The sequence below is a fragment of the Tahibacter soli genome, from assembly GCF_025717065.2.
In the GTDB taxonomy this organism is placed as follows: Bacteria; Pseudomonadota; Gammaproteobacteria; order Xanthomonadales; family Rhodanobacteraceae; genus Tahibacter; species Tahibacter soli.
In genome coordinates, this window is the sequence record NZ_JAOVZO020000018.1 from 1,091,108 (window position 1) to 1,147,376 (window position 56,269).

Here is a 56,269-nt window from a genome sequence, read left to right on the forward strand (position 1 = left end):
TGCCCGTAGCCACGGGTCGATTCGAGCGCCGCACCGACGAGGCCGCCGCGAGGCGGCCTCGTCATGTCGCATCGTGGAAAATGATGCCGAGCGTATGCCGCGACCCCGCGCGCACGCGACTGACGCCGTGGCGCAGATTCACGCGATACGTTCCGCGCGCGCCGCGCACCGGGCGGTGATGCACCGCGAACACCACGGCGTCGCCCTGCGCCAGCGGCACGACATCGGCGCGCGACTGCATGCGCGGACGCTGCTCGGTCAGCACGAATTCGCCGCCGTCGAAGTCGCGCCCCGGCTGCGACAACAGGATCGCCACCTGCAGCGGAAACACGTGTTCGCCGTACAGATCCTGGTGCAGGCAGTTGTAGTCGCCCGCGCCGTAGCGCAGCAGGAGCGGCGTCGGACGCGTCTGCCCGGCCGCGCGGCAGCGTTCGGCGAACGTGTCGTGCGTCGCCGGATACCGCGCGTCCACGCCCATCGCTTCGTTCCATCGGTTCGCGATCGGCGCGAGCCGCGGATAGATCTCGCGGCGCAGCGTGGCGATCGGTTCGGGCAGCGGGTAGGCGTAGTAGCGGTACTCGCCGCGGCCGAAGCCGTGCCGGGCCATGACGACGCGGCTGCGAAACCGCGCGTCGTCGTCGTAGCCGGCCGCGATCGCGGCGCAGGCGTCCGGCGGCAGCAGGCGTTCGACATGCGCGTGGCCGTGCGCGTCGAGGTCGGCCGCGATGCGCGGCCAGTCGAGTTCGGAAAGGTTCATGCGGCAAGGCTAGGGCCGAGAACGTCGCGCGACACTCCGGATCTTGCGCTCGCGCGGCACCGGCCCGCCGCAGCCGCGCCACGGTCGCGCGATGCGCACTTGCGTCGCGGGCGCCGCCGCGGTTAGCTGCGCGCGTCGCCGCCGCGGAGCCTTCGCCGTGCTGATCGACCTGCACGATCCGTTGTTTCGCCAGGCCGTCGCCGCGATCGACGACGGCGACGTCGCGGCGCTGTCGGCGCTCGTCGCCGCGCACCCGTCGCTGCTGTCGATGCGTGCCGACACGGGCGAGGGGTATTTCGCGCGGCCGTACCTCGTGTGGTTCGTCGCCGGCAATCCGGTGCGGCGCGAACGCCTCGCGCCGAACGTCGCCGACGTCGCGCAGCTGTTGCTCGACGCGCTTGCCGAACACGCCGTCGTCGACCGGCAGGCGCAGATCGATACCGCGCTGGCGCTCGTCGCCTCGGGCCGCGTCGCGCGCGAAAGCGGCGTTCAGATCGCGCTGATCGACCGTTTCGCCGACGCCGGCGCGAACGTCGACGCCGCGGTGCTGCCCGCCATCGCGCATCGCGAGATCGACGCCGTGCGACGCCTGGCCGAACGTGGCGCCGCATCGAGTCTGGCGATCGACGCCGCACTCGCCGCACCCGATGCGCTCGCCGCGCGCCTGCCGGGCGCGAGCGCCGACGAGCGCCGGCAGGCCTTGACCGTGGCAGCGCTGTACGGCCGTGCCGAGGTGCTCGCGGTGCTCGTCGCGGCCGGCGCCGACGTCGATGCCTACAGCCCGGCAAACCTGCACTCGCACGCTACCGCGCTGCATCACGCGGTCGATGCCGGTTCTCTGGATGCCGTCATGACGCTCGTCTACGCCGGCGCGTCGCTCGACGTGCGCGACCGCGTACACGGCGCGACGCCGCTGGAATGGGCGCGCTATCTCGGTCGCGACGCGATCGCGTACTGGCTCGAAGACCGGGCGGCTCAGGCGCCCTGAGCGTTCCCGAAGAACACGCCGACCGGGCGGATCTCGTAGCCGCCGACGCCGCGATTGGCTGCGGCGAGACGGCGCGCGATGTCGGCCGCCTCGTCGCTCGTTTCGCAGTCGACGATGTAGAAGCCGAGCAGCTGCTCCTTCGTTTCGGCGAACGGACCGTCGACGAGCAGCAGGTTGTCGCTCTTGCGGACCGTCTTCGCGGTGCGCGTGGGCTGCAGTCGCGCGACGGGTCCGAGCTTGCCTTGCTTGGCGAGTTCCTGCTGCACGGCGCCCAGGCGCGCCATGACTTCGGCGTCTTCTTCGGCGGTCCAGTTGTCGGTGATGTTCTCGTCGTTGTAGCAAAGAATCGCGTACAGCATCGGCCGCTCCGTCTCGATGACAAGATGCGGAGTATGCACGCGACGCGCGGCGATGCGCCCGCGCGTCGCGCGAAAGGCTCGCTACGGCGTCGCGGCGACCGCCGCCGCCGCGTCGACGATGCCGGCGCCGCAGCCGCCCGTGCAGGTGCCCGGCAGCGCTCGCGCCGTGCTCTTGAGCAGCGCCTCGACGGCCGCCGGCGTCAGCGGCGTCGTCGCGGCCGACTGGATCAGCGCGACCACGCCCGCGACGTGCGGCGACGCCATCGACGTGCCGCTGTAGATCGCGTAGCCCTGCGCGCCGGGCGTCGTCGTGCCCGCGTTGAGCGTCGAGAGGATCGATTCGCCGGGCGCCGATACGTCGATGCCCGCGCCGAAATTCGAGAAGCTCGCGCGGTTGCCGGTGCGCGTCGTCGCGGCGACGGCGACGACGTTCGCGCAGTTCGCCGGGCGGAATCCCGACACGTTCGCGTTGCTGTTGCCCGCCGCGATCACCACGGTCGTGCCGCGCCCGACCGCGCCGTTGATCGCGTTCTGGAACGCCGCGTCGCAGGCGCCCGACGCGCCGAGGCTCAAGTTGATCACCTCGGCCGGATTGGCGTTCGCGGGTACGCCCGCGACCGTGCCGCCCGACGCCCAGATCATCGCGTCGACGACGTCCGACAGCGCGCCGCCGCATTTGCCGAGCACGCGCGCCGGCACGATCTTCGCGCCGTGCGCGACGCCGGCGACGCCCGCCGCGTTGTTCGTCACCGCGGCGATCGTGCCGGCCACGTGCGTGCCGTGCCAGCTCGAGTTGCGGCTGCCGAAGAGATCGCCGGCGCACTGCAGGATGCCGTACCAGTCGCCTTCGTCGGCCGGATTCGCGTCGCGGCCGTTGCCGTCGCGCGCGGTCGACGCGCTCGTGATGAAGTCGTAGCCCGGCAGCACCTGCGCGTTGAGTTCGGTGTGGTTCGTGATGCCGGTGTCGATCACGCCGACGACGACGCCCGCACCGGTGCTGTCGTCCCATGCGGCCGGCGCGGCGATGCCTCCGGTCGCCTCGAAATAGTTCCATTGTTCCGGATAGCGCGTGTCGTTCGGGTTCAGCACCGCCGTGACGATCGCGTCGGCCTGCACGTATTCGACGTTCGGATTGCGCGCGAGCGCGGCCATGAATTCGGCGGCTTCCTTCGGCCCGAGGCCGCGCGAGACTCCGACGAGGTCGGCGCCTATGCCCAGGCGCCGCACGTGCGCGGCGCTCACGCCGCGGCGCAGCGCCGCGTCGTCGAGCGCGAAGCGTCGCGAATCGGCATTCGCGAACTCGGCCGACTCGTCGCGGAATTTCACGATGAAACGGTCGTGCGCGCTGCCGGCGACGAGATCGTCGACGTAGACACGGGCGGGTTGCCGGTCGCCGGTCGCGCTCGCCGCGCCGCACAGCGCGATGCCGACGGCGAACGCGAGCACGCGCAGCCGCATCGTAGAGTTCATGGCACGCATCGGAATCCTCCTGTTCTTAAGGTGACAGGAGCGGGCACGACCGTTCGCGCCCGCTTCGGGACGCACGCACCGCGCGGGCGCCGCCCGCGTCGTTGCGCATCGTTTCGTCATGCGTTGCCGCGTTTTCCGGCCCCGTTTCGCCGTGCCCCCGAGCACGGCAAAGAGGAAAACGCTGATTTTTTTACATTAATTGCGAAGACGTCAACGCGACGTCAAGCCCGCCGGCGCGGGCGACGTCCGGCATCTTCAGCGCCGCGGGGCGGACTTCTTCGTCGCGGCCTTTTTCGCGGTCGATTTGCCGGCCGACGACCTCTTCGCAGTCGGCCTCTTCGCAGTCGATTTCCTCGCGGCCGTCTTCTTCGCGGCCGTCTTCTTCGCCGGCGACTTGCGCGCCGCGCTCTTCTTCGTGGCTGTCTTCTTCGTGGATGCCTTCTTCGCAGCCGTCTTTTTCGCAGCGGTTTTGCTCGCGCTGCGCTTCTTCGCCGCGGGTCGCTTCGCCTTCGGGCCGGGCTTCGCGCCGCCGTCCTCCTTGTTCACGGTCGCCCATGCGCGCCGCTGCGCCTCGTCCTTGGACACACCGCGCTCCTCGTAGCTCTCCTCGATGTGCTCGACCTTGCGCTTCTGCTTGCCCGAGTAGGCCGACTTGTCTCCGCGTGGCATCTTGCCTCCTCAACCGGCCTTGCGCCGGCGCGTAGTCTTGGTGGGGGATTTCTTCTTCGCGGCGCCGCGCGCCGGTTTCTTCTTCGCCGCGGGCTTGCCGCCGCCCGCCGCCGCCGTGCGTTTGCCGGTCGAAAGGCTTTTTTCCAGCAGCGACATGAAGTCGACGACGTTCGTCGCCGGTTCCGCTTCGGCCGGCTTCGCGGCACGTTCGCGCGGTTTCCTGCCGCCGGATTTCTTCACGCTCGCCTCGACGATCCTGCGCAGCTTCGCGCGGAAATCGTCGCGGTAGTCGGCGGGCTTGAAGTCGACGCTCATCGACTCGACGAGCTTGCCGGCCATGTCGACCTCGCGCGCGGTGACGCGATGCGCGGTCGACGTGCCTTTCGGCAGCGCGTAGTCGTCGACGTCGACGAGCTCCTGCGGAAATCGCATCAGCAGCACGACGAGCGCGTCGTCATGCGGCTTGACCATCGCGAGGTATTGCCGCGTGCGGATCACCAGCCGCGCGATGCCGGCCTTGCCGGTTTTCTTGAGCGTCTCGCGCAGCAGCACGTAGCCTTTCTCGGCGCGCTTGCCCGGCACGAGCACGTAGGGCTTTTCGAAATAGCGCGGATCGACCGCCTCGGCGTCGACGAACGCTTCGACGTCGATCGTCTCGGTCGATTCCGGCGCGGCCGCCTTGAGGTCCTTCTCGTCGACGACCGCGTAGCTCCCCTTGGCGTATTCGTAGGCCTTCACGACCTCTTTCCACGGTACTTCCTCGCCGGTTTCCGAATTCACGCGCTCGTAGCGGATCGGATCCTTCGTGCGCCGGTCGAGCAGGCGAAAATGCAGGTCGACCGAACGTTCGCCGGGCATGAGCTGCACCGGCACCTGCAACAGGCCGAACGACAGCGTTCCATTCCAGATCGGGCGTGCCATGGGATTTTCCGTCAGGCGGGGCAATCCGAAGACGCAAGACGAATGCCAGCGCGAATCCGGAGTGCTGCGGCCTTCGCCGGCGCCGCGCTCGTGCAGTTTGCGCCGCGCCGGACCACCGACGTGCAACTTGCGCGGCACGGACTCGGACGAGACCCCGCGCATCGCCAGTACGGGTCGAGTACAAAAATAAACGGCTCGTGGCATGCCGCTTGCTGCCTCTGACGGGCGAATGAGGGGAGTCGCGCCCGATCATCCGAGGAGACGCACATGCACCATCGCCACAAAGACCCGAACGCGCGCGACCGCGGGATGCAGCGCCGAAACGACGAGACGCGCAACCGAGACGAGCGCTACGATTTCGGTGACGAGAACCGCGGCGAGCCGTACTACAACGAACCCGACGGCGGCCGCTTCGGCGAACCGCGCGGTCGCGGCTCATCCGAAGACATTGAGCGCGGCGCGGGCTACGGCGCGCGCTATCCGTCGAGCGCGCGCGAGATGCGCGAGGGCGACTGGAATCGTCCCGAATACGGCGCGTTCGGCCACTTCGGCGAATATCGCGGCGGCGGACGCTGGACCGCCTCGCCGGACCTGCCGCGTCATCTGCAGCCTGCCGGGCCGATGGCCGGCACCGACGTCAGCCATCGGCGCGGCGCGTACTACTACGGCCCGCGCAGCGACGAGGATCGTCGCGGCGACTACCGCAACCGTGACGAGGACGCGCGCTACGATCCCTACGGCCGCGACCTCGGCGCGAACTGGACGCGCGCCGCGCCGTACCCCGGCTACGCCGAAACGCAGGGCCACAGCGTGCACGGCGCGGAGAGCTACCGCGGACGCGGGCCGAAGGGCTACGCGCGCGCCGACGCGCGCATCCAGGAGGACGTTTGCGAGCGGCTGACCGACGACGAGCGCGTCGACGCCGGCGACATCGTCGTCGCAACGAAGAACGGCGTCGTCACGCTCGACGGCACGGTGCCGCAGCGGTGGATGAAACATCGCGCCGAAGACGTCGTCGAAAGCTGCGGCGGCGTCAAGGATGTCGTCAACCGCCTGAGCGTGCGGCGCGGCGATCCGGCGCACGGTGCGCCGTCGCCGGCCGGCGAAGACGTCGTCAAGAAGCACTGATTCCGACGCGGACGGCGGCATGCCGCCGTCCGGCCTCGGTCGAGGAGGTCACCATGTTTCGTCTTCCACTCGTAACTTTTGTCATTCTCTCGTTCGCGGCGACCGCGCCTGCCGTCGCGCAGCAACAGGCGCCGCCGCCGTCGCACCAGGCCGTCGAGCTCGAGACCATCGACGCCGTCGACGAAAACTTCCTGCATCGCGCGGCCGTTGGCGGCCTTGCCGAGATGAGTCTCGGCCGTCTCGCCGCGAGCCACGCGACGCAGACCGACATCAAGAAATTCGGCGCGACGCTCTCGAACGAGCGAGGCAAGCTCAACGACCGCCTGCTCGAACTCGCGGCGCAGGAAGGCTGGGAGCTGCCGGACGACATCGACGCCGACCATCGCGCGAAGATCGACGCGGTCGCGAACAAGGACGGTCTGGAATTCAACGCCGTGTTCGCCGACGTCGTCGTCGAATCTGCGCGCACGGCGGTCGCGCTGTTTCGCGAAACCGCGCAGGAGAGCCGCGCGCCGGCCGTGCGCGAATTCGCGCGCGAAGCGCTGCCGATGCTCGAGCGCCATCTGCGCATGGCGCAGGCGCTCAAGCAGGAAGTGGCGGGGCGTTGATCTCGTTGCGCCGCCGGTTCGCGCGAACCGGCGGCGGCTTCTTCAGAGAGATTCGTCGAACTCGAGCGCCGCATCGCGCTCGCGCGCGAGTTCGACGGCGAGCGCGCGGACCGCGTCGAGCGCTCCGGCGCTGACGACGAGTTCGATCTGATGCACGCCCGGGCCTTCGTCGTCCGGCAGGCCGGCCGAGCTCGAATCGTCGTCGTCCATGTGCGGCATCAGGTCGCCGACTTCCTCGACGCGTTCGACGCCGCCGAGCGATCCGAGCCGGTTGATGAGTTCGGCCGCGACGTCGTCGGTGCCGGTCAGTTGCAGGCGCAGGCGCATCACGGCGTCTCCACTTCGAATGCCTGGCGCAGCAGGGCTTCGACGACCCGCTCGGGATCGGCCTGCGCGAACGCTTCGAGCGCGGGGGGCGCGTCGCCGGGCGGCGGCCCGGGCGTCGGCAGCGGCGGCGTCTGTCCCGGCGGCTGCGGCGGCGGGTCGCCCGGCGTCACCGGGCGCGGGGTGGCTTCATGCGGGGTCATTCAGCGCTCCTTGTTCAACGGGCTTTGCGAACGCAGCCATTCTTCCTTTGACAGCTTGCCATCGCGATCGCTGTCGTACCGGTCGAATTCGTTCGCCGCCGCGGGGTCGTTCACCGAAAACTCCACGCGCGTGAGGAATCCGTCGCGGTTCGTGTCGAGCGCGTCGAACGTATTGACCGGGCGTTGGGCGCGTTCGCTTTCAACCGGCTGCGGCGGCATCGGCTTCAAAGGGTCCTGGGCGGGCGGCGGCATGCGGTTGTCGGGCGGATCGGCCGGATGCAGCGGCTGCGCGAACGCCGCGAACGCGGCGAAGGCGAGGGCGGCGTACAACGTGGACTTGTTCATGGCGGACCTCCTCTGCGCGGGCGAAGTGCGCGGCCCGCATTCCGTACGACGCAAGCCGCATGCCACGCGCCGCGCCGCCGCGCAGGCGCGAGCGGCGGCGCGTTTTATGCAGACTGCCCGAACCGGAAGCGGCCTCGTGCGATATGCCCCGGTGCCGCCGTGCGTGTCGCCGCGATCGCGCGATCCGCGCATCGGCATGGTTGTGGCATCACTCGCCGCAGGAAGAAACGAGGAGGCCGTGCATGGCGCTCAAGGAATACCGGCGCAAACGCGATTTCGGGCAGACGCCGGAGCCGGCGAAGGGCGGCAGGCGCGGCGGCGGGCTGTTCGTCGTGCAACTGCATCACGCGTCCCGGCGGCACTACGACTTCCGCCTCGAACTCGACGGCGTGCTCAAGAGCTGGGCGGTGCCGAAAGGCCCGAGCTTCGATCCGTCGGTCAAGCGGCTCGCGGTCGAAGTCGAGGATCATCCGATCTCGTACGCCGGTTTCGAAGGCGACATTCCCGAAGGCCACTACGGTGCGGGCCATGTCGACGTCTACGACACCGGCACGTGGAAACCCGAGAACGGCGCGCGCGCAGGATTCGAAAAAGGCGAACTGAAGTTTTCGCTGCACGGCGACGTGCTGCGCGGTTCGTGGGTGCTCGTGCGCACGCGCAAGGTGGGCAGGCAGCAGCAATGGCTGCTGATCAAGCACGACGACGAATATGCCGGCAAGCGCGAGGCCGACGACTACGTCGATGCGAAGACCGACCGCCCGCTGCCGAAGACGCGGCGGCGGCGCGTGTGGAAGACGACGGAAAAACCCCCAGCGGCCCGGAAAACCGCGACGAAGAAAGCGCCCGCGAAAAAGACCGCCAAGCGCAGCGCGCGCGAACGCGCGTCGCCGCCGGTGCGATCGAAAAAGGAAAAGATCGACAACGCGCCTTTTGCGCCGGAGCTCTGCGCCGTCCGCGATGCGCCGCCGGCCGGCGACGGCTGGCTGCACGAAGTCAAATGGGACGGCTACCGCCTGCTCGCGACCGTCGTCGGCGGCAAGGCGAGGCTATGGTCGCGCAATGCGATCGAGTGGACCGCGAAGGTGCCCGAACTCGCCGAGGCGATCGCCTCGCTCGGGTTTCGCGACGCGCAGATCGACGGCGAGATGGTGGTGATCGCCGGCGGCGCCGTCGATTTCAACGCGCTGCAGGGGCGGTTGTCGGCGCAGAACAAGGTGCCGGTGACGTACATGCTGTTCGACCTGCCGCACGCGGACGGCCGCACGCTGCGCGACGTGCCGCTGCTCGAGCGCAAGGCGCTGCTCGCCGAACGGATCGCGTCGCGACCGCATGCGGCGCTGCGCTATTCGGAGCATCACGTCGGCGACGGCGCGACCGTGTTCGCGCAGATCGTCGACGGCGGCTACGAAGGCATCGTGTCCAAGCGCGTCGACAGCGGCTATTCGGGCCGACGCGGCGGCGACTGGGTCAAGGTCAAGCGCCGCGCGTCGGACGAATTCGCCGTCGTCGGCTTCACCGCGCCGAAGCGCGCGCGCGTGGGGTTCGGCGCGCTGCTGCTCGGACGCCCCGCGCGCGGCGGCGGGTTCGAATATGCCGGACGCGTCGGCACCGGCTTCGACGACGCGCTGCTGCGGCAACTGCATCGCGCGCTCGCGCGCGATGTCGTCGGCGAACCGCCGGTCGTCGACGTGTCGATGCTCGAACCGCGCGAACGCCGCGAATCGACGTGGGTGCGCCCGAAACTCGTCGTCGAGGTGTTCCACCAGGGCACCGGCGGGCAAGGCTTGCTGCGCCAGCCGGCGTTCAAGGCATTGCGGCGCGACAAGTCGCCGGCCGATCTGCGCGGCCGAGCCGCCGTGCGCAAGGAGAAAGCGATGACCGATGTCGTGCTGACGCATCCCGAACGCGTGGCGTACCCGAAGCTGCGCAAGACGAAACAGGACGTGGCCGACTACTACCGCGCGGTCGCGCCGCAGATCCTGCGCGAGATCGCCGGACGGCCGCTGTCGGTCGTGCGCTGTCCCGACGGCATCGCGCACGAATGCTTCTTCCAGAAGCATCTCGGACGCGGGTGGGGCGACCACGTGTACGGCACGCCGATCGCCGAGAAGAACGGCACGAAGGACTATCTGCGCATCGACGACGAGGCGGGCCTCGTCGAACTCGTGCAGATGAACGTGCTCGAATTCCATCCGTGGGGCGCGCGCGCCGACGATCCCGACCATGCCGACCGGCTCGTGTTCGACCTCGATCCGGCCGCCGGCGTCGCCTGGCCGCGCGTCGTCAAGGCCGCGCGCGACGTGCGCCGCGCGCTCGATGCGATCGGCCTTTCGGGCTACCTGCGCACGTCGGGCGGCAAGGGCCTGCACGTCGTCGTGCCGCTCAAGCCGGCCGAACCGTGGGATGCGGTGAAGGCGTTCGCGCGCGCGTTCGCCGAAACGCTCGCGGCGAACGCGCCCGACGACTACGTCGCGGTCGCGGGCGAAGCCCGGCGCAAGGGCCGCATCTTCATCGACTGGTTGCGCAACGGGCGCGGCGCGACGAGCGTCGCGTCGTACTCGCTGCGTGCGCGCGACGCCGCCGGCGTCGCGATGCCGCTGTCGTGGGCAAGCCTGGGCAAGCTCGCGAGCGGCGCCGACTACACGATCGACAACGCCGCGGCGTTCGTGCGCCGGCGCAAGCGCGATCCGTGGAACGACATCGACGACGTGCGGCAGTCGCTGCCGCGCGAGGATGTCACCCGGCCGGCCAGAACCGCAGCGCGAGGTCGATCACGCGGTTGAGTTCCTTGAGCGTCGCGCCGCCTTTGGCGTGCACGGCCATGCCCTGGTTCACCGTCTGCAGATAGCGCGCGAGGTCTTCGGGCGTCGTGTCGGGCGGCAGGTCGCCTTCGGCCTTGGCGCGCTTCAGGCGCTGGCACAGCAGCGCCTCGTTGCCTTCGCGGCGGCGCACGAGCTCGAGCCGCACCGATTCGGCGCCGGCCGAGCAGGCGATCGCGCCGTTGATGCCCATGCAGCCGGGGTGTTCGCGCTCGACCAGCACTTTCGCGTTGCGGCGCAGGAACTCCTCGACCGCCGTGCGCGCGCCGGGTTTGGCCAGCGCACAGGCCACGCTCGCGAGCCAGCGCTCCTGGTAGCGGTCGAGCGCCTTGAAGAACAGCGCTTCCTTGTTGCCGAAAGCGGCGTAGAGGCCGGGTGCGGCGACGCCGGTCGCGGCCGTGATGTCGGCGATCGACGTGCCTTCGAAACCCTGGCGCCAGAACAGGTCGAGCGCGGCATCGAGCACTTCGTCGGGGTCGTACTGGCGGTGTCGGCCCATGGGCGTAGTCCTTTGGTAACGGTCATTATGAAATGCTTGAAGGTTTCTGGCAATTTCAGTAACGTTTGTTATGGTAACGATCGTTACTTTAATGGACTGCCAATGAACGCCACTCTCGAACCGCCGCTCGCGCAACCCGCCGTCGACACTTCCGCGTCGACGCGCTCGTGGGCCTCCGTGCTGACGATCGCCGCCGGCACGTTTCTGCTCGTCACCACCGAATTCATGCCGATCGGCCTGCTCGGCCAGATCGCGAACGGCCTGCACATCTCCGACGGCGTCGCGGGCCTCGCCGTCACCGTGCCCGGCGTGGTCGCGGCGATCGCGGCGCCGCTCCTGACCATCGGCGCGGGCCGGCTCGACCGGCGCATCGTGCTCGCGCTGCTGTCGGCGGCGATCATCGTGTCGAACCTCGTCGCGGCATTCGCGCCGAATCTCGCCGTGCTGCTCGCCGGGCGCGTGCTGCTCGGCCTCGCGGTCGCCGGTTTCTGGACGTTCGCGATCGCCGCAGGCCGGCGACTCGTGCCCGAGTCGCTCGGTGCGCGCGCCACGGCCATCATTTCCGCGGGCGTTTCGATCGGCACCGTGCTCGGCGTGCCGGCCGGCGCGCTCGTCGGCAATTTCGCCGGCTGGCGCTCGGCGTTCGTCATGACCGCGATCGCCGGCGCGGTCGTGCTCGTCGCGCAGCTCGCGCTGCTGCCGTCGCTGCCGGTGAAGGAGCGCGTGAGCGCCGGGCAGATGCTCGCCTTGTTCAACGTTCCCAAAGCGCGCATCGGCCTGATCGCCACGCTGTTCATCGCGGCCGGCCATTTCACCGCGTACACGTATCTCGAGCCGTTCCTGCGCGCCGTGCCGAATGCCGGCGCCGCGACGACGACGGCGGTGCTCCTCGTCTACGGCATCGCCGGTCTCGCCGGCACGTTTCTCGCCGAGCGGCTGATCGCGACCGGCCTGCGCCGCGCCTTCGTCGCCGCCACGCTGCTCGTCGGCGCGTCGATCCTCGCCGCCGCCGCGCTCGGCACGCACGGCGCCTGGGCGTACGTGTTCGTCGCGCTGTGGGGCCTCGCGTTCGGCGCGATTCCGGTCGTCATTCCGGTGTGGATGTACGAAGCGGCGCCCGACGCGTACGAGAGCGGTTCGGCGATCGTCGTCACGGCGTTCCAGACCTCGCTCGCGTCGGGCGCGTTCGTCGGCGGCCTGCTCGTCGATACGAGCGGCATCGGCGGCGCATTCGCGCTCGGCGGCGCGCTCGCGTTGACCACCGCGTTCGTCGTCGGCGCGTTCGGCGGTGCGCGTGCGGCGGGGCCGAAGCTCGCCGAGTGCGACGCGGCGTGAATCTCGCGGACTCCGGCGCCGCCTTGCGGCGCCGGTGCCGTCACGCGGGCGCGAGCGGTCGACCGAACGGCCCGTGCAGCTGCAGATCGGGCTGCGCACCGTAGAATCGCGCGATCTCGCCCCACGCGCGCTGATTGAGTTCGAGCACGAACACGAACCGCCGCAGCACGCGCGCCTGGCGTTCGGGGCCGAGCGCGGCGACGTACGCGTTGTCGCCCCAGAAGGCGAGCGTCGCGCGCGCGACGAGTTCGGTCTGGCGCAGCCGGGACGCAACGCGGACTCGGGCAGCGGCGCCGTCGCGTAGCGCGCGGCATCGTCGCTCCCGGCCGTCGCGAGCGCGCAGCCGACGAGCCACAACTGGGCGGCGAGGTCGTGCGGATCGTAGACGCCGGCCGTTTCGCACGGCGCCGCATCGGCGTCGTCGCAGGCCAGCCGCGCGACGGTTCCGCGCGCAGCGTCGGCGGCTACAAGCAGTCGGGGCTCGGCCGCGAATGGGGGCGGTTCGGCCTCGAGGCGTTTCTCGAAGCGAAGGCGGTGTTCGGCGCGTAGCGCGTGCCACAATCGCGCGACGTTCGTGGACGGACCAACGCGCATGACGACCCGCACCTTCGACTTCCCCGGCGCCGGCGGCTACGTGCTGTCCGGTCGCCTCGAACTGCCCGATCCGCCCGTGCGCGGCTGGGCGCTGATCGCGCACTGCTTCACCTGCGGCAAGGACGGCCTCGCCGCCGCGCGCATCGCGCGGGCGCTCGCGCGCGGCGGCATCGGGGTGCTGCGCTTCGATTTCGCGGGTCTCGGCACGAGCGGCGGTTCGTTCGCCGACGCGACGTTCGGCGCCGACGTGCGCGATCTCGTCGCCGCGGCGGAGGCGATGAGCGCGGCCGGCATGCCGCCGTCGCTCTTGATCGGCCACAGTCTCGGCGGCGCCGCGGCGCTCGCCGCGGCCGGCGACATCGACGGCATCGCCGCCGTCGTGACGATCGCCGCGCCGTTCGACGTGACGCAGGTGCTCGGGCAGTTCAGCCCGGGCTCGCTCGAACGCATCGCCGCCGACGGCGAGGCCGAGGTGCTGCTCGCCGACCGGCCTTTCGTCGTGAGGCAGACGTTCGTCGACGACCTTGCCAAGCATGACCTCGGCGTGCGCATCGCCGCGTTGCGAAGGCCGCTGCTGATCCTGCACGCGCCGCTCGACGCCACGGTCGACATCGACAACGCCACGCGCATCTTCGTCGCGGCGAAACACCCGAAAAGCTTCGTCTCGCTCGACGACGCCGATCATCTGCTCACGCGCCGGAACGATGTGGACTTTGCGGCAAAAGTCATCACTGCGTGGTCGTCGCGCTACCTGCCGGCCGTGCCGGAAACGCGCGAAGCGGGGCAGGAAGGCGACGTCGTCGCCGAAGAAACGCGCGCCGGCAAATACCAGGTGGCGATTCGTGCCGGCGGCATCCGGTTTCTCGCCGACGAACCGGCGAGCGTCGGTGGCCTCGGCTCCGGGCCGACGCCGTACGACCTCGTCGCCGCGGGTCTCGCCGCGTGCACCACGATGACCCTGCGCATGTACGCCGAGCACAAGGGACTGCCGGTCGAGCGCATCCGCACGGCCGTCGGGCACCAGAAGCAGAAGGACCAGCCGACACCGGATCTCTTCACGCGCACGATCGCCGTCGACGGCGATCTCGACGCCGCGCAGCGCGCGCGGCTCGTCGATATCGCGAACCGCTGTCCGGTGCATCGCACGCTCGAAGGCGGCGCACGCGTCGAAACCTCGCTCGGCGAACCGCCGGCCGCGGCCGAACCGGTCGAGATGCACGCGCGGCGCATGGGCGAGGCGGTCGAGGAGGAGTGAACGCTCCGGCGCGGCGAGCGCCGCGCCGGTCGACGGCGAGCCGGCCGGCGAAGTCGGCGGTGTCGCTCGTCGCGATATCGACGACGCAGCTGCTTTCCGCATGGGGCGGCAGCTCGATGAGCTCGGCTGCGTATATAAATAATGCGAGTCGACGAGCGCCGGGCTTGACGGCGCGACGGCTGCCCGAATAGCGCCACAACTCGTCCGCGACCGCGCCCCGATGCGGCGCGATCGCGGCATGTGCCGAGGTTTCAATGGCATGGACCGGGGAGTGCAACCCCGGCATCCCGATGCCCTTGTACTATCGCCCTAGGAGCGAACCGTGTCTTCCCGCCTGCAGTGGCCCCAAGCCTTGAAACCCCGCTATCTGATCCTCGGCGCGCTGGTCGCCGGCGGTGCGTGGTTCGCGCTGAACCCGCCGACCGAATCGATCGCGCACGGCGAGATGGGCGTTCGCCTCAATCGCTGGACCGGCTCCGCCTCGCCGACCGGCGAAGGGCTCGTCGTCGTGATTCCGGGCATGCACGAGCTGCGCCGTTATCCGCTGCAGGACCGCATCTATCGCCCCGAGCGCAGCGCGAAAGCGACCGGCGAGGCGCCGTTCCAGTCGAACGAGGGGCTGTCGCTCGGCGTCGAGATCGCGATTCGCTACGCGCTCGATCCCAAGAACCTCGACGCGATCGCTCGCACCTTGCCGCAGGACATCGACAGCCAGCGCGTGGAACCCGCCGTGCAGGGCGTCATCTACAAGGTGTTCACGCGCTACACGGTCCGCGAGATCTTCTCGACCAAGCGGCAAGAGCTGCAGGACGCGCTCGAAACCGAACTCAAGCCGCGTCTGGCCGCCGACGGCATCGTGCTGCATTCGGTACTGATCGGCAATGTGGACCTGCCGGCCGACTACCGCGCGGGCATGGACAAGCTGCTCGCGGTCGAACTCGAAACCGAGCAGATGAAGTACACGCTCGAGCTCAAGGAGAAAAAGGTCAAGGAAGCCGAGCTCGTGGCCGACGCCGAGAAGGTGTCGCGCGAGAAAAAGGCCGAGGCGGCGGCGTCCGAGCAGGTGATCGCGGCGCGCGCGCAGGAGGAAGCGATGAAGCACGTGCTGCCGTTCAAGCAGAAGCAGATCGAGCAGCGCCAGCTCGAAGCCGAAGCCGAGAAGGCCTCGCGCATCAAGATCGCCGAGGCCGCGGCGCAGGCGCGCCGCATCGAGGCGGCCGGCGAAGCCGATTCGCGCCGTGCGCTCGCCGAGGCCGAGCTCGACCGCCTGGAGAAGATCGGCAAGGTGCAGAGCGATCAGATGCAGCGCGACGGCGAACTGATCACGCGGCATCCGCTGCTGATCCAGAAGACGCTCGCCGACAAGCTGTCGGACAAGGTGTCGGTGATCATCGCGCCGCCGCCGGCCGGCGGCGGCTTCATCGGCGACACGCTGCTCGGCACCAGGACCGTCGCGCACCAGCCCGACGCGAACTGAGCCACGCCGCCATGTCGAAAATTGTCGCAATTATTCTATTCATAGCCGCCGCGTGGAACGCCGCGGCGGAACCGGCCGCCGCGATCGTCGTGCAGGATGCGATCGCGCTGCGCGCCGCCGCGAAGGATTCGTCGCCGCTGCAGGCCACGCTGTGGCAGGGCGAAACGCTCGAAGTGCGCGGCGAGCGGCAGGACTATCTGCAAGTCTACGACCATCGCCGCGAACGCGGCGGCTACGTGCGCGCCTCGCAGGTGCGGCGCGTCGGCTTAGCGGCGACGGATGCGCCGGAGCTGTTGTCGGTCGTGCGCTTCCTGCGCGAAACGCCGGGCGCCGAGGCGCTCGGCATCGCCTATGTCGCGGCGTATCTCAAAGCGGCGCCGGGCGAGGCGATCACGAGCGAACCGTTTTTCGCGCTCGGCACGATGGCCGAGCGGCTCGCGCGGCGCGCGTCGTCGCGGCGCGCGAAGGCCGACGACGCGACGATCGCGGCGCACCTGGAAGTGGCCGCGAGCCTCGGCGTCGCGATCGCCAGCCGCGAGCGCGACGGCCGCATGCTGCTGTGCTACGACGGCGAGGCGTATCGCCGTGTGCTCGCGCTGCCGTCGTCCGACGTCGAACGCGCGCAGGCCGCGCTCGCACTGACGCGGCCCGAGTGCATCGCGCCGGACCTGACGCCCGCGCAGCGCTACGACCACGACGCGTGGCGCATCGCGGTGCTCGCACAGGCGCCGCGGCAGAATCTGTCCGAGCATCTGAAGAATCGCCTGCGGCTGCGCAGCGCCGGCGTGCAGGCGAGCTACGCGTTCGCGCGCGTGCGCCGCGGCGAAGACGCGCAGGAAGCGGCAAGTCTCGCGCTGCAGGAACTGGCGTCGGTCAACAAGATGGAATTGGCGGAAGAAGACGCGAACGCGTACGCCGAAGCCGCGGTACGCGTCGGCGCGTCGCGCTGGGGCGCGGCGGCGGCGCCGGTCGCGGTGAGCGGCCTGCGCGTCGCGACGAGCGCCGGCGAACCGGGCGAGACCTGCGTCGCACTCGTCGATGCGAAACACGGCGAGAAGACGCCGCTCGCGCGCCGCTGCACGTATGGGCTCGTGTGGAACGCGTCGGCGAGCGCGAACGCGGCCGGCACGGCGCTCGCGCTCGCGGTGCAGCCGCTCGACGCGTGGCGCGAGCTGTGGGTGTTCCAGCGCGACGGCGATGCGTGGCGCATCGACGTGCTGCCGCCGGGCGCCGACGCGCCGGAACTCGGCTACGTCGAATTCGCCGGCTGGGTGCCGGGCAAGCCGCAGATGCTCGCGGCGCGCGAAGTGCGCGTCGACGGCCGCTTCCGGCGCACGTTCGAGGTCGTCGACCTTGCGACGCTCGCGGTCGAGAAGAAGGTCGACGACCCGGCGTCGCTCAGCGTGTTCTATCGCTCGCAGGATGCGGCGTGGAAGCGGCAGACGGTGGCGTTGCGGTAGACGACTCGCACTGATCCGGCGTGCGCACGCAGCGAAACCGCACCGCGCGCCGGCCCGCGACGACGTCGGCCGTCACGTCGTCGAACGCGGCGCCGTTCCACGCCAGATAGTGCGCGCCCGGCACGCTCGCCGGATCGATGTCGGGCGTGAGGTTGAAATAGCGAAACGCGAGATTGCCGATTTCCAGCGTGCGCACGAGGCGGCCGTTCTCGGCGAGCGGCACGAGCGGCGCGAAGCGCGCCACGGGCGCCGCCGCCGGCAGGTTGTGCATCCACGGCGTGACGTCGGTCTCGAACGTGCAGCCGAAGAGGCGCGCCGGCGACGTTGCGACGGCCTTGACGATGCTGTCGGTGAAGCCGGGCCACGCGCCGTGCGGATCGGTGACGTCGAGCAGAAAGACGTGGCAGGGCGCGTCGCCGTCGAGTGCGAGCCGGTCGATCGCGCGCGCGGCGCCTTCGGCGAGCGCCTTGGGCGTGCCGTTCGCGAAATCGCGCAGCTGCGCGGCGAGACGGTGCGACGCGAACGCGTAGACGGCGACGACGAGCGGCAGCACCGCGGCGAGGACGACGCGCGAGGCCGCGTTGCGCGCGGCGGCGTCGACCGCGATCGCGGCGAGCATCGCCATGCCGAGCGCGCCGACGTAGTAGAAGCGCATCTTGTACACGACGTCGAACGCGCCGGTGTCGGGCGCGATGAAGAACTGCATCATGTCCAGGCCCGGCGCCTGCACGAGCGCCGGCGCGGCGACGAGCGCAAACGCGACGGCGAGCGCCGGCCACCGCTCGCGCCATGCGGGCAGCGCCGCGCGCGCGCCGAACGCGACGGCGCCGAGCGCGAACGCCGCGGCGGCGCCCGCGCAGAGCGACGCGGCGTACGACAGCCGCGCGCCGAAGCCGCCGATCGTCGCGAAGCCCGCGAAATATTTGACGAGCCCGTCGCGGATCAGCGCCGGCAGCGCGCCGGGCGTGTACAGCGTGTACTCGCGATCGTCCGGCAGCACGTAGCCGCGCCACAGATACCACGCGACGGTCGCGACGCCGACAGCGGCGACCGCGAGCGCACGGCGGCGCAGCGGCCACGGCGCGAGCGCCCACATCAGCGCGAGTGCCGGCGCGAAGGCGAGGCCGATTTCCTTCGCGAACATCGCGCCGAGGAGGCAGGCGAGTGCGAGCGCGGCGTACGGCGTGCGCGGCGCGTCGACCGCATGGCGCTGGCCGAAACGCAGCGCGGCGAGGCCCATGAATGCGGCGACGAGGTCGAAGCGATCCGACAGCCACGCCGTCGCGCCGATGCCGATCGGATGCAGCGCGTACAGCGCGGCGCCGGCGAGCGCGGCGGCGCGCCCGACGTTGCAGCCGCGGATGACCGCGTACAGCATCCACGCGACGCCGACGTGCAGCGCCGCGTTGCACGCGTGCTGCCACCACGGCGTGACGGCGCCGGCCTGCGCGGTGAGCCACCAGACGAGGAGCGTCAGCGGGCGATAGTAGAACCCGCCGCCGCCGGGCATGCTGTCCTGCGCGAAGATCGGCCATGGCGTGTCGAGCAGGCGCGCGAACGCGAGCATCACGTAGTCGTCGAGCAGGAAATACGCGTCGAGCGCGGGTGCGTGGACGAGCGCGACCGCGCCGGCGAGCAGCAGCGGCGGCAACAGTCGGGCGAGGCGTGCGTCGGGCATCGAAGGCGGTCCGTTCCCTGGAAGGAAGGCCGGCGTGCGCCGGCCGCAATCCGGCAATGTGCGCGGTGTGCCGCGCGGCGTCAACGGCCGGGCGTGTGTGCGATCTTCGCCGCCGAGGGTGTAGATTCGCCGCAGGGTATGAGCCGGGAGATCGCGATGAAGTTCGCCCGCAACGTATTCGGACTCGCCGGCCTGTACGGCCTCGCCACCGTGCTGCCGCTGTTTTTCATGGAGGCGAAGGTCGGCATCGACACGCCGCCGCCGATCACGCACCCGGAGTTCTACTACGGCTTCGCCGGCGTCGCGCTCGCATGGCAGTTCGCGTTCTTCGCGATCGCGCGCGAGCCGGTGCGGCTGCGGCCGGTCATGCCGTTCGGCGCGTTCGAGAAGATCGCGTTCGGCGTCGCGACGATCGTGTTGTATCTGCAAGGCCGGCTGCCGGCGCAGATGGCCGGGTTCGGCGTCGTCGATCTCGTGTTCGCGGCACTGTTTCTCGTGGCGTATGCGCGGACGCCGCGGCGCTGGTCACTCTAGCGGGTAGAGCGACAGCAGCGTCAGCACGAGCGCTGCCTGCGCAATGCCGCAGACGATCGCAAGGACGTGTCTCCGGGTGCGTCGTGCCGCGGCGTACCGCAGTACGGCCGTCGCCCAGAGCGCCGCGGTCAGGCCCAGCGGCTACGTGTAGAGCACCGCTGCGACGACGACGAAGACCAGCAGTCGCGGCATCGCGACGGCGCCAGCAGAATCAGCAGCAACAGCGCGTCGACGACGAGCGGAACGCGCACGAGCGCGACATAGGGAAATCGGCGGATCGTCGTCGTTCGCGTCATCGGTCCACGGATTCTGCCACGCGGCGCAGCACTTCGAGCGTCAACGCCAGTTGCGCGCAGCCGCACGCGATCGCCGCGAGATGCCGCCACGATCGCAAGCCGCCCGCGCGATACAGCGCCAGCAGCGCGAACGGTACGACGAAGACCTGCAGGAGGCCGACGCACAGATACACCACCCCGACGCGGTGCGCGCCGACCGTCGTCATTCCGCCGAGAATCACGACGAGCTGTACCCCGTTCGCCAGCAGCGGCGCGCGCACGAGCAGGGCGTACGGAAAATACCGTACGACGGGATAAGTGGACATCGGGATTCGCGGCCAAAGGGTGTCGGCGCTTACAGACCCGACTGCCGGCCGGAAGTTCGCGCGTCAGCCCGGCGGCGCGTCGCCGTCTTCGCCGCGTGCCACGACGCGCGTCGCCGCAAGATCGGCCGTCACGTTGCCGACCGTCGCGAACACGTCAGGCACGAGTTCCACCGCGAGCAGCAACCCCATCGGCTCGATCGGCAGGCCGAGCGACTGGACCACCGGCAGGTTCATGCCCATGAACGTCGCCTGGCCCGGCAGGCCGGCCGACCCGATGCTGATCGCGACCGCGAGCACGACCGCGAACGCCCACTGCGCGACGCCGACGTCGACGCCGTACGCCCATGCGATGAACGCGCTGACGCCGATGTACTGGATCGGGCTCGTGATGCGGAACAGCGAAACCGCGAGCGGCAGCACGAGCGCGGCGACCGGCCGCGGCGTGCCGAGCCGCTCCTGCGATTCGAGCATCGCCGGCAGTGACGCGAGCGACGACTGCGTGCTCGCCGCGACCGCCTGCGCCGGCGCCGCCGCCGCGGCGAAGCGCACGACCGTGCGACCGCCGAACGCCGCGACGACGCCGTACATCGCGAGCGCGGCGATCAGATACATCGAGCATTGCAGCGCGAGATAGCCGCCGAGCGCCGCGAGCATGCCGGCGCCCGCGTTCGCGGCGACCGGCAGGATCAGCGCGAACACGCCGAGCGGCGCGAGCCACAGCACCCAGCCGACGATCACGGTCATCGCGTCGGCGACGCCCTGGAAGAACGCGACGATCGTCGCGCGCCGCGCCGCGTCGATGCGCGTCAGCGCGAACGCGAAGGCGAGGGTGAACACGACGAGCGGCACGATCGCGCCCTGCGCCGCCGCGCCGACGGCGTTCGTCGGTACGATGCTGCCGAACCAGTCGACGAGGTTCAGCGCCGCGCCCGGCGCCGCCGGCGTGCCGCCGCTCGCCGCATGCAGCGACGCGGCGACCGACGCGTCGCGCGGCAGCAGCGACAGGAACGCCGGCGCGTACAGCGCCGCGAACACGGCGCCGCCGAAGAGGATCGCGAGAAACGTCAGCACCGAGCGCCGCGCGACGCGGCCCGACGCCGCGGCGTCGGTCGCGAGATTCACGCCGACGATGATCAGCGCGACGACGAGCGGCACGATCGTCATCTGCAGGCCGTTGAGCCAGAGCCGGCCGACCGGTCGCAACACCGCCGACGCGGTCGCGGCCGACGACGGATCGACCTGCGCGAGCGCGAAGCCGAGCGCGGCGCCCGCGGCGAGTCCCAGCAATACGCGTGTCGCGCTCGTCATGAGGTTTCCGTACGTCGGGGCCGGCGCCGGCGGGCGCACAGCGTTGCGGATTCGCGGACCGGCGGCAAAGCGATTGCCGGCATATGTTTATTCAAGGATCGATGAGGTGGCGCATGCGTTCGACGTTCGCGCCGAGGCGCGCGGCGCCGTCGCCGATGCGTTCGCACAGCGCGAGAAACAGCACGTCGAGCAGGTGCTGCAGCGCCGCGCAGTACAGCAAGGGTTCGACGGCGGGGCGCTCGTCGTGCGCCGAGACGAGCAGCGACGCGTCGGCGTGCGCGCGCAGCGGGTTGGCGGTGTGGCGCGTGACCGACACGACCTTGCCGCCGCGCTCGCGCAGGTCGCGCGACAGCTGTGCGAGCGCGTTCTGGCGGCCGTGTTCGGAGAACACGAACATGACGTCGCCGTGCGTCGCGGTCGCAAGGCTCGTCGACAGGAACACCGGGTCGCAGTGATGCACGGTGTGGATGTCGAGCAGCGACAGCTTGAGCGCGAACGCCTGCGCCTGGATGCCGTCTTCGCCGAGGCCGGTGACGAACACCTTCGGCGCGCCGGCGATCGCCGCGGCGATCGCGTCGAGCTGCGCCGGCGCGTTGATCGCGCGCGTTTCGGCCTGCGCTTCGAGCTTGCCGCGCGACAGGCCGTCGGCGAGCGCGGCGTACGGGTCGGCGACGGCGCGCACGGCGTCCGCGTCGTCGTTCGACTGGTTCTCGATCGCGCGATGGTGCGCCACCGATTCGCCGACCGAGAGCTTCAGATCCGGATAGCCCTTGAAGCCGAGCTTCTGGCTGAACTTGACGACGCTCGACTGGCTGATCTTGAGCGCGTTGGCCACCTGCTGCGACGAGTAGTCGCGCAACAAGTGCGCATTGTCCAGAATGAAATCGGCGATGCGCCGCTCGATCGCCGACATCTGGTCGCGCTCGGCGCGGATCTTGACGAGCGGCGACATGTCAGTCACGCAGCAGCTCGAGTCCGCGGATCTCGCGGATGCCGAGGCCCGGCGAATCGGTGACCGAGATTTCCGATTCGTTGAAGATCACGCCGCCGTCGACCGGATTGAAGCTGCACAGCGACGGCCCGTCGAGATCGACCTTCGTGATGACGTTCGACTTGGCGACGGCGACGTGCACGGCCGCCGACACGCTGATGCTCGTTTCGAGCATGCAGCCGATCATGCATTCGACCTGGTACAGCGCCGCGATGTCGGCGATGCGGATCGCGTTGGAGATGCCGCCGGTCTTCATCAGCTTGATGTTGATGATGTCGGCCGCGCGCATCTTGATGAGTTCGATCACCTCGATCGGCCCGAACACGCTTTCGTCGGCCATGACCGGCGTGTGCACGCGGTCGGTCACGTACTTCATGCCTTCCAGATCCTGCGCCTTCACCGGCTGCTCGACGAGTTCGAGCCGCACGCCGGCGTCCTCGAGCGCCTGCACGGCGTACACGGCCTGCTTGGCGGTCCAGCCCTGGTTCGCGTCGAGACGCAGGAGCGCGCGGCCTTCGACCGCGGCGTAGATCGCCTTGATGCGTTCGATGTCGACGCCGATGTCCTTGCCGACCTTGATCTTGAGCGATTCGAAGCCGCGTTCGACCGCGGCGAGCGAGTCGGCCACCATCTTGTCGATGTAGTCGACGCTGATCGTGATGTCGGTCGTGATCACCGGGTCGCCGCCGCCGAGCATCTTGTACAACGGTGCGTTGTACAGCTGGCCGAAGAGATCGTACACCGCGATCTCGACCGCGGCCTTCGCGCTGAAGTTCTTTTCCAGCGCGCCCTGGATAAGCTGCGTGATGCGGTTGAGGTTGGCGATTTCCTCGCCGACCAGGCGCGGGAAGATGAACTTGCGGATCGCCTCGATGATCGAGCCGTGCGTATCGCCGGTGATCACGGCGGTGGCGGGCGCTTCGCCGTAGCCGACGTGGCCGGTGTCGGTGTTGACGATGACGACGATGTCCTCGATCGTCTCGACGGTGCGCAGCGCGGTCTTGAACGGCGTCTTCAAGGGCACGCGCAGCATCCCGAACCGGATATCCGTAATCTTCATCTTATTTCCTGATGCGCTGAATGCTGTAGATGCGATCGATGTAGCTGGTGTTTTCGTTGAGCAGCAACGGCGTCAGCGGCGATACGGAAACGGCGTTCAGATGCACGCGCGTCATCTCGCCCTTGTCGTTGCGGTAGCTGATGCCGGTCGTATCGTGGATGACGTACGGCTCGCCGTCGACGTGGCCGATCACCATCATCACGTGGCCCGGAATGAAGATCAGGTCGCCGGCTTCGAGCGCGCGCAGCGCCGCCAGGCGTGTGGCAGCATCGTCGCGCTCGGTGAACGCGAGGCGGTTGAGCGCCGGGCTCACGGCCATGTCGCGCGTGTTGCGCGGCAGGGTCACGCCGAAGCTGCGGTAGATTTCCGAAACGAAGCCGGAGCAGTCGCGCGCGTTGTACGAATGGCCCCAGCCGTAGCGCTCGCCGAGAAACTTGAAGCCCTGTTGCAACAGGTGCGCCGCGGTCAGCGGCAGATAGTCGCTCGACGTTTCGTTCGTCTTCGGCAGCAGCGCCGGCACGAATTCGAGCCGGCCGTTCGCGTCGCGCGCCGGCAGTTCGATGACGTGCGAGGTGTACGGATGCTGGCCGTTGACCGGGCGGTCGGCCGGCCACTGCGCGAGCACCGGCACGCGCACGCCCATGTCGAGCTGCAGCTCGGAAACGTCCGGGCGCTCGGGCGTGTGCACCGTGCGCGCGGCGGTGCCGACGACGACGAGATGCGGCTCCTTGTCGGCATAGCCGAGCACTTGCGCGCGCTCGCCTTCGGCGACGTGGTCCTTTTCGATCCACGCCGCGTACAGCGGGCTTGCGACGAACCACCAGCGGCCGTCGCGGCTCGCATGCACGAGCGCGACCGGCGTGCCGGGAAACAGCGCCGATTCCTGGAAGCGGTCGATGTCGGTGTCGCCGCGCGACGTGAACACGCGCAGGCGCGTGGGGAACGCGCGCAGGTCGGCGCGGCGCACGACGAGGCCGTAACGCACGGGCGTCGCGTCCGGTATCGCCGCGACGTTCGCGTCGGCGACGAGCGCGTCGAGCGTCGCGGCCGGCACCGGTTCGCCGCGTTCGTCGTACAACGGCTTGTCGGGCCGCGACGAGAGGTCTTCGACCCAGCCGGCGATCGTTGCGCGCGGCAGCGTCGCCGGCAATGCGGCGAGGTCGTGCACCGACGCGTCGGTTTCGACGAGCCGGCGGTTCTGCGCGGCGATCGCGGCGGCGTCGAGAATCACGCGCGACGGATGCGACTGCCGGTCGATCCAGTAGTCGGCGTTCAACTGCGGCTCCTCGACGCCGACGATGGCGTGCGGCGGGGCCGTCGCCTTGCGCGCCGCCGGGGCGGTACAGGCGCCGAGCAGGACGGCGCCGAGCGTGATGACGATGAATCGCATGCGTTCAACTCGCAACGGGCGCCAGCGCCGACAGCACGCTGGCCATGGTGAGGCCCACGCCGGTGCCGAGCACGAGGCCGAGCATGGCCATCAGCACGGCGACCGGCACGAGCGCGGGCGAATACACGGCGGCCAGCAGCGGCGCCGACGCGACGCCGCCGATCTGCGCGAGCGAGGCGATGCCGACGAGATGCAGGTCGAAACGGAACAGCCGCGCGGCGCCGGCCAGCAGCGCAATGTGTACGGCGAGCACGGCGAGGCCGCACACGACGAACAGCGGTGCCGCGGCGATGCCGGCGAAGCTCGACTGCGAACCGAGCACCGCGACGATGCACGCGAGCAGCGCGCCGCCGAGCGCGTTCGCGCCGGGCAGCCGAGCGAGCGGCGTGTGCGCGACGACGAGGCCCGCGGCCGTCGCCGCGAGCAGCGTCCACGACGTCGGCGTGAGGAATCCGGACGTCGGCAGCCGCGCGGCGAGCGCCTGCGCGCCGACGCCGACGAGGAGGGCCGATCCCAGCCACGCGAGCACGCTGCCGGCATCGGCGGGTTCGTTCGCGCGCGGCGCGGCGACCGCCGGGGCGGGGCGCGCGTCGGCGCGCGTCCAGCGGTCGAACGCGGTCGCGAGCGGCGCCGAGGCGAACAGGGCGATCACCCACAGCGAATAGCACAGCGCGTCGGCGAGCAGCACCGGCGGCAGCGAGCTGTCGGCGAGGTCGATCGCCTGTTTCACAGCGAGCAGGTTCGCCGAACCGCCGGTCCACGTGCCCGACAGCGCCGCGAGCATCTTCCAGCCGTCGGCGGGCAGCCAAGTGCGGAACGCGAGATAGCACAGCACGATCGCCGCGAGGATGCTCGCCATCGCGCACGCGAACACGGCGATGAGACGCGGGCCGAGCGCGACGATCGCGCGCAGGTCGCAGCCGATCATCAATAGAAAGAGCAGGGCGGGCAGCAGCTGCGCGACGATCGTGCGCTGCGCCGACTGGATCTCGGGCGTCGCCTGCCACAGGCCCGCGACGGCCAGCGCCATGGCCGCGAGATACGTCAGCACGATCGGCGGCAGCACGCCGAACACGCGCCAGCGAAAGCGCTGTTCGAGCGCCGGAAAAACGCCCGCGGCGAGCAGCATCATCGCGAGATACGGCCAGACCGACTGGATCATTCGCTCCCCGTGTGCGATCGCGGGCGTGGCGTTCGCCGGCCCTGTTGCGAATATCTGATTCCCTGTAGATGAAAGTCAAGAATAAATTATTGACCGTCCGTTTCGGCCATGTTACACAGCCGGCGGAAGGTCACGATCGCGGGGGCGGCGCAGGCGTGAATACGAAGGCGGGATTGTCCACGAGTGTACTCGCGCTGACGGCGTGGCTGTGCGCGGCGCAGGCCGTCGCGGCGGGCGCCGACATCGTGGCGCTGGTGGACGCGGGACAGTTCCGGCGTGCCGAGCGCGAGATCGCGGCAACGCTCGCGTCGACGTCGGCCAAGCCCGACGAGCGTCGCGCCGCGCAGTTCGAACGCGAACGCATGCGCCGCATCCGGCTCGACTTCGCGCTGTCGCGCGCCGACCTCGACGCGAAACTCAAGGCGGCGATTCCCGACGCGAGCGCCGACGACGTCGCGCGCTGGGAAAAATCCGGCGCGCTCGAACGCCTGACGATCGACGGCGAGCCGCGCTATTTCAACAGCGCCGTGGCGAACCTGTTGCGCATCGACCAGGCCGCCGCCGCGCGCAACCGCGGCAAGCCGCCGTCGGCCGGCGACGGACCGCTGTATCGTCTCGCGCCGTATCACGAGGAAGTGCGCAAGCTCGCGCTTGCGAGCGGTCGCGCGAACGTCGCGCCGCGGCGCGTGAAGATCGGCTACTCGCTCACCGTCAACGCCGACGCCGTGCCGGCCGGCGAAACCGTGCGCGCGTGGCTGCCGTTTCCGCGACCGCAGGCCGGACGGCAGGAGGCGATCAGGCTCGTCGCGAGCGAGCCCGCGCGCCACGAGATCGCGCCGGAATCGACGCCGCAGCGCACCGTATACCTTGAGAAAACCGCGCAGGCCGGGAAGCCGACGCAGTTCTCGATCGACTACGAACTCGTCGTCTACGCCACCTACAACGCGATCGACGCCGACAAGGTGACCGCCGCGCCGTCGACACCGGAACTCGCGCCGCACCTCGGAGAGCGCCCGCCGCATATCGTGTTCACCGACGCGATGCGCGCGTACTCGCGCAAGATCGTCGGCGACGAGAAGAATCCCTATCGCATCGCGCAGAAACTGTTCGCCGCGGTCGACGCGACGCCCTGGGCGAGCGCGCGCGAATATTCCACGATTTCCAATATCGGCGACTACGCGCTGCACGCCGGCCACGCCGACTGCGGGCAGCAGACGCTGCTGCTGATGACGCTGCTGCGCCTGAACGGCATTCCGGCACGCTGGCAATCGGGCTGGGAGTTCGACGACAGGGCGTTCGACACGATGCACGACTGGGGCTGGCTGTATCTGGCGCCCTACGGCTGGGTGCCGATGGATGTGACGCACGGCAGGCTCGACTCGGCCGATCCCGCGCTCGCGTGGTTCTACCTCGGATCGCTCGACGGCTGGCGCGTCGCGTTCAACGACGACTACGGCCGCGACTTCGTGCCGCCCAAGCAGCACTTCCGTTCCGAAACCGTCGACCTGCAGCGCGGCGAAGTGGAGTGGAAAGGGGGAAACCTGTACTTCGACCAGTGGGACTATCGCTTCACCTGGCAGATCCTGCCGGCGGACGGCGCGCCGCCGCAGGCGAGCACGGAGCACGTCTTCGCGCGCCACTACCACGCCGGCGTGACGCCGGTTCTGTAAACAGAAAACCGCGTGCCGGCCACGGCGGCGAAGCGGTTCGAAGAACCGCTCCGGCACAGGGATGTGCCGGCGAGACGTGCACGTAGTGCGCGGCTCGACAAAGGTGGCGCGGCTTTGCCGCGACCGTTTGTTTGCAAACCGCGGCAGGATGCCCGGTTTTGCACAAATAACTACTTGGGGATAAGGGGCATGAAGACACTGCGTAAGTCCGCACTGTGCATCGCGATGGGCGTATGCCTGTCGTCGCTCGCGCCGTTCGCGCTCGCCGCGGCGAACGACGGTTCGCTCGTCGGCCGGCTCGTCGCCGGCGGCGGCGAAGGCGTCGCCGGCGCGCAGGTCACGGTGCGCAACGTCGAAACGGGCCTGACGCGCAGCGTGCGCGCCGGCGCCGACGGCGAATACCGCTTTCCGTTCCTGCCGATCGGCACGTACGTGCTCGAAGCGACGAAGGACGGCTTCCAGGCGACGAAGGCGAACGACGTGCGCGTGAGCCTCGGCAACGCGACGAGCGTCAATCTCACGCTCGCCGCGGCGACGACGCTAGAGGCGGTCGAAGTGGTCGGCTCCGCCGCGGCGACCATCGTCGACGTCACCTCGACCGAATCGGCGACGAACCTGACGAAGACGGAGCTCGACCGTCTGCCGGTCGAGCGCAGCGCGCAGGCCGTCGCGCTGCTCGCGCCCGGCGTGACCACCGGTGCTTTCGGCGGGGTGTCGTTCGGCGGTTCGTCGGTGGCCGAGAACACCGTGTACATCAACGGCCTCAACGTCACCGACTTCTACCGGCGCATCGGCTTCTCGTCGGTGCCGTTCTCGTTCTTCAAGGAATTCCAGGTCAAGACCGGCGGCTACTCCGTCGAGTTCGGCCGCACGACCGGCGGCGTGATCAACGCGGTGACCAATTCCGGCAGCAACGAATTCAAGTTCGGTTCGGAACTGATCTGGGAACCGAGCTTCCTGCAGACCGACGGCAAGGACAAATACAACCCCGACGGCAGCAAGGTGAGCTACCAGTACGACGAATACGACCGCACGAATCTCAATGTGTACGCGTCGGGCCCGATCGTGCCCGACAAGCTGTTCTTCTACGTGATGTACGAGGCGCGCGACTACAAGGACATCACCGTCACGAACGATGAAGGCCAGCAGTTCCGCGCCAAGAGCCCCGACGATTTCTGGGGCGCGAAATTCGACTGGCAGATCACCGACGGACATCTGCTGGAATTCCTCGCGTTCTCGGACAAGAACAGCTCCGTGCGCAACGACTACGTCTTCGACGGCGACACCGGGCAGCGCGGCGCGTTCAGCAACCGCCGCTACACCGACTCGGGCGGCACGAACTACGCGCTGACGTACACGGGCTACCTGTCCGACACGTTCTCGATGAAGCTGCTCGCCGGCGGCAACGAGCGCGACCGCGTGCAGAAGAGCCTCAACGACATCGACTGCAGCCGCATCCGCGACCGCCGCTCCGGCGGCGGCGACGTCGGCTGCACGACGAGCGGCCTGATCGAAGAGGGCAAGGACGACCGCAAGGCGTACCGGCTCGACTTCGAGTGGTCGCTGACCGATCACCTGCTGCGCTTCGGTCTCGACCGCGAACAGAATACCTCGGACAACGTGAGCTTCTATCCCGGCCCCGACCGGCTGCTGTACGAGATCTTCACGACGTCGCCCGGCGCGACGCTCGCGAACGGCGGCGTCGTGCCCGCCGGCGTCACCGCGTACGTGCGCGGCCGCCAGCAGGAAGTGTCGGGTACGTTCGAAACCTTGAACACGGCGTACTACCTCGAGGACAACTGGTCGATCACGCCGACCGTCACGCTCAATCTCGGCGTGCGCCTGGAAGGCTTCGACAACAAGAACGGCGAGGGCGACACCTACATCAAGATGGACGACATGCTCGCGCCGCGCATCGGCTTCTCGTGGGACGTCAACGGCGACGGCCGCACGAAGCTGTTCGCGAACGCCGGCCGCTACTTCCTGCCGGTGTCGAACATCATCAACGTCAAGCAGGCCGGCGCGTTCCTCGACCGCCGCACGTTCTGGGCGTTCAACGGCTTCACGCCGTTCACGTACAACGGCCAGACCTACCAGAACATCGTCTTCGGACCGCAGATCGGACCGGTCGACGACTCGCAGGGCGACGGCACCGTCGGCGACCTGCGCGGCGAAGTCGACAAGGACATGGACCCGGTCTACCAGGACGAATTCATCCTCGGCTTCCAGTCGATGTTCGACGAGCACTGGGGCTGGGGCGTGCGCGGCATTCACCGCAAACTGCACAACGCGATCGACGACATGGAGCTGACGTCGAACGGCATCCTGTGCGACGGCGAGCCCGGCAGCATCGGCTATGTGATGGGCAATCCGGGCCGCGACGTCACCGTCTACACCGACACGAACTGCGACGGCGTCAACGACGGCTACGTCACGATCGACACGTCGCGCGCGGGCTGGGCGATGTATGACGACGACGGCAATTACATCGGCGAGCGCGGCTACACGCAGCCCAAGCGCACGTACAAGGCGTTGGAGTTCACCCTCGACCGCGCGTGGGACGGCAAGTGGTCGGCGAACGCGTCGTACACGCTCTCGTACAGCCGCGGCAACGCCGAAGGCCCGGTCAACACCGACACCGGCTTCTCCGACACCGGCCGCACCGAGCATTTCGACGACCCGTACGTCGATCTCAACGCCGAAGGCCCGCTGCCGAACGATCATCGTCACCAGATCAAGCTGCGCGGCGCGTACGCGCTGAACGACAACTGGCGGCTCGGCGGCACGCTGACCGCGCTGTCGGGCGCGCCGATCAGCGGCCTGGGCGTCGGCAATCCGTACGACGGCACGAACTACCACAGCTTCTACATCTGCGTGTCGAACTGCACGGCCGACAACCCGTCCGAACGCGTGTACCGCCTGTCGCCGCGCGGCTCGTACGGCCGGCTGCCGTGGCGCTACGACGTCGGCGCGAGCCTGACGTACGCACGGTCGTTCGGCGAGGCAGACCTGTCGGTGACGCTCGCGGTGTACAACCTGTTCAATTCGACGCGCGTGCTGTCGGTCGACCAGGATCTGCAGACCGACATCGGCGACGAGCTGAACCCGACGTTCCGCTACGGCACCGACTATCAGACGCCGCGCTATGCGCAGTTGAAGGTGAAGGTGGATTTTTGATCCTTCTCCCTATCTCTCCCGACGGCGTCGGGGGAGAGGGCTCGAGCACGGGTAGGGATCGCGCGCGCTGCTTCGTCTGGACTGCGGAGCGTCAAAGCCGTACCCGCACCGCGTAGCAACCGCCGGTCGAGAATTCTGCGTCCTCCCCTCCTGCTGTCCGCGCAGGTATTCTCGACCGGCATTTCTTTGCGTACGGACCGATGCGCTTCGACGATGTAGACCTCGCCCAACTGGCCGATCGCCTGCCGACCCCGTTCTACGCGTATTCCGCGTCGGCGATCCGCGAACGCATCGGCGCGCTCGCGGCCGGCCTCGCCGGTACCGACAGCCTCGTGTGCTACGCCGTCAAGGCGAACAGCAACCGCGCCGTGCTCGCGCTCGTCGCCGACGCCGGCTTCGGCGCCGACATCGTGTCCGCCGGCGAACTCGAACGCAGTCTCGCCGCGGGCATACCCGCATCGCGCATCGTGTTCTCCGGCGTCGGCAAGACCGCCGACGAGATCGACGCCGCGCTCGCCGCGCGCGTGTGGAAGTTCAACGTCGAATCGCACGACGAACTGCTGACGCTCGAGGCCGTCGCGCGACGCCGCGGCGAGACCGCGCACGCGGCCGTGCGCATCAATCCCGACGTCGACGCCGGCACGCACGAGAAGATTTCCACCGGCAAGGCCGAAAACAAGTTCGGCGTGTCGATCGACGAGGCGCGCCGCTGGTTCGCCGATGCCGCGTCGATGCCGCACGTGCGGCTCGACGGTCTGCACGTGCACATCGGCTCGCAGATCCTGAGCCTCGATCCGTTTCGCCTCGCGCTCGAACGCGTGCGCGACTTCGCGCGCGAGCTGCAGGACGCCGGCCACGCGCTCGCGAGCATCGACGTCGGCGGTGGCCTGGGCGTGGGCTATCGCGACGATCGCGACCGGCCGGTGTCGGCGGGCGACTACGTCGCGCTCGTGCGCGAGGTGCTGCGCGACTTCAACGGTCGCCTCGTGTTCGAGCCGGGGCGCTGGCTCGTCGCCGACGCCGGCGTGCTGGTCACGCGCGCGATTCGCATCAAGCGCGGCGAGAGCCGCGACTTTCTCGTGCTCGACGCGGCGATGAACGACCTGTTGCGCCCGTCGCTGTACGGCGCGTGGCACGACATCGTGCCGCTCGTCGACGCGGCGAGAGCACCGGCGCGCTACGACGTGGTCGGACCGGTCTGCGAAACCGGCGACACGTTCGCGCTCGCGCGCGACATGCCCGAATGCCGTGCCGGCGACGTCGTCGCGATCCGCTCGGCCGGCGCCTACGGCGCGTGCATGGCGTCGACGTACAACTCGCGCCCGCTGGTGGCCGAAGTGCTGCTCGACAACGGCCGCTGGGCGATCGTGCGACGGCGCCAGACGATCGCCGAACTCGTCGCCAACGAATGCCTGCCGGAGTGGCGCGACGCATGAGACGCATGGGTCTGATCGCACTGTCGATGCTCGCGACCGCGGCGCACGCCGCGCCGACGCTGGATTCCCTTTTCGACGAAACGTTCGCGCGCTACCGCTTGCCGGGCCTCGCGGTCGGCGTCGTCGAGAACGGCAAGGTGGTCTACGCCAGAACCGCCGGCGAAACGCGCGCCGGCAGCGGCGAGAAGATCGATGCCGACACGCTGTTCAAGATCGCCTCGAACAGCAAGGCGATGACGGCCGCGACGCTCGCGCGGCTGGTCGACGCCGGCAGGCTTTCGTGGACCGACAAGGTGACGCGGCACCTGCCGACGTTTCGCATGGCCGATCCGTGGGTCACGCGCGAAATTCAGCTGCGCGATCTCCTGATCCACAACAGCGGCCTGCGTGCCGGCGCCGGCGACCTGATGCTGTGGCCCGAACCGAACGCGTTCACGCGCGCCGACGTGCTGGCGGGGCTCGCGTATCTCAAACCCGCGTACAGCTTTCGCTCGCGTTACGACTACGACAACCTTCTGTACATCGTCGCCGGCGAAGTCGGCGCGGCGGCCGGCGGCGCGAGCTACGAAGCGCTCGTGCGGCGCGAAGTGTTCGAGCCGCTCGGGCTCGCGCGCTGCCGCGTCGGCGAGTTTCGTCGCGACGACGTCGGCAACGTCGCGCAGCCGCATATGCGCAAGGACGACCGCAACGTCGTGATTCGCGAAGACGGCGCGGTGATTCCCGAAATCGCGTCGGCCGCGGCCGGCGGCATTCGCTGCAGTCTCAACGACATGCTGACGTGGACGCGCGCGTGGCTCGATCCGGCGACGTCCGATGCGAGGAGCGCCGGTGCAAGCGGCAAGCCGTGGCTGTCGCGCGCGCAGCGCGAGGCGGTGTGGACCGCGCAGATGCCGATGGGCCTGGGCGCGCGGCAGCGCGCATGGGACAAGGCGCATTACAGCGCCTACGGCTACGGCTGGCGTCTGTCCGACGTCGACGGCACGCAGAAGGTGTCGCACACCGGCACGCTCGCGGGCATGTATTCGGTGCTGACCTTGCTGCCGGAAAAGAACGTCGGTTTCGTCGTGCTGATCAACGGCGACGGCGGCGAGGCGCGCACCGTGCTCAACCAGGCGCTGGTCAAGCGGTACAGCGCGCCGGACGAAGGTGTCGACATCGCGAAGCTCGCCGACGAGCTGGCGCGCGATCGCGGGCCGGCGGCGGCGCAGAAACCGACGGAGGGCAAGCGCGAACCGGTCAGGCCGCGCGATGCGCGCGCGTGGACCGGCGTGTACGAGGATGCGTGGTTCGGCAGCGTGTCGATTTGTCCCGAAGGCCGCAAAGTGATCTTTGCGGCGCAGAAGTCGCCGCGCCTGAAAGGGGCGGTGCTGCGCGTCGGCGAGCGGCTGCTGGTGGACTGGGACGACGCGAGTGTCGATGCCGAGCCATGGCTCGATTTCACGGCCGCGGACGAAGCGCAGCCGATGACGCTGGCGTTGTCGCACGTCGATCCGGAAGCGGATTTCAGCTACGACTATCCGGATCTCGCGTTCAAGTGGGTGGGGGCGTGCAAAGCGTCGCGGCGAACGTCGCGCTGAAGCAGACCCGGCGAACCCTCGACGGCCGCGGCGATGCGCTCGTGCGCGCGCATCGCGCGCCAGCCGATCACGAGCCACAGAACGGTGACGGCGACGCCCCAGAGCACGGCGACGACAGGGAGAAGTGTCATGTGCGAATCCTGCGGTTGAGTGGTGCCAACCGATGGTTGCATATTCTTCCAGCTGTACGCCAAGCGTATGGGGTGGGGTGTCGTTTTATTTTCTTGCTCTTGCTCGTCACCCCAGCGGACGCTGGGGTCCAGCTTTTTCTTTGTCGCTTTGTAGTTAACGCTCGGCTTTGAACAAGGCGTTTCGCTCGCTGCCGCGAGCGAGCAAAGGGGAGTTGCTTGTCCAACTCCCCCTTGCATCCCCCAAGGACACCCCGACGGCCGCGGTCTCCGGGCATCCATGCCCTCCGACTTCGCGAGCTTGCTCCGGGGTTCGTTGATGGGCCATCCATGGCCCGTCAACGAACTGCGCACATCCTGTGCGCACCCGCTTCGCGGGCTTTTCCTCCGCAATCTCGCCGCGACCGACGGGGCCCCGGGTAGAGCGGGCGGCTTCCTGCCGCCAGAAGCAACGGCAACGGCAACGGCAAAAAATGCGGCGATCCTCACGCTCGTCATCCCAGCGCAAGCTGGGATCCAGCCGTTGCTTTCGACGCCCCAAAGCTGGATTCCAGCTTGCGCTGGAATGACGAGCTACCAACAAAGCCGTCATACCGGCGCAGGCCGGTATCCAGCTTTTCGATATCAGCAATCGTCATGTGTTGAGATCCGGATGACGGCCCGCATCCGCAGTTCACCCTTCGAGCCATTCGCCGCGTGAACGTTCGCTCCGCGTTCCTGCCTGCGCAGTCCGGCCTCTGCCGGAATGACGAGCTAAGGGAGGCGCCGCGCCTGGGCTTTCCGCTGTTGCCTCTGGCGGCAGGAAGCCGCCCGCTTCACCGGGGCCCCGTCGGCCGCGGCGAGATTGCGGAGGAAAGCCCGAAGGGTCGCGCGCAGGATGCGCGCGAGTTCGTCGTAGGGCCAGGATGGCCCTTCGGCGAACCCCGTAGCGATCTCGCGGAGTCGGAGGGCAGGATGCCCGGAGACCGCGGCCGTCGGGGTGTCCTTTGGGGATGCAAGGGGAATTTGGACAAGCAAATTCCCCTTGCTCGCTCGCGGCAGCGAGCGAAACGCTTTGTTTAAAGCCAGGCGAAAGCTACAAAGAGACAAAAAAGACCCGAAACAAGAGAACGACCCTCACCCCCCAGATCGCCCCGCATCGGCATAAACCGCCGTCCACAGAATGTGCGTCAGCGCATCGACGAGCGCCTCGACCTGCGCCGCCTTGCGCCCCCGAATCAGCTGATGACAGGCGCGCTCGAACGCCCACGTCACCACGTCGGGCGTCAGCGCCGGTACGTCGTCGCCGACGACGCCCGCGTCGCGGCGGCGTTTGAGCGCCTTGCGATTGACTTCGACCAGCGCGCGCATCATCGCCTGGAACAATCGCTCGACTTGCGGATCGTAGGCCGCCGTCTCGACGATCGCCGCCATCACCGCGTAGTGCCGGCGATACAGCCCGACGACCGCCTTGACCGTCGCGCGCAGATCGTCGCGCGTCGCGGTTTCCGGCGCATCGAGCCGCGCCGCTTCGGTGATTTCCTCTGTCACGCGCTGCATCAGCTTCGCGACCAGTTCGCCCTTGTCGCGAAAGTGCAGATAGAACGTGCCGCGCGCGATGCCCGCTTCGGCCGCGAGCTGCTCGACGCTCAGCTGCGTGAAGCTCGCGCCTTTGCCGACGAGCCGCTCCATCGCGCGCTGCAGGTTTTCTTCGACGCTGCTGCGCCGCGCCTTGCCGCGCGTGCCCGTCGTGCGGGTTACCGATGCCATCGCAAACCGCTCCACGCCTCGATGTTGAACATCATATATTGACACCGTGTTCATCGAAAGGTATCACTGGCGGGCCGGATTTCCGGTGCGCGGATGCATTGCATGTCGACCGGCCAGCGCTATCGCTCGGTGTTTCGTCCCGACCTGTTCGTCGACCGCACGATCGTCGTCACCGGCGGCGGTTCGGGCATCGGCCGCTGTACCGCGCACGAGCTCGCGAGCCTCGGCGCGAGCGTCGTGCTGTGCGGCCGCAACCGCGAAAAACTCGATGCGACCGCCGCCGAAATCGCCGCCGATGGCGGTCGCGCATCGATCCAGGTTTTCGACATTCGCGACGAGGAAGCCGTTCAGGCCGCGATCGCCGCGATCCTCGCCGAACACGGCGCGATCGACGGGCTCGTCAACAACGCCGGCGGGCAATACCCGATGCCGCTCGAGAACATCGGCAAGAAGGGCTGGGACGCCGTCGTCGCGAACAATCTCACCGGCGGCTTTCTCGTCGCGCGCGAAACGTATACGCAGTGCATGAAGGCGCGCGGCGGCGCGATCGTCAACATGCTCGCCGACATGTGGCGCGGCATGCCGATGATGGGGCACTCGGGCGCGGCGCGGGCGGGCATGCTGAGCTTCACCGAAACCGCGGCGATCGAATGGGCCGCTTCCGGCGTGCGCGTCAACGCGGTGGCGCCGGGCTTCGTCGCGTCGTCGGGGCTCGATCACTACGACCCGGCGTTCGCCAAGGCCGTGATTCCGCGGCTGTCGCGCGCCGCGCCGCTGCAGCGTCTGGCGGTCGAGGCCGAAGTGTCGGCCGCGATCGTGTTCCTGCTCAGCGACGCGGCGGCGTTCGTCACCGGCGACTGCATCCGCATCGACGGCGGCACGAGCCTCAATCCGAAGGCGTTTCCCTTGCCGGCGCACGATCGCAGCGCGCCGTTCGACGGTTTTCATCGCGCGGTCGTGCCGCGCGTTCTGGAGCAATCATGACGAGTCTCAAAGGCAAGACCCTGTTCGTCAGCGGCGCCTCGCGCGGCATCGGCCTCGCGATCGCGCTGCGCGCCGCGCGCGACGGCGCGAACGTCGCGGTCGCCGCGAAAACCGCCGAGGCGCATCCCAAGCTGCCCGGCACGATCTACAGCGCGGCCGAGGAAATCGAGGCGGCCGGCGGTCGCGCGCTGCCGCTCGTCTGCGACATCCGCGACGAGGCGCAGATCGAGGCGGCCGTCGCGCGCACGGTCGAGGCGTTCGGCGGCATCGACATCTGCATCAACAACGCGAGCGCGATCAATCTCACCGGCACGCTGCAGACCGACGGCAAGCGCTACGACCTCATGCACCAGATCAACGCGCGTGGCACGTACTTCGTGTCGAAGTATTGCATTCCACACTTGAAGAATGCCGTAAACCCGCACGTGCTGACGCTGTCGCCGCCGCTGGATCTTTCGCCGCGCAATTTCGCGCCGCATCCGGCGTATTCGGTCGCGAAGTTCGGCATGAGCCTGTACGCGATGGCGATGGCCGCGGAGTTCAAGGCCGACGGCATCGCGTTCAACACGCTGTGGCCGCGCACGACGATCGCGACGGCCGCGCTCAAGATGATTCCCGGCGTGCCCGACATCGTCGCGCGCAGCCGCACGCCGCAGATCATGGCCGATGCGGCGCACGCGATTCTCGTGAAGAACGCGCGCGAGTTCACCGGCAACCAGTGCATGGACGACATCGTGCTGTTCGAGACCGGCGTCACCGATTTTCGCGGCTACCGCGTCACGCCGGGCGACGATGCGCTGATGCCCGATCTGTTCGTGCCGAAGACGATGCCGCAGCCCGAAGGCATCCTGGTCTAGCCATGAGCGCCCTGTTCTCGACGCCCGAACATCACGCGCTGCGCGCAACCGTCGCTCGCTTCGTCGACGAAGCGCTGAACCCGCACGTCGACGCGTGGGAGGAGGCCAAGCAGTTTCCCGCGCGCGAGGTGTTCGCCAAGCTCGGTGCGCTGGGCCTTCTCGGCATCACGCGGCCGACGCAGTACGGCGGCATGGGCCTGGATCATTCCTACGCGATCGCGTTCGCCGAGGAACTCGGCCGCTGCCGCTGCGGCGCCGTGCCGATGGCGATCGGCGTGCAGTGCGACATGGCGACGCCGGCGCTCGCGCGCTACGGCTCGGAGGAACTGAAGCGCGAATTCCTCGTGCCCGCCATCGCGGGCGAGCAGGTCGCCGCGATCGGCGTCAGCGAGCCGGGCGCCGGTTCGGACGTCGCGGGCTTGAAGACGTTCGCACGCAAGGACGGCGACGACTACGTCATCCGCGGCACGAAGATGTGGATCACCAACGGCATGCAGGCCGACTGGATCTGCCTGCTCGCGAACACGTCCGACGGCGCGCCGCACAAGAACAAGTCGCTGATCGTCGTGCCGATGGACACGCCGGGCGTCGTGCGCGCGAAAAAGCTCGACAAGCTCGGCATGTGGAGCTCGGATACGGCGCAGTTGTTCTTCGACGACGTGCGCGTGCCGCAGCGCCATCGCATCGGCGCCGAAGGCATGGGCTTCGTCATGCAGATGCAGCAATTTCAGGAGGAGCGCCTGTTCGGCGCGGCCGGCGGCCTGAAGACGATGGAATGGGTGATCGCCGAGACGATCGCCTACGCGCGCGAACGCCGCGCGTTCGGCACGGCGATCCTCGACAACCAGGTCGTGCATTTTCGCCTCGCGGAACTGGCGACCGAGGTCGAGGCGCTGCGCGCGCTGACGTATCGCGCGACCGAGCTGTACGTCGCGAACCGCGACGATCCCGAAGTGGTGAAGCTCGCGTCGATGGCGAAGCTCAAGGTGGGCCGCCTGCAGCGCGAGGTGAGCGACGCGTGCCTGCAGTACTGGGGCGGCATGGGCTATATGTGGGACAACCCGGTGGCGCGCGCGTACCGCGATTCGCGGCTGATCTCGATCGGCGCGGGCGCCGACGAGGTGATGCTCGGCATCATCTGCCGCACGCTCGGCATCCTGCCGCAGCGGCAAGCGTCGTGACGCCGCTCGCGTCTCGTGTCGCGACGGCCGGCGTCGAGTACGAACGGCGCCGCGACGGCATGCTCGCCGCGATCGGCGAGTGGCGCGCGGCCGAGCAGCGCGTGCGCGATGCGGAAAACGAAAAGGCCGAATCGTTCCACCGGCGCGGCCGTCTGCTGCCGCGCGAGCGCGTGAACCTGCTGCTCGACCGCGGCTCGCCGTTTCTCGAACTGTGCGCGTTGGCGGGTTACCGGCAGCACGACGACAAGGACGGCTCGCAGGCCGGCGGCAATACGATCGCCGGCATCGGCTACGTGGCGGGCGTGCGTTGCATGGTCAGCGCGTCGAACAGCGCGATCAAGGGCGGCACGATGACGCCGTGGGGCATGCGCAAGACGTTGCGCATCCAACAGATCGCGCTCGCGCAGAAACTGCCGCTCGTGTGGCTGATCGAGTCGGGCGGCGCGAATCTTTTGTACCAGGCCGAGATGTTCGTCGACGGCGGCCGCGTGTTCGCGAACCAGGCGCGCCTGTCGGCGGCCGGCATACCGCAGATCGCCGTCGTGCACGGATCGAGCACGGCCGGCGGCGCGTACCTGCCCGGGCTGTCGGATTACGTCGTGATGGTGCGCGGCGCCGCGCGCGTGTTCCTCGCCGGCCCGCCGTTGCTCAAGGCCGCGACCGGCGAGAGCGCCGACGACGAGTCGCTCGGCGGGGCGGCGATGCACGCGGGCGTCGCCGGCACGAGCGAGTTTCTCGCGCAGGACGACGCCGACGCGCTGCGCGTCGCGCGCGAGGTCGTCGCGAGTCTCGACTGGAACCGCCGGCGCCCGCCAGAACCGGCGCGCGACGTGCGCGAACCGCTGTACGACGCGGACGAACTCTGCGGCGTCGTGCCGGCCGACTACCGCACGCCGTACGACTGTCGCGAGGCGATCGCGCGCATCGTCGACGGTTCGGCGTTCCTCGACGTCAAGGACGACTACGACGCGCAGACGGTATGCGGTCGGGCGGCGATCGGCGGCATCGCCGTCGGCATCGTCGCGAACAACGGACCGATCACCGTGCGCGGCGCGGCGAAGGCCGCGCAGTTCGTCCAGCAGTGCGATCAATCCGATACGCCGCTCGTGTTTCTGATGAACACGACGGGCTACATGGTCGGCACCGAATCGGAGCAGGGCGGCATCGTCAAGCACGGCTCGAAGATGATCCAGGCGGTCGCGAACGCGCGCGTGCCGCGCATCGCGATCGTCGTCGGCGCGAGTTTCGGCGCCGGCAACTACGGCATGTCCGGGCGCGGGCTCGATCCCGACTTCATTTTCGCGTGGCCGAACGCGCGCACGGCGGTGATGGGCGGCGAACAGGCTGCGCGCGTTATGGGCATCGTCGCGCGCGAGAAATGGACGCGCGCCGGCACCGAGCCGAGCGCGGAAGAAGCCGCGCAGCTCGTGGCGATGGAGGCGGGCATCGTCGCGCAGTTCGAGCGCGACTCGCATCCGCTCGCCGGCACGGCGCGACTGTTCGACGACGGCCTGATCGATCCGCGCGACACGCGGCGCGTGCTCGCGTTCGCGCTGTCGATCTGCCGCGAAGCGCGCGGACGGTCGGTGTCGCCGAACGCGTTCGGCGTCGCGCGATTCTGAGGCGGCGCATGCACATCGGCAAAGTATTGATTGCGAATCGTGGAGAAATCGCCGTGCGCATCGCGCGCACGTGCGCGCGTCTCGGCGTGCGCACGGTCGCCGTGTATTCCGACGCCGACCGCGACGCGCCGCACGTGCGCGCGGCGGACGCGGCGGTCGCGATAGGGCCGGCACCGGCCGCGGCGTCGTATCTTTCGATCGGGCGCATCGTCGACGCGGCGCGCGCGAGCGGCGCCGACGCCGTGCATCCGGGCTACGGATTTCTTTCGGAGCGCGCGGATTTCGCGCAGGCCGTTCTCGATGCCGGGCTCGTCTTCGTCGGCCCCGATCCGGCGGCGATCGCCGCGATGGGCGACAAGGCCGAAGCGAAGCGGCGCATGCGCGCGGCCGGCGTTCCGTGCGTGCCGGGCTACGACGGCGACGCGCAGGACGACGCGACGCTGATCCGCGAGGCCGAACGCATCGGCGTGCCGGTGATGATCAAGGCGGTCGCCGGCGGCGGCGGACGCGGCATGCGGCTCGTGCACGACGCGGCGCGGCTCTGCGAAGCGCTCGCGTCGGCGCGTGCGGAGGCCGCGAGCGCGTTCGGCGACGCGCGCCTCCTGCTCGAACGCGCGGTGACCGGCGCGCGGCACGTCGAGATCCAGGTGTTCGGCGACCGGCACGGCAACGTCGTGCATCTGGGCGAACGCGACTGCTCGGTGCAGCGGCGGCACCAGAAGATCGTCGAGGAAGCGCCGTCGCCGGCGCTCGACGACGCGTTGCGCGCGCGCATGGGCAATGCGGCGGTCGCGGCGGCGCAGGCGGTCGGATACGTCGGCGCGGGCACGGTCGAATTTCTGCTCGCGCGCGACGGCGCGTTCTATTTCCTGGAAATGAATACACGGCTGCAGGTCGAGCATCCGGTGACGGAACGCGTCTACGGCGTCGACCTCGTCGAGTGGCAGCTGCGCGTCGCGCAGGGCGAGCCGCTGCCGATGTCGCAGGCCGACGTGCTTGCGCGCCGCGCAGGCCATGCGATCGAGGTGCGGCTGTGCGCCGAGGACGCCGCCGCGGGTTTCCTGCCGCAGACCGGCACGGTGCTCGCGTGGTCCGCGCCGGTGGGCGAGGGCGTGCGCGTCGATCACGGCGTGCGCGACGGGCTCGTCGTCGGCGCGCACTACGATTCGATGCTGGCGAAGGTGATCGCGCACGGCGCGACGCGCGAGGACGCGCGGCGGCGGCTCGCCGCCGCGCTCGAACGCACGGTGCTGCTCGGCATCGCGACGAACCGCGACTATCTGCGGCGCATCGTCGAACACGAAGTCTTCGCCGCCGGCGACGCCGATACCGGCTTCATCGAGAACCGTCTGGCGCAGCCGGCGCCGGGCGCGAGCGCCTCGCATCACGCGCTCGCCGCCGTGGCGCTCGTCGAATGCGATGCGCGTGCGCTGGCCCGCGATGCGGGGTTCGAACCTTCGCTCGCCGGTTGGAACACCGTGTCGCGCGTCGTGCTGCAACACGAAGGCGCGACGCGGCCTGCGCAGGTGCGTGCCGAGGGCGCGACGCGGCGCATCGTGCGGTTCGACGACGGTTCGACCCACGTCGTCGACGTCCACGATTGCGACGAGGGTCGGTTGCGCTACGGCCACAACGGCGTCGACGCGACCGCGGCGTTCGCGCGCGACGGCGACGCGTTGTGGATCGATTTCGGCGACCGCTGCGGCGTCTGGCGCGACGTCACCTACGCGCCGGCAACGCGCGCGGACGCCGCGTCCGACGGGCGCATCGCCGCGCCGATCGACGGGCGCGTCGTGGCGGTGCAGGCGCAGCCGGGCGCCGTCGTGCGCAAGGGCGACGTACTCGTCGTGCTCGAGGCGATGAAGATGGAATTCCGCATCGCGTCGCGCGTCGACGGGACGGTCGAATCGGTCGCCTGCGCGGTGGGCATGCAGGTGCGTGCGCGGCAGGAGCTCGCCGTCGTAGCCGCCCTCTAATCGAGCTGCAGCAACAGCGCGCGGATCAGCTGCGACGTCTGCGCCTTGTCGCGCGCGTCGAACGTGAACACCGGCGCCGTCGCGTTCTGTGCGCGCAGCACGCCGCGCACTACGGCGATGTCGAACGACGGATTGTTCTCGGTCTGCGTGACGCCGACGACGACGGGCATCCGGTCGTCGACGTCGCGGATCGCGCGCATCCAGTGCGCGCATTGGGCCGCAAGATCCGCGTCGGCGCCGTTGAGCACGAGGATCGTGCCGAGCGCGCCGGCGAGCACGATCGGCCGCATGAACTCGAAATGTTCCTGCCCGGGCAGGCCGTACAGCATCAGCGTCTCGCTGCCGTCGAGCCGCACCGAGGCGAAGTCGAACGCGACGGTCGTCAGCGTCTTTTCGCCCATCGCGCCGGACGTGAGCGGCATCTCGGTGGACACCGGCGGCACGTCGGCGACCGACGCGATGGCCGTGGTCTTGCCGGCGCCCGTGGGCCCCGCGAATACGAGCTTGGGCGCGTGCGATTCGACGTCTGGAAGCATGGTAATTGTTGCCTGGTAGAAAAGTATCCCGACTTTGTCCCGCGGGTCAGCCGCGAGGCCCGCGATCATGCACCCGGGCGCGGCCCCTGGAAACCGCCTTTAGTCCCTGGTGGCCTGTATCAGGCAATTTAGAACCGATCGGCTCGTTCTGGCCGAGCCGGACTTGCTTCTCGTTCGGCCTGTAGTTTTGACTACAGGCCTCACTCCGAAGCCGCGCCCGACACGACCAGCCCTTCGCCACTCTAGTTCCAAATCACCTGTTACGGGCCACTAGTACGAACGGCGAGCCGGGCGGCCCGGCCGACGTACCGCTGGAACGACGCGCTTCGCGGCGTCATCATTGCGGTGCCGGCGCGCGGGTGCCGGCGGTCGATCGAATGGGAGCGGGCGTGGTGAAGAACGGCGTTTCGGGCGAAACGGTCGTCGTGCTGGTCGTCGACAGCGAGCTCGTGTCGATGGGCTTCATGCAGGCGCTGAGCACGCGCCACAACCTGCACGTCGCGGCCGTCGCGCATGACGCGGCCGACGGCTGGAAAGCCATCGCGTGCGCGTCGCCGGACGTCGTCATCATCGAAACGGGGCTCGCGCGCGAGGTCAAGGCGCTGGCCGGCGCGCGCGGCTGGCGCGCACGCACGATCCTGCTCGGCCGCAACGCGCACGTCGGCATCGAGCCGGCCGCGAGCGTGGACGCGGCCTGCGGCTTCATCAGCTTCAGCGCGCGGCGCCGGCACTACCTGCCGATCGTCGATCGCGTATCGACGTGTGCCGCGCCGTGCGCATCGGCCGACGCCTGCTGCCGCGACTGCCCGGTGCGCGCCACGCTCGCGCCGCAGCCGCTCGGACTGACCGGCCGCGAATCGGAAGTGTTCGTGCGCATCGGCTGCGGCTTTCGCGCCGCCGAAATCGCCGCGGAACTCGGCGTCAGCGCCAAAACCGTCGATGCGCATCGCGAAAGCATCAAGCACAAGCTCGGCCTGGAATCGGCGCATGCGTTGAACGTCGCGGCGGCCGGCTGGTGTCGCGGCGAGGCGCTCGTGCACGCGCGGCGAGCCGTGACCTAGGGAATCTCCCTATGCCAATACGCGGGCCGAGCCACTAGGCTTGGGCCGTCGGTGCGCGCGCGATTCCGCCGGAATCGCAACGCGCGACGTTGGTGTCGTCCCCGTGATCGCGCCGCCGGCGCGACGGCATTCGTATGCGGCTGCGCGGGCGGCCGGACGCCTCTTCAGGGAGAGGTTGCATGTTGAGCGATGTGAGCCCGGGCTCGGCTTCGGGAGGAGCGGTCGTGCCCAGCGCAGACGGCGATCTTGCCGGCGCGACGGCGGTACGCGGTTTGCTGGCGCGCCTGCTGGCGACGTCGACGGCGTTTCGATTCGCGAGTCTGTCTACCGTCGACGGCCGTTCGATCGCGGTCGCGGGACGCGTCGACGACGTCACGACCGCGCGCATCGCCGCGATGACGAGCGCGCTCCTGGGATTGAGCGAAACCTTCGCGAAAGAAGCCGTGCGCAGCCGCTGCGCGTACACGACGATCACCGCGGACGACGGCGTCGTCGTCGTCGTGCGCGTGCCGACGCGAGCGCGGCTGCACGCGCTGTCGGTCGCGTCCGACGCGAACGAAAACCTCGCCCTGGTGCTGCGCCGCACGCTCGACGCCGCGCACGCGCTCGCGCTGCTCGTCGACGCCGATCCGTCCGGCGCCGGCGTCGGCTGACGAATCACCCACCCACCGCGACGGATCGTCCGTCGCGACGCTTTGAGGAACGACAATGGCAAAGATCAGTCTTGAACCGCTGCGCGCCCTGGACGGCTACATCGCTTCGGCGCTCGTGGACACCGAAAGCGGCATGCTGCTTTCGGGCGACGGCACCGCGATCGATCTGGATCTCGCGTCGGCCGGCAATACCGAGGTCATTCGCGCCAAGCGCAAGGTCGCCAGCAGCCTGAAGCTCAACGACACGATCGAGGACATCCTGATCAGCCTGAGCAAGCAGTACCACCTGCTGCGACCGCTCGAATCGAACCAGAATCTCTTTCTGTACGTCGTGCTCGATCGCGCGAGGTCGAATCTCGCGCTGGCGCGGCACGAACTGCGCACGTTCGAAAAGTCGGTCGATTTTTCATAAGCGGCACACCGGCAGGGCGGCGACGGCCGGAGGGCTTTCCATGAGAGTCGATGTCCGGTATGCGGCGCTCGACGACCAGGCGGAGCAGCGCGTACGCATCGCCGCGCGCCTTCTCGCCGCGCACGGCAGGCAGGCGCGCGTCGCCGCGTGGGACGGCACGCGCTGCGACGCCGTGGTCGTCGCGTTCGACGACGGCTACGGGCAGCGCGTGCTGGAAATCGCGCGCCGCCGCGGCGTCGCCGTCGTCGCGGCCGACGGCTGTGCCGCGCACCTCGCCGCCGCGCTGCAGCAGGCGCTGGTCGCCGCACGCGGCGCCGAGACGCCGGCCGACCGAGTCGACGACGGCGTCGCGGCGCGCACGGGTCGGGAGTCGCCGTGCGGTGCCGCGGGACTCGTGTTGCTCGCGGGCGACGCGTATCGCGGCGCCGACGTCGGCGCCGTCGTCGGCGGGCGTGCGATCGTCCTGAACGGCGCGGCCGGCCGCGTCGCCGGCGACAGCCTGAGCGATCTTCTGGCCGCGCGCGATCACCTCGGCGACGCGGACTGGCAACTGCGCGCGCTGCCGCCGGGCCGCCGCGGCGCGACGAGCGACGCGGCGATGAGCCTCGACGCGTTCTTCGTGACGGGGGCGTTGCGCGCGAAGCGCACGCTGCCGGCGTTCGCGGCCGGTACGTACGCCTTGCGCGAGTGGCCCGACCTCGGCACCGCGCCCGAGGCGCTCGCGGGCCTGCGCGTCGCGCAGCGGCTGATGCGCGCGCCGTCGGCACCGCCGGCGCTGGCCGCGGCCGGTATCGCCGGCGACGAGGTCAACGCGTGCCTGTGGGCGTTTCGCGCCTCGAATCTCCTGATCGACGCCGAACCGGCGCCGCCCGCGCCGGCCGCCGAACCCGCGGCGCGACCGCTGCTCGCGCGCATCGCGGCGCGCTTCGGCCTGCTGGCGCGCTGAGCGCGGCCGGTCAGCGCGCTGCCGGCCGCTTTTCGATGCGGCCCTGCTTGACCACGACCTGCACGTTCTTGAGCACCGTGATTTCCTTGAGCGGATCGCCGTCGACCGCGATCAGGTCGGCCCGCTTGCCGACTTCGAGCGTGCCGGTATCGGCGCCGACACCGAGCAGGTCGGCCGCGTTGACGGTCGCCGCGGCGATCGCCTGCGCGTTCGTCATGCCGTACGCCACCATCAGCTCGAACTCGTCGGCGTTGCGGCCGTGCAGGCTCACGCCGGCGTCGGTGCCGAACGCGATCTTCACGCCGGCCTTCACGGCTTTCTCGAGCGCCTTGCCGGTGATGCCGATGCGCCATTCGATCTTTTCGCGCACGGCGCCGACGTAGGCTTCGGGGTTCTTCGCGAGCCGTTCCTTGTAGCCGTTGACCGTCGACAGCGTCGGCACGTAGTACGCGCCGGTCTTCTTGAACAGCGCGATCGATTCGTCGTCGATCAGCGTGCCGTGTTCGATCGAATCGGCGCCGGCGCGCAGCGCGACGGCGATGCCGTCGGCGCCGTGCGCGTGTACGGCCACTTTCTTCTTGTAAAGGTGCGCCGTTTCCACAATGGCGCGCGCCTCGTCGTCGAACATCTGCTGGCCGAGGCCGGCCGCGATGATGCTGTTGACGCCCGCGGTCGTCGCGATCTTGATCACGTCGACGCCGCGCGCGACCTGCGTGCGCACCGCCTTGCGGCACGCGTCGGCGCCGTCGCAGACGTTGTCGTGCGTGTCGAGCGCCTCGTGCAGGTCGTCGCGGAAACCGAGGGTCGGGTCCATGTGCCCGGCCGTCGTCGAGATCGCGTTGCCGGCATCGACGATGCGCGGCCCGGGCACCTTGCCGTCGGCGATGGCGTCGCGCAGCGCGAGCGTCACGCCGTCGGCGTCGCCGAGGTTGCGCACGGTGGTGAAGCCGGCGGCGAGCGTCTTGCGCGCGTTCACGGCCGCCTCGTACGCGAAGAACGGCGGATTCCTGGCCACGCGCTGCAGCTGGCCTTCGACGCCGGCCTTGTCGCTCGTCAGGTGCACGTGGCTGTCGATGAGGCCCGGCAGCACGAAGCGCGTCGACAGATCGAGCACCGCGGCGTCGGCCGGCGCGCCGTCGAACGCGCTCGCGCCGACGATGCCGTCCTTCACCGCGACGATCGCGCCGTCGCGCACGAGCAGCGTCGTCTTGCCGCGCGGCTTTTCGCCGGGCCGGTCGAGCAGCGTGCCGGCCTGCACGACGAGCCACTCCGGCGGCGGCGCCGCGTGCGCGGCGGGCGCGACGAGAGCGGCGAGGGCACACGGCAGCGCGGCGAACTTGGGCATGGCGAGGGTCCGGTCGATACGAAAACCCGATCATAGCGAACGCGTCGGCGCCGCCCCCTGCCGATAGGCACGGTTCATCAACGCGGCGCGCACGCCGGTACACTCGGTCTTCATGGACACGCCGAGTACGGACGGCTACACGTTCGGCATCGAGGAAGAATATTTCCTCACCGACCTCGCCACGCGGCAGCCGCCGCCGCGCGTGCGCCGCGGCCTCGTCGACGACTGCCGCGTCCGCCTCGGCGACGCGGTGACGTACGAGCTCAAGCAGGCGCAGATCGAAGTGGCCACGCCCGTGCTCGACGACGCGTTCGCCGCTCAGGACGTGCTGCGGCATCTGCGCCGGGGCATCGCCGACGTGGCTCGCGGCAGCGGCCTCGGCATCGTCGCGGCCGGTTCGCACCCGATGGGGTCGTGGCGCGACGTGCGTCCGACGCGCAAGGCGCGCTATCGGCGCATCATCGAGACGTACCAGATCATCGGCCGCCGCGACCTCTTGTGCGGCCTGCACGTGCACGTCGCGCCGCCGCCGGGCGTCGACCGCGTCGAACTGATGAACCGGCTGATGCCGCAGCTGCCGCTGTTTCTCGCGCTGTCGACGTCGTCGCCGTTCTGGAGCCGGCGGCACACGGGCCTCCTGAGCTATCGGCAGGCCGCGTACGACGAATTTCCGCGCAGCGGCACGCCCGACTTCTTCGACGACGAGCGCGACTACGACGCGTTCGTCGAACGCCTGGTCAGGGCCGACGCGCTCAGGGACGGCTCCGAGCTGTGGTGGAACATCCGGCCGTCGCGGCGCTACCCGACGCTCGAGCTGCGCATCGCCGACGCGTGCACGCACCTGGAGGACACCGTCGCGCTGGCGTCGCTGTTCCGCTGTCTCGTGCGCGCGCACGTGCGCCTGCCGGAACTCGGCCGCGAACGCGGCAACGGCACGCGCCGGCTGATCGACGAAAATCGCTGGCGCGCGCAGCGCTACGGCATCGACGCGCAATTCATCGACGAGGCGGGCGGACAGACGCCGGTGCGCGAACGCGTCGGCGAACTGCGCGCGCTCGTCGAGCCCGACGCCCAGGCGCTCGGCTGCGTCGCCGCGCTCGCGGGCCTCGACGGCATCCTCGCGCGCGGCACCAGCGCACAGGCGCAGCTCGACCGGTACGAGGCGGAAGTCGGCGCCGGCGCGCACCATCTCGACGCGCTGCGCGCGACGGTCGACTGGCTGCTCGAAACGACGCAGCCCGGGCAGGGCTGAGCTTGGTTAGACTTGTCGAGTCGGGTTTGAAACAGCAGAAGGATCTTGCTTCCCACATGGCATCGAACGACAACCGCAAGCTCATGATCGGCCTGTCGCCGCGCCTGTTGCGCCAGGTGCCGAGCGAACTGGGTTTTCGCGGCAAGACGCTGCAATACCTCGAGCAGTCCGTCGCGCACTGGGTGATGGCGCTCGGCGCGCTCGTCGTCATGGTGCCGACGGTCGAGCGCGAATCGCTGATCCGCCGCGCGTACATCGACATCGCCGACTACGTGGCCGCGCTCGACGGGCTGATCCTGCAGGGCGGCGCCGACATCGACCCGCGCGCCTACGGCGAGGTGCCGTCGAACACGATCGGGCCGGTCGACGTGATGCGCGACCGCTTCGAACTCGACCTCCTGCGTGCGTTCATGGCGGCCGGCAAGCCGGTGTTCGGCATCTGCCGCGGCATGCAGCTGATCAACGTCGCCTGCGGCGGCAATCTGCACCAGGATCTGCGCGCCGACGGCGCGACCGAATACGACCACGTCGACGGCGACAGCTACGATCAGTTCGTGCACCCGCTCGCGCTCGAACCCGACTCGTGGCTCTCGCAGCGCTACGGCGGCGCGACGGCGGGCGTCGTCAATTCGATTCACCACCAGGGCGTGGAACGGCTCGGCGACGGGCTCGTCGTCGAGGCGCGCGCGCACGACGGCGTGATCGAAGCGATACGCGGCGCCGGCGAAACGTTCGTGCTCGGCGTGCAGTGGCATCCGGAATTCCACGACGGCTCGGACGAACGTCTGCTGCCGGCCGATCCGCTGATGCAGGCGTTTCTCGATGCGGCGCAGGTGCGGCGCGAACGCTAGCGGAAACGACGCCGCGCCGGAGAGTCGCTTCCGGCGCGGCGGATTCGCGCGATGCGAGTGTTCGCGTCGCGCGTTGAAAACGCGGCGGGGCCGCGCCTCGGTCAGTCCGGCAGCTCGATGCCGCGATCGTCGTGCTGGCCGACGACGCCGCTTTGCACGAAGCCCTCTTTCTGCGCCCAGGTGATGTACAGGTACTTGCGATTGCCGGGCGACGGATCGCCGTAGTCGATGTCCTTCGCGAAGAAGGTGCGCTGGCCGCCGGCGTACTGCTCCTGCACCTTGCTGGTGACGTCGTTGGTGCTGTTCCACACGCCGTAGCCGGCGTAGCCGATTGAGAGTGCCATGATCGTTTCCTCGTCGGTGGGCGACGCGCGCCGCGGATCCGGCGCGCGATCCGCGCTCGTTCTCGCGGATCGTTCGCCGGTGTCGCGATACCGGCGGCGTGCGGATGATTTCCGTACGCGCATCGTTCGACCTTCCGGAAACCTTACGATTCGACCGCGAGCGCGGATCGTGCGTCGCGGCCTCCAATTATTCAATAAAGTTGAAAATGTGAAAATTGACAAACATGTAGAGGGTGTGAATAAAGAAGTCTTCTTCCGGCGTCGGAGCGCGGATGCGCGTTGTCGGATTGACATCGTTTTCACAGACGCGTGAAGGCGGGGTCATCGTTGGCGGCTGCGGCAACGGCCGCCGCGCGATTTCGCGCCGTCATCGCCGCCGCGCCGGTTCTCGCAGCTCGACGATCAGCTGCGCGAACTCGCGCGCGGCGGGCGTGTCGGCGTCGGCGCCGCGAATCAGCGTGAAATCGACCGGCGCGAGCGCGGGCAGGCCGTAGCGCCCGTCGACGATCGTCATGCCGGGCTCGACGTCGTCGCGCGTCAGCACGGTGACCGCCAGCCCCGCGAGCACGGCCGCGCGTATGCCCTGCATGCTCGGCGACGTGAAGACGACGTGCCATGCGACGCCGGTGCCGTCGAGCGCGGCGACGCCGAGGTTGCGGTAGATGCACGGCGACGGAAAGAACGCGAGCGGCAGCGGTCCGCCGGACGGCGCTTCGAACGTGTCGGCGGCGACCCAGGCGAGTTGCGCGCGTTTGAGCACGGTGCCGCGTACCGCTTTCGGCGGCGAGAGCACGACCGCGAGGTCGAGTTCGCGCGCGGCGACGAGCGCGCGCAGGTCCAGATGCATGCCGACGCCCACTTCCAGTCGCACCGACGGGTACGCGCGCGCGAAGCGGCACAGGAGCTGCGGCAGGCGCTCGCCGAGAAAATTCTCCGGCACGCCGAAACGCACGATGCCGGAGACGGGCGACGGCGCGAAACGCCGCGCGAGCGTGTCGAGCGAGGCGAGCACCTGTTCGGCATGGCGCAGGAATTCGGCGCCGTCGTCGGTGAGCGTCAGCGAACGCGTCGTGCGATGCAGGAGCGGCCGGCCGACCTGCTCCTCGAGCCGGCGCATCTGGTGGCTGATCGCCGACTGCGTCAGATGCAGGCGCTGCGCGGCGCGCGTGAAGCCGCCGGTCCGTGCGATCGCGACGAAGGCGCGCAGCAGGGTGGGGTCGAGATCCATGGCGGTTCGCAATGATGACGGTCGATCATGGATTCTACGAAATCAATTCATTTCTATCATGGACTGCGCCGGCCCAGAATCGCCGCCCGTTCGACGAGGAAGTGTCGCGATGTCCCCAGCCTTCACCCGTGCCGACGCGTTCGCGCTCGCCGCCGTCTGTCTTGCCGCGCTGATGTTCGGTCTGGAAATCTCCAGCGTGCCGGTGATCCTGCCGACGCTCGAACGCGTGCTGCACGCGGATCTGGCCGACCTGCAGTGGATCATGAACGCGTACACGATCGCCTGTACCACGGTGCTGATGGCGACCGGCACGCTCGCCGACCGCTACGGCCGGCGCCGCCTGTTCGTCGGCAGTCTCGTGCTGTTCGGCGTCACCTCGCTCGTCTGCGGACTCGCCGCGAGCGTGCCGGTGCTGATTGCCGCGCGGTTCGCGCAGGGCGTCGGCGGCGGCGCGATGCTGATCTGCCTGATCGCGATCCTGTCGCACCGGTTTCCGGCCGGCGCGGCGCGCGGTCGCGCGTTCGCCGTGTTCGGCGTCGTATTCGGCGCGGGCCTCGGTTTCGGGCCGATCGTCGGCGGCGCGATCGTCGCGGCGTCGAGCTGGCAGTGGGTATTTCTCGTGCACGCGCCGCTCGCGGCGCTCGCATTGCTGCTCGTCGCCGGCGGTGTCGCCGAATCGCGCGACCCGCGCGCGTGCGCGCTCGACATCGCCGGCATCGTCACGCTGACGCTGTCGGTGCTGTGCCTCGCGGCGTTCATCACGCAGGGGCCGTCGCTCGGTTTTTCGAGCGTCCCGTCGCTCGCGCTGGCGCTCGTCGCGATCGTTTCGATGGGGCTTTTTATCGTCGTGGAAAAAAGCGCGCGTGCGCCGATGTTCGATTTCTCGGTGTTTCGCGTGCGGGCGTTTTCCGGCGCGATCCTCGGGGCGATCGGCATGAACGTCAGCTTCTGGCCGTTCATGATCTATCTGCCGATCTATTTCCACGGCGTGCTCGGCTACGGCGCCGTGACCGCCGGCCTGTCGCTGCTCGCGTACACGCTGCCGACGCTCGTGCTGCCGCCGTTCGCCGAACGCCTGTCGGTGCGCTACGGGGTGCGCGTCGTGATACCGGCAGGACTGTTCGCGATCGGCCTCGGCTTCGCGGTGATGCACGTCGGCAGCGGCGGCGCGGCCTGGATATTGCTCGCCGGCGCCGTGCTGGCCGGCGCGGGCATCGGCATCGCGAACACGCCGGTCACGAACACGGCGACCGGCGCGATCGGCGCCGATCGCGCCGGCATGGCGTCGGGCATCGACATGAGCGCGCGCCTGATCACGCTCGCGCTGAACATCGCGCTGATGGGGACCGTGCTCGCGGCCGGCGTGCACGCGGCGTTGCCGGTCGATATCGACGCGGCGCAGCGGCATGCGCTTGCTGCCCGGATCGCCGCCGGCGACCTCGCGGCGCTCGCCGCCGCGATGCCGGCGGCCGACGCGCAAGCCGCCGCGCATGCGGCGCTCGCGCGAGGTTTCGGCGCGGTCATGCTGTACGGTGCGTTCGGCGCGTGGGTGCTGTCGGCGCTCTGCGCGATGACGTTCGGTGCGCGGCGCCGCGCGCCGTTCGCCGCCTGCGAGCGCTAGCGGCGACCGGCCGACGGCGCGCCGCCGGCCGGCGGCGCCGACAGCAGCGCCGCCAGATCCCTGCGCGCCTTCGCGCCGGCCGCGAACTGCGCGCGTATCGGCGCATCGATCTCGCGTGCGAGCGCCTGGGCCTCGTCGCCGCGGCCGGCCGCGGCGAGCGTCAGCGCGAGATCGAGCTTCGCCAGCAGCGGCGGATTCGCGTTCGCGCCGTAGTAGCGGTCGAACGCGGCGATCGCCTCGCGCAGCCGCCGTTCCGCCTGCGGGTAGTCGCCGTGCTCGCGCAGCGCCGCGCCTTCGACGCGCGCGAGCAGCGGAAAGTTGATGTGATTCGGCGGCAGCAGCGTGCGGAACGCCGCCTGCGCGGCGCGTACGTCGTCGAGCGCCTGCGCCGTGTCGCCGCGCGACCGCGCGATTTCGGCGCGGCACATCAGACGGCTCGCGTGCGTCACCCCTTGCGTATCGCCAAGCGCCGCGTCGACCGCGCTCGCGTCGTCGGCGCGCCCGTCGCGCGCGAGCAGGCACGCGAGCGCCACGCGGCAGTTCGCGCCCGACGATTCGTCCGCGTCGTGGCTCGCGGCCGACGCGACGCCTTCGCGCAGCAGCGCCTCGGCTGCGGCATTGTCGCCGTACGTCGCGTGCAGGCCCCCCATGAAGCACAGCGTGCGCGCCGTCAGCGGCGACGGTTTTGCGCGATCGGCCTCGACGCTCGGCGCGAACTGCGCGATCGCGTCGGCGAGCCGGCCCTGGCGTTCGAGCGCGCGCGCAATGCCGGCGCGCGCCGAGCGCTGCTGCTGGCTGTCGGGCTCGGTCACCTGCACGTACTGCGCCTGCGCCTCGCGGAACTGCCGCTCGGCTTCGGCCGGCTTGCCGTCTTCCTGCAGCGCCTGTGCGAGATAGGCGTGCGCGTGGCCGATCAGCGTCGGCCGCCAGACGCTCCGGTCGGCCAGCACGTTCGCGAGGCTGCGTTCGGCGGCGATGCGCGCGTCGTCGACGCGGCCCAGGCCCGCGTACGCTTCGGCGAGCGCGTTGTACGCCTCGCTCGTGCGGCGCACGCGCTCGTCGCCGCGTTCGACGTAGACGAGCGCTTCCTGCGCCGTCGCCAGCGCGAGCGCCGGCCGGTTCAGGCGGCTTTGTATGTGCGACAGGTCGGTCAGCGCCTTGGCGATGCCGCCTTCCGGCGCGTCGGGCTCGGCCTTTTGTACCGCGACCGATTCCTTCAACGCGAGCTCGGCTTCGGCGTAGCGGCCGAGATTGCCGTGCGCGACGCCGAGGATGTACAGCGCATGCGACAGGCGCAGCGTCGGCGCGCGCCGGCGCTCGATCGCGACGGCCTCGGTCGCGGCTTCGACCGTGCGTTCGAACGCGCCGTAGTCGGTGTAGATGCGCCCGAGCGTCGTCAACAGGCGCGCGCGCTGGAACGGCTCGTCTTCGAGGTGGCCCTGCAGTTGCTCCCAGGCCGTGTCGATCATCTGGATCGGCGGTATCGGCCGGCGGCCGGCGTCGTCCGGCGTCGCGTTCTCGAAAATCGACACGAGATAGTCGGCGACGCGATTGCTGCTCGCCGCTTCGATGCGCGCCTGCGCTTCGGCCGCGCGCGCGCGGTCGCGTTCGAGCGCGAGCTGGCGCACGAACACGAGCGACAGCACGACGACGCCGAGCGTCGCCGCGACGCCGTAGCGATGCCGCCGCGCGAACTTGCCGACGCGATAGCGCACGCTGTCGGACGCGGCGAGCACGGGATGCCCGGACAGGAAACGTTCGATGTCCTCGGCGAGCGCTTCGGCCGACGCGTAGCGCCGCGCGCTTTCCGCATGCGTCGCCTTCGCCACGATCCTGTCGACGTCGCCGCGCAGGCGCGCGGTGCGCTCGCCGCTCGTATCGTCGCTCACGCGCGAGAGCTTTCCGTCCGGCGTCGGCGCGCGGTCGGTCAGAAGTTCGTACAGGATCACGCCGAGGCCGTACACGTCGGTCGCCGTGCTGAGCGCTTCGCCGCGTTTCTGCTCGGGGCTCGCGTAGGCCGGCGTCATCCAGGCGCCGGCGGTCTGCGTCGCGTCGCCGGTGTCGTCGAGCAGTTTGGCGATGCCGAAGTCGAGCAGCACCGGTTCGCCGTCGGCGTTGACGAGCACGTTGCCGGGTTTGAGGTCGCGATGGATCACGAGGCGCTGGTGCGCGTAGTGCACGGCGCGGCACAGCTGCTGCACGAGGCGCAGGCGCGCGTCGACCGGCAGCGCGCGCGAGCGGCAGTAGTCGCCGATGGTGCGGCCGTCGACGTATTCGAGCACGAGATACGGCTGGCCGCCGGTCGTCGTGCCGCCGTCGAGCAGGCGCGCGATGTTCGGATGGCGCAGGTCGGCCAGGATCTGGCGCTCGCGCCGCAGCCGCTCGCTCGCCGACTGCGTGGGAATGCCGCGCAGCAGTTTCACCGCGACGCGCAGGTCGTATTCGGCGTCGGTGCGTTCGGCGAGAAACACCGATCCCATGCCGCCGGCGCCGATTTCGCGCACGAGGCGGTACGCGCCGACGCGCATGCCGGCGCCCAGTTCGGGCTGCAGCGTCAGCGCGGCCGCGCGGCCGAGCTGGTGCACGATGTCGCCCGCCGCGTCGCGGTCGGCCGTCGCGAGCGCGAGCGCCTCGCGGCGCAGGTCGGCGTCGGGTTCGGTCGACGCGAGCCAGGCGTCCCACGATTCGCGCGGCAGCGCGACGAGCGCGTCGAACAGTTCCTGCAGGCGTTTCCAGCGGGAGTCGGTCATCGGTCCATGCATGCGCAATCCGACGCGCAGGCTAGCGCGCCGGTTGCGGGTTTGCATAAGCCGTTCGTTACGGTGGCGAGCGATCGGGCGCTATCGTTTAAGCGTCGGCGAGTCGAGGATCGATGCCTGTTCGGTGAACGACTCGAGCGGCAGGATCGTCCGTTCGATGTCGATCAGCGGCCCGAGCTCGTACACGTTGCGGTAGCCGTAGGTGTACAACGCGATAAATGTCGACAAATTCAGCGACGCGCGCGCCATTTTCGACGGGAACGGATCGGGCGCCCGGGAAAAGTTGTTGTTGCAATAGATGAGAATTCGCGTCTCGCGATCGGGCAGGCGTGCCGCGAGCGAGTCGATCGCGATGTCCGTGAACGGCAGGTTCACGGCACCGGCGACGTGCAGCAGGTTGTAGCGGTCCTGGCTGCGCGCATCGAGCACGACCGTGCCGGGCTCCTGCGCCATCGTCAGAAATTCGGCTTCGGTCACGCGGCGTTCGCTGCGGTGCTGCGCGGCTTCGCGGGCGATCTCGAGATAGCCGGGCATGTCGATCGCGGGATTCGCGAGCGCGTAGCGGCGGTCGTCGGTCGGCGGCGGCGACACGTCGGACGCCGCGAACGCGGGCGCGGCGAGCGACAGGAGCAGGGCGGAAACCCGTCGAAGATTGCGCATGGCGATGTTCCGGCAAGCGGCGATGCCGCGGTGACGTCACGCTATGCCGCCGCCGTCGCGCGGGGCAGGCCGCATCGCGTAACGTTTTGCGGTGCGAAGTTACGCAACCGTTACATGCGCGACGCGGCGGCGGTTGCTAACCTCGGCGCATGCAGCGCAAGTCACGCATCCTGATCGTCGAAGACGAACGCGCGATCCGCACCGGGCTCGTCGACGTCTTCGTCTACCACGGCTATGCCGTCGAAGCGGTCGACGACGGCGAGCGCGGCCTCGCGCTGGCGCTCGCCGGCGGCTTCGATCTCGTGCTGC

The 56,269-nt window shown here is 69.6% G+C and carries 54 protein-coding genes (2 of these 54 cut by a window edge); 28 read left to right on the forward strand and 26 right to left on the reverse strand.

From position 1 onward, the window contains the following. A protein-coding gene (locus OD750_RS18185) for a plastocyanin/azurin family copper-binding protein (RefSeq protein ID WP_263544040.1) crosses the window boundary here: on the forward strand, positions 1–9 show its 3' portion. 756 nt of this gene lie to the left of the window's left edge; only the last 9 of its 765 coding nucleotides appear in the window; its start codon lies off the left edge, out of view; its stop codon occupies positions 7–9. A gap of 52 nt (positions 10–61) precedes the next feature. Here OD750_RS18185 and OD750_RS18190 read toward each other — a convergent pair whose 3' ends face one another. After that, positions 62–757, reverse strand: coding sequence for a 2OG-Fe(II) oxygenase (locus OD750_RS18190; RefSeq protein ID WP_263544041.1), 696 nt, complete (start codon positions 755–757; stop codon positions 62–64). Between the two features lie 157 nt (positions 758–914). Between OD750_RS18190 and OD750_RS18195 the strand changes: the two genes are divergently transcribed. Further along, positions 915–1,745 (forward strand): ankyrin repeat domain-containing protein, encoded by an 831-nt coding sequence (locus OD750_RS18195; RefSeq protein ID WP_263544042.1) that lies wholly within the window; start codon positions 915–917, stop codon positions 1,743–1,745. Here the strand turns inward: OD750_RS18195 and OD750_RS18200 are convergent. The 4 genes from OD750_RS18200 to ku form a co-directional block, all read right to left on the reverse strand. Then, positions 1,733–2,104 (reverse strand): YciI family protein, encoded by a 372-nt coding sequence (locus tag OD750_RS18200; protein WP_263544043.1) that lies wholly within the window; start codon positions 2,102–2,104, stop codon positions 1,733–1,735. The two genes, OD750_RS18195 and OD750_RS18200, sit on opposite strands and share 13 nt — an antisense overlap. 81 nt (positions 2,105–2,185) lie before the next feature. Beyond that, on the reverse strand, positions 2,186–3,583 hold the full coding sequence (locus OD750_RS18205; protein ID WP_263544044.1) for a S8 family peptidase: 1,398 nt from the start codon (positions 3,581–3,583) through the stop codon (positions 2,186–2,188). Between the two features lie 246 nt (positions 3,584–3,829). Further along, positions 3,830–4,243, reverse strand: a complete 414-nt coding sequence (locus OD750_RS18210; RefSeq protein ID WP_263544045.1) for a histone H1-like repetitive region-containing protein — start codon at positions 4,241–4,243, stop codon at positions 3,830–3,832. Positions 4,244–4,252: 9 nt separating this feature from the next. Further along, positions 4,253–5,164: a non-homologous end joining protein Ku gene (gene ku / locus OD750_RS18215; protein ID WP_263544046.1), complete on the reverse strand. Its 912-nt coding sequence runs from the start codon at positions 5,162–5,164 to the stop codon at positions 4,253–4,255. A gap of 267 nt (positions 5,165–5,431) precedes the next feature. Here ku and OD750_RS18220 point away from each other — a divergent pair, with 267 nt between their 5' ends. Together OD750_RS18220 and OD750_RS18225 are read left to right on the forward strand one after the other, a co-directional pair. Continuing rightward, positions 5,432–6,292, forward strand: a complete 861-nt coding sequence (locus OD750_RS18220; protein WP_263544047.1) for a BON domain-containing protein — start codon at positions 5,432–5,434, stop codon at positions 6,290–6,292. A gap of 53 nt (positions 6,293–6,345) precedes the next feature. Next, positions 6,346–6,900 (forward strand): DUF4142 domain-containing protein, encoded by a 555-nt coding sequence (locus tag OD750_RS18225; RefSeq protein WP_263544048.1) that lies wholly within the window; start codon positions 6,346–6,348, stop codon positions 6,898–6,900. A gap of 42 nt (positions 6,901–6,942) precedes the next feature. Here OD750_RS18225 and OD750_RS18230 read toward each other — a convergent pair whose 3' ends face one another. The 3 genes from OD750_RS18230 to OD750_RS18240 are packed head-to-tail and all read right to left on the reverse strand — an operon-like array spanning position 6,943 to position 7,772. Continuing rightward, positions 6,943–7,227: a hypothetical protein gene (locus OD750_RS18230; RefSeq protein ID WP_425508239.1), complete on the reverse strand. Its 285-nt coding sequence runs from the start codon at positions 7,225–7,227 to the stop codon at positions 6,943–6,945. Then, entirely contained in the window at positions 7,227–7,427 is a 201-nt protein-coding gene (locus tag OD750_RS18235) for a hypothetical protein (protein ID WP_263544050.1), read from the reverse strand. The genes OD750_RS18230 and OD750_RS18235 overlap by 1 nt, the downstream gene beginning before the upstream one ends. After that, the gene (locus OD750_RS18240) at positions 7,428–7,772 is read right to left on the reverse strand and encodes an EF-hand domain-containing protein (protein ID WP_263544051.1); all 345 of its coding nucleotides are present in this window, start codon (positions 7,770–7,772) and stop codon (positions 7,428–7,430) included. A 242-nt stretch (positions 7,773–8,014) separates the two neighbouring features. Here OD750_RS18240 and ligD point away from each other — a divergent pair, with 242 nt between their 5' ends. Further along, positions 8,015–10,555, forward strand: a complete 2,541-nt coding sequence (gene ligD / locus OD750_RS18245; protein WP_263544052.1) for a DNA ligase D — start codon at positions 8,015–8,017, stop codon at positions 10,553–10,555. Here the strand turns inward: ligD and OD750_RS18250 are convergent. After that, entirely contained in the window at positions 10,509–11,090 is a 582-nt protein-coding gene (locus OD750_RS18250; RefSeq protein ID WP_263544053.1) for a TetR/AcrR family transcriptional regulator, read from the reverse strand. The two genes, ligD and OD750_RS18250, sit on opposite strands and share 47 nt — an antisense overlap. Positions 11,091–11,192: 102 nt before the next feature. Between OD750_RS18250 and OD750_RS18255 the strand changes: the two genes are divergently transcribed. Beyond that, positions 11,193–12,425 (forward strand): MFS transporter, encoded by a 1,233-nt coding sequence (locus OD750_RS18255; protein ID WP_263544054.1) that lies wholly within the window; start codon positions 11,193–11,195, stop codon positions 12,423–12,425. 40 nt (positions 12,426–12,465) lie between these two features. Here the strand turns inward: OD750_RS18255 and OD750_RS18260 are convergent, their stop codons facing one another. Then, the gene (locus tag OD750_RS18260; RefSeq protein WP_263544055.1) at positions 12,466–12,780 is read right to left on the reverse strand and encodes a hypothetical protein; all 315 of its coding nucleotides are present in this window, start codon (positions 12,778–12,780) and stop codon (positions 12,466–12,468) included. A 17-nt stretch (positions 12,781–12,797) separates the two neighbouring features. Here OD750_RS18260 and OD750_RS18265 point away from each other — a divergent pair, with 17 nt between their 5' ends. The 4 genes from OD750_RS18265 (at position 12,798) to OD750_RS18280 (ending at position 17,211) form a co-directional block, all read left to right on the forward strand. After that, a complete protein-coding gene (locus tag OD750_RS18265; RefSeq protein WP_263544056.1) occupies positions 12,798–12,974 on the forward strand; it encodes a hypothetical protein in 177 nt (58 codons plus the stop codon). 43 nt (positions 12,975–13,017) lie between these two features. Next, entirely contained in the window at positions 13,018–14,274 is a 1,257-nt protein-coding gene (locus OD750_RS18270) for a bifunctional alpha/beta hydrolase/OsmC family protein (protein WP_263544057.1), read from the forward strand. 322 nt (positions 14,275–14,596) lie between these two features. Beyond that, positions 14,597–15,751 carry an SPFH domain-containing protein gene (locus OD750_RS18275; protein ID WP_263544058.1) on the forward strand — a complete coding sequence of 385 codons (1,155 nt, stop codon included), beginning with the start codon at positions 14,597–14,599 and terminating at the stop codon, positions 15,749–15,751. A gap of 11 nt (positions 15,752–15,762) precedes the next feature. Beyond that, entirely contained in the window at positions 15,763–17,211 is a 1,449-nt protein-coding gene (locus OD750_RS18280) for an SH3 domain-containing protein (RefSeq protein ID WP_263544059.1), read from the forward strand. Here the strand turns inward: OD750_RS18280 and OD750_RS18285 are convergent. After that, a complete protein-coding gene (locus tag OD750_RS18285) occupies positions 17,150–18,889 on the reverse strand; it encodes a hypothetical protein (RefSeq protein ID WP_263544060.1) in 1,740 nt (579 codons plus the stop codon). The two genes, OD750_RS18280 and OD750_RS18285, sit on opposite strands and share 62 nt — an antisense overlap. A gap of 156 nt (positions 18,890–19,045) precedes the next feature. Here OD750_RS18285 and OD750_RS18290 point away from each other — a divergent pair, with 156 nt between their 5' ends. Continuing rightward, positions 19,046–19,423: a hypothetical protein gene (locus OD750_RS18290; protein ID WP_263544061.1), complete on the forward strand. Its 378-nt coding sequence runs from the start codon at positions 19,046–19,048 to the stop codon at positions 19,421–19,423. A 292-nt stretch (positions 19,424–19,715) separates the two neighbouring features. Here the strand turns inward: OD750_RS18290 and OD750_RS18295 are convergent, their stop codons facing one another. From OD750_RS18295 to OD750_RS18320, 6 genes are all read right to left on the reverse strand, one after another. Next, positions 19,716–20,024 (reverse strand): hypothetical protein, encoded by a 309-nt coding sequence (locus OD750_RS18295; protein ID WP_263544062.1) that lies wholly within the window; start codon positions 20,022–20,024, stop codon positions 19,716–19,718. A 63-nt stretch (positions 20,025–20,087) separates the two neighbouring features. Next, entirely contained in the window at positions 20,088–21,332 is a 1,245-nt protein-coding gene (locus OD750_RS18300) for a dicarboxylate/amino acid:cation symporter (protein ID WP_263544063.1), read from the reverse strand. A 91-nt stretch (positions 21,333–21,423) separates the two neighbouring features. Continuing rightward, positions 21,424–22,284, reverse strand: coding sequence for a MurR/RpiR family transcriptional regulator (locus OD750_RS18305; protein WP_263544071.1), 861 nt, complete (start codon positions 22,282–22,284; stop codon positions 21,424–21,426). Position 22,285: 1 nt separating this feature from the next. Further along, on the reverse strand, positions 22,286–23,383 hold the full coding sequence (locus OD750_RS18310) for a dipeptide epimerase (RefSeq protein ID WP_263544064.1): 1,098 nt from the start codon (positions 23,381–23,383) through the stop codon (positions 22,286–22,288). Between the two features lies 1 nt (position 23,384). Further along, positions 23,385–24,773 (reverse strand): C40 family peptidase, encoded by a 1,389-nt coding sequence (locus tag OD750_RS18315; RefSeq protein WP_263544065.1) that lies wholly within the window; start codon positions 24,771–24,773, stop codon positions 23,385–23,387. Between the two features lie 4 nt (positions 24,774–24,777). Then, complete coding sequence (locus tag OD750_RS18320; RefSeq protein WP_263544066.1) at positions 24,778–25,935, reverse strand: DUF819 family protein; 1,158 nt, start codon at positions 25,933–25,935, stop codon at positions 24,778–24,780. 173 nt (positions 25,936–26,108) lie between these two features. On the opposite strand from OD750_RS18320, the gene OD750_RS18325 reads away from it, so the two are divergent. The 4 genes from OD750_RS18325 (at position 26,109) to OD750_RS18340 (ending at position 33,795) form a co-directional block, all read left to right on the forward strand. Continuing rightward, a complete protein-coding gene (locus OD750_RS18325; RefSeq protein ID WP_425508240.1) occupies positions 26,109–27,605 on the forward strand; it encodes a transglutaminase-like domain-containing protein in 1,497 nt (498 codons plus the stop codon). A 189-nt stretch (positions 27,606–27,794) separates the two neighbouring features. Next, positions 27,795–30,782, forward strand: a complete 2,988-nt coding sequence (locus OD750_RS18330) for a TonB-dependent receptor (protein WP_263542277.1) — start codon at positions 27,795–27,797, stop codon at positions 30,780–30,782. Positions 30,783–30,982: 200 nt separating this feature from the next. Then, positions 30,983–32,218: a diaminopimelate decarboxylase gene (lysA, locus tag OD750_RS18335; RefSeq protein ID WP_263542276.1), complete on the forward strand. Its 1,236-nt coding sequence runs from the start codon at positions 30,983–30,985 to the stop codon at positions 32,216–32,218. Further along, complete coding sequence (locus OD750_RS18340; RefSeq protein WP_263542275.1) at positions 32,215–33,795, forward strand: serine hydrolase domain-containing protein; 1,581 nt, start codon at positions 32,215–32,217, stop codon at positions 33,793–33,795. The genes lysA and OD750_RS18340 overlap by 4 nt, the downstream gene beginning before the upstream one ends. Here the strand turns inward: OD750_RS18340 and OD750_RS27575 are convergent. The 3 genes from OD750_RS27575 to OD750_RS18350 form a co-directional block, all read right to left on the reverse strand. Beyond that, entirely contained in the window at positions 33,732–34,421 is a 690-nt protein-coding gene (locus OD750_RS27575; protein WP_484600492.1) for a DUF8066 domain-containing protein, read from the reverse strand. The genes OD750_RS18340 and OD750_RS27575 overlap by 64 nt on opposite strands. Further along, entirely contained in the window at positions 34,418–34,561 is a 144-nt protein-coding gene (locus OD750_RS18345) for a hypothetical protein (protein ID WP_263542273.1), read from the reverse strand. Before OD750_RS18345 ends, OD750_RS27575 begins: the two co-directional genes overlap by 4 nt. 478 nt (positions 34,562–35,039) lie before the next feature. Continuing rightward, positions 35,040–35,672: a TetR/AcrR family transcriptional regulator gene (locus tag OD750_RS18350; protein ID WP_263542272.1), complete on the reverse strand. Its 633-nt coding sequence runs from the start codon at positions 35,670–35,672 to the stop codon at positions 35,040–35,042. A 102-nt stretch (positions 35,673–35,774) separates the two neighbouring features. On the opposite strand from OD750_RS18350, the gene OD750_RS18355 reads away from it, so the two are divergent. Genes OD750_RS18355 through OD750_RS18375 form a run of 5 tightly spaced genes read left to right on the forward strand, consistent with a single transcriptional unit; the run spans position 35,775 to position 42,292 of the window. Beyond that, positions 35,775–36,656, forward strand: coding sequence for an SDR family oxidoreductase (locus tag OD750_RS18355; protein ID WP_263542271.1), 882 nt, complete (start codon positions 35,775–35,777; stop codon positions 36,654–36,656). After that, positions 36,653–37,513 (forward strand): SDR family oxidoreductase, encoded by an 861-nt coding sequence (locus tag OD750_RS18360; protein WP_263542270.1) that lies wholly within the window; start codon positions 36,653–36,655, stop codon positions 37,511–37,513. The genes OD750_RS18355 and OD750_RS18360 overlap by 4 nt, the downstream gene beginning before the upstream one ends. Before the next feature lie 2 nt (positions 37,514–37,515). Further along, positions 37,516–38,694: an acyl-CoA dehydrogenase family protein gene (locus OD750_RS18365; RefSeq protein ID WP_272842035.1), complete on the forward strand. Its 1,179-nt coding sequence runs from the start codon at positions 37,516–37,518 to the stop codon at positions 38,692–38,694. Continuing rightward, positions 38,691–40,316, forward strand: coding sequence for an acyl-CoA carboxylase subunit beta (locus OD750_RS18370; RefSeq protein ID WP_263542269.1), 1,626 nt, complete (start codon positions 38,691–38,693; stop codon positions 40,314–40,316). Before OD750_RS18365 ends, OD750_RS18370 begins: the two co-directional genes overlap by 4 nt. 8 nt (positions 40,317–40,324) lie before the next feature. Further along, positions 40,325–42,292, forward strand: coding sequence for an acetyl/propionyl/methylcrotonyl-CoA carboxylase subunit alpha (locus OD750_RS18375; RefSeq protein WP_263542268.1), 1,968 nt, complete (start codon positions 40,325–40,327; stop codon positions 42,290–42,292). Here the strand turns inward: OD750_RS18375 and OD750_RS18380 are convergent. Next, entirely contained in the window at positions 42,289–42,828 is a 540-nt protein-coding gene (locus tag OD750_RS18380) for a GTP-binding protein (protein ID WP_263542267.1), read from the reverse strand. The two genes, OD750_RS18375 and OD750_RS18380, sit on opposite strands and share 4 nt — an antisense overlap. A 392-nt stretch (positions 42,829–43,220) precedes the next feature. On the opposite strand from OD750_RS18380, the gene OD750_RS18385 reads away from it, so the two are divergent. The 4 genes from OD750_RS18385 (at position 43,221) to OD750_RS18400 (ending at position 45,900) form a co-directional block, all read left to right on the forward strand. Next, a complete protein-coding gene (locus OD750_RS18385) occupies positions 43,221–43,889 on the forward strand; it encodes a helix-turn-helix transcriptional regulator (protein WP_263542266.1) in 669 nt (222 codons plus the stop codon). A 224-nt stretch (positions 43,890–44,113) separates the two neighbouring features. Beyond that, entirely contained in the window at positions 44,114–44,542 is a 429-nt protein-coding gene (locus tag OD750_RS18390) for a roadblock/LC7 domain-containing protein (protein ID WP_263542265.1), read from the forward strand. A gap of 55 nt (positions 44,543–44,597) precedes the next feature. Further along, positions 44,598–44,954 (forward strand): roadblock/LC7 domain-containing protein, encoded by a 357-nt coding sequence (locus tag OD750_RS18395; RefSeq protein ID WP_263542264.1) that lies wholly within the window; start codon positions 44,598–44,600, stop codon positions 44,952–44,954. A gap of 40 nt (positions 44,955–44,994) precedes the next feature. Then, the gene (locus tag OD750_RS18400) at positions 44,995–45,900 is read left to right on the forward strand and encodes a hypothetical protein (RefSeq protein ID WP_263542263.1); all 906 of its coding nucleotides are present in this window, start codon (positions 44,995–44,997) and stop codon (positions 45,898–45,900) included. Between the two features lie 10 nt (positions 45,901–45,910). Here the strand turns inward: OD750_RS18400 and OD750_RS18405 are convergent, their stop codons facing one another. Then, entirely contained in the window at positions 45,911–47,245 is a 1,335-nt protein-coding gene (locus OD750_RS18405; protein WP_263542262.1) for a metal-dependent hydrolase family protein, read from the reverse strand. A gap of 112 nt (positions 47,246–47,357) precedes the next feature. Here OD750_RS18405 and OD750_RS18410 point away from each other — a divergent pair, with 112 nt between their 5' ends. Both OD750_RS18410 and OD750_RS18415 read left to right on the forward strand, forming a co-directional pair. Then, positions 47,358–48,497, forward strand: coding sequence for a carboxylate-amine ligase (locus tag OD750_RS18410; RefSeq protein ID WP_263542261.1), 1,140 nt, complete (start codon positions 47,358–47,360; stop codon positions 48,495–48,497). A 56-nt stretch (positions 48,498–48,553) separates the two neighbouring features. Further along, the gene (locus OD750_RS18415; protein WP_263542260.1) at positions 48,554–49,348 is read left to right on the forward strand and encodes a gamma-glutamyl-gamma-aminobutyrate hydrolase family protein; all 795 of its coding nucleotides are present in this window, start codon (positions 48,554–48,556) and stop codon (positions 49,346–49,348) included. 101 nt (positions 49,349–49,449) lie between these two features. Here the strand turns inward: OD750_RS18415 and OD750_RS18420 are convergent, their stop codons facing one another. Both OD750_RS18420 and OD750_RS18425 read right to left on the reverse strand, forming a co-directional pair. Further along, positions 49,450–49,692: a hypothetical protein gene (locus OD750_RS18420; protein ID WP_263542259.1), complete on the reverse strand. Its 243-nt coding sequence runs from the start codon at positions 49,690–49,692 to the stop codon at positions 49,450–49,452. A 367-nt stretch (positions 49,693–50,059) separates the two neighbouring features. Then, positions 50,060–50,920 (reverse strand): LysR family transcriptional regulator, encoded by an 861-nt coding sequence (locus OD750_RS18425; RefSeq protein ID WP_263542258.1) that lies wholly within the window; start codon positions 50,918–50,920, stop codon positions 50,060–50,062. Between the two features lie 109 nt (positions 50,921–51,029). On the opposite strand from OD750_RS18425, the gene OD750_RS18430 reads away from it, so the two are divergent. Continuing rightward, entirely contained in the window at positions 51,030–52,541 is a 1,512-nt protein-coding gene (locus OD750_RS18430) for an MFS transporter (protein WP_263542257.1), read from the forward strand. Here OD750_RS18430 and OD750_RS18435 read toward each other — a convergent pair. Together OD750_RS18435 and OD750_RS18440 are read right to left on the reverse strand one after the other, a co-directional pair. After that, complete coding sequence (locus tag OD750_RS18435) at positions 52,538–55,291, reverse strand: serine/threonine-protein kinase (protein WP_263542256.1); 2,754 nt, start codon at positions 55,289–55,291, stop codon at positions 52,538–52,540. The genes OD750_RS18430 and OD750_RS18435 overlap by 4 nt on opposite strands. A 90-nt stretch (positions 55,292–55,381) precedes the next feature. Then, on the reverse strand, positions 55,382–55,960 hold the full coding sequence (locus OD750_RS18440; RefSeq protein ID WP_263542255.1) for a rhodanese-like domain-containing protein: 579 nt from the start codon (positions 55,958–55,960) through the stop codon (positions 55,382–55,384). Between the two features lie 149 nt (positions 55,961–56,109). Between OD750_RS18440 and OD750_RS18445 the strand changes: the two genes are divergently transcribed. Further along, on the forward strand, positions 56,110–56,269 hold the beginning of the coding sequence (locus tag OD750_RS18445; protein ID WP_263542254.1) for a response regulator transcription factor. It continues 548 nt past the right edge of the window; 160 of the gene's 708 nt are visible here — the first part of the coding sequence; the start codon lies at positions 56,110–56,112; the stop codon falls past the right edge of the window.

Bases quoted from the DNA above. Each gene is read 5' to 3' on its own strand.
- OD750_RS18440 (WP_263542255.1), bottom strand. From the start codon at position 55,960: ATGCGCAATCTTCGACGGGTTTCCGCCCTGCTCCTGTCGCTCGCCGCG.
- OD750_RS18420 (WP_263542259.1), bottom strand. From the start codon at position 49,692: ATGGCACTCTCAATCGGCTACGCCGGCTACGGCGTGTGGAACAGCACC.
- OD750_RS18210 (WP_263544045.1), bottom strand. From the start codon at position 4,243: ATGCCACGCGGAGACAAGTCGGCCTACTCGGGCAAGCAGAAGCGCAAG.
- ligD (WP_263544052.1), top strand. From the start codon at position 8,015: ATGGCGCTCAAGGAATACCGGCGCAAACGCGATTTCGGGCAGACGCCG.
- OD750_RS18375 (WP_263542268.1), top strand. From the start codon at position 40,325: ATGCACATCGGCAAAGTATTGATTGCGAATCGTGGAGAAATCGCCGTG.
- ku (WP_263544046.1), bottom strand. From the start codon at position 5,164: ATGGCACGCCCGATCTGGAATGGAACGCTGTCGTTCGGCCTGTTGCAG.
- OD750_RS18315 (WP_263544065.1), bottom strand. From the start codon at position 24,773: ATGCGATTCATCGTCATCACGCTCGGCGCCGTCCTGCTCGGCGCCTGT.
- OD750_RS27575 (WP_484600492.1), bottom strand. From the start codon at position 34,421: ATGACGAGCGTGAGGATCGCCGCATTTTTTGCCGTTGCCGTTGCCGTT.
- OD750_RS18300 (WP_263544063.1), bottom strand. From the start codon at position 21,332: ATGACGAGCGCGACACGCGTATTGCTGGGACTCGCCGCGGGCGCCGCG.
- OD750_RS18200 (WP_263544043.1), bottom strand. From the start codon at position 2,104: ATGCTGTACGCGATTCTTTGCTACAACGACGAGAACATCACCGACAAC.
- OD750_RS18255 (WP_263544054.1), top strand. From the start codon at position 11,193: ATGAACGCCACTCTCGAACCGCCGCTCGCGCAACCCGCCGTCGACACT.
- OD750_RS18355 (WP_263542271.1), top strand. From the start codon at position 35,775: ATGTCGACCGGCCAGCGCTATCGCTCGGTGTTTCGTCCCGACCTGTTC.
- OD750_RS18310 (WP_263544064.1), bottom strand. From the start codon at position 23,383: ATGAAGATTACGGATATCCGGTTCGGGATGCTGCGCGTGCCCTTGAAG.
- OD750_RS18190 (WP_263544041.1), bottom strand. From the start codon at position 757: ATGAACCTTTCCGAACTCGACTGGCCGCGCATCGCGGCCGACCTCGAC.
- OD750_RS18395 (WP_263542264.1), top strand. From the start codon at position 44,598: ATGGCAAAGATCAGTCTTGAACCGCTGCGCGCCCTGGACGGCTACATC.
- OD750_RS18405 (WP_263542262.1), bottom strand. From the start codon at position 47,245: ATGCCCAAGTTCGCCGCGCTGCCGTGTGCCCTCGCCGCTCTCGTCGCG.
- OD750_RS18410 (WP_263542261.1), top strand. From the start codon at position 47,358: ATGGACACGCCGAGTACGGACGGCTACACGTTCGGCATCGAGGAAGAA.
- OD750_RS18235 (WP_263544050.1), bottom strand. From the start codon at position 7,427: ATGACCCCGCATGAAGCCACCCCGCGCCCGGTGACGCCGGGCGACCCG.
- OD750_RS18295 (WP_263544062.1), bottom strand. From the start codon at position 20,024: ATGTCCACTTATCCCGTCGTACGGTATTTTCCGTACGCCCTGCTCGTG.
- OD750_RS18340 (WP_263542275.1), top strand. From the start codon at position 32,215: ATGAGACGCATGGGTCTGATCGCACTGTCGATGCTCGCGACCGCGGCG.
- OD750_RS18360 (WP_263542270.1), top strand. From the start codon at position 36,653: ATGACGAGTCTCAAAGGCAAGACCCTGTTCGTCAGCGGCGCCTCGCGC.
- OD750_RS18280 (WP_263544059.1), top strand. From the start codon at position 15,763: ATGTCGAAAATTGTCGCAATTATTCTATTCATAGCCGCCGCGTGGAAC.
- OD750_RS18430 (WP_263542257.1), top strand. From the start codon at position 51,030: ATGTCCCCAGCCTTCACCCGTGCCGACGCGTTCGCGCTCGCCGCCGTC.
- OD750_RS18350 (WP_263542272.1), bottom strand. From the start codon at position 35,672: ATGGCATCGGTAACCCGCACGACGGGCACGCGCGGCAAGGCGCGGCGC.
- OD750_RS18205 (WP_263544044.1), bottom strand. From the start codon at position 3,583: ATGCGTGCCATGAACTCTACGATGCGGCTGCGCGTGCTCGCGTTCGCC.
- OD750_RS18240 (WP_263544051.1), bottom strand. From the start codon at position 7,772: ATGAACAAGTCCACGTTGTACGCCGCCCTCGCCTTCGCCGCGTTCGCG.
- OD750_RS18425 (WP_263542258.1), bottom strand. From the start codon at position 50,920: ATGGATCTCGACCCCACCCTGCTGCGCGCCTTCGTCGCGATCGCACGG.
- OD750_RS18415 (WP_263542260.1), top strand. From the start codon at position 48,554: ATGGCATCGAACGACAACCGCAAGCTCATGATCGGCCTGTCGCCGCGC.
- OD750_RS18305 (WP_263544071.1), bottom strand. From the start codon at position 22,284: ATGTCGCCGCTCGTCAAGATCCGCGCCGAGCGCGACCAGATGTCGGCG.
- OD750_RS18435 (WP_263542256.1), bottom strand. From the start codon at position 55,291: ATGACCGACTCCCGCTGGAAACGCCTGCAGGAACTGTTCGACGCGCTC.
- OD750_RS18270 (WP_263544057.1), top strand. From the start codon at position 13,018: ATGACGACCCGCACCTTCGACTTCCCCGGCGCCGGCGGCTACGTGCTG.
- OD750_RS18250 (WP_263544053.1), bottom strand. From the start codon at position 11,090: ATGGGCCGACACCGCCAGTACGACCCCGACGAAGTGCTCGATGCCGCG.
- OD750_RS18230 (WP_425508239.1), bottom strand. From the start codon at position 7,227: ATGCGCCTGCGCCTGCAACTGACCGGCACCGACGACGTCGCGGCCGAA.
- lysA (WP_263542276.1), top strand. From the start codon at position 30,983: ATGCGCTTCGACGATGTAGACCTCGCCCAACTGGCCGATCGCCTGCCG.
- OD750_RS18225 (WP_263544048.1), top strand. From the start codon at position 6,346: ATGTTTCGTCTTCCACTCGTAACTTTTGTCATTCTCTCGTTCGCGGCG.
- OD750_RS18285 (WP_263544060.1), bottom strand. From the start codon at position 18,889: ATGCCCGACGCACGCCTCGCCCGACTGTTGCCGCCGCTGCTGCTCGCC.
- OD750_RS18345 (WP_263542273.1), bottom strand. From the start codon at position 34,561: ATGACGATTGCTGATATCGAAAAGCTGGATACCGGCCTGCGCCGGTAT.
- OD750_RS18400 (WP_263542263.1), top strand. From the start codon at position 44,995: ATGAGAGTCGATGTCCGGTATGCGGCGCTCGACGACCAGGCGGAGCAG.
- OD750_RS18330 (WP_263542277.1), top strand. From the start codon at position 27,795: ATGAAGACACTGCGTAAGTCCGCACTGTGCATCGCGATGGGCGTATGC.
- OD750_RS18380 (WP_263542267.1), bottom strand. From the start codon at position 42,828: ATGCTTCCAGACGTCGAATCGCACGCGCCCAAGCTCGTATTCGCGGGG.
- OD750_RS18365 (WP_272842035.1), top strand. From the start codon at position 37,516: ATGAGCGCCCTGTTCTCGACGCCCGAACATCACGCGCTGCGCGCAACC.
- OD750_RS18290 (WP_263544061.1), top strand. From the start codon at position 19,046: ATGAAGTTCGCCCGCAACGTATTCGGACTCGCCGGCCTGTACGGCCTC.
- OD750_RS18220 (WP_263544047.1), top strand. From the start codon at position 5,432: ATGCACCATCGCCACAAAGACCCGAACGCGCGCGACCGCGGGATGCAG.
- OD750_RS18320 (WP_263544066.1), bottom strand. From the start codon at position 25,935: ATGATCCAGTCGGTCTGGCCGTATCTCGCGATGATGCTGCTCGCCGCG.